Below are 57,671 nucleotides of genomic sequence, written 5' to 3'. Positions count from 1 at the left end.
AACCAGCACAAAATATGCTTCTACAATCAAGTAAATAGTAGGGCGGCTAATACCTAATTGGTGCGATTTTTCTTTAGCAACTACAGGATCGATCCACTGCTGGCCAAAAAGGCTATAGATACCCAGAATTACCGCAAACATAAATATTCCCCAAATAGATCCAGCCAGCAACTCTTGGCGTTTGGGTAGGGATAAACTGAGCTTTTCGCGATCGACAAAAACAGACCACGCGATCGGAAAAACCAGCAACCAAACTTGAGACAATACTGACAGTGGTTGTCCCCAGCTTCCAGGGGCAATATACAAGGCTGCTATTATACCAATACTAGCAGCAGGGACAAGCAGTGTTAGAGCCAATAGTGCTTTTTTGCGATCGCCCATATCCAGCATTTTGCACGCTTCCTTTAAAAATAGGATTGAGATCAAAGGAAAAAGCTTGGTGGCGGCGGACAAGTTATACCACTTTCAATAAACAATGCAACTGTAGGCCAGTGTTCCAAACCCTTATGCAGTCAGCCATTCCCAAGTGTTGAATCTAAAAATTAAAATGGTATGAGTTTTGTGCCGCTTATAAAAGTGGCGCTTATTTGTTGCAACCAAAAATATGCAGTTGCACAAAATTGAAGACTCCGCTGCTTTAGCAGTTTTGATTGCAACTAAGTATGTATGCAAGCACAAGTTGATAATCTATTTGCATTTGGGGTTCAAAATACAATAATATGATTGAATCCTTCGTAGCTGTGTATTTTGGCTGAATGGCGATCGCAATTGATTTTGGAACTAGCAACACCGTCGTCGCTCGCTGGAATCAAGTCCTCCAGCAGCCCGAAACTTTGAAATTACCGGGATTGTCGGCAATCTCGGCTCAAAATCCGCCCCTAATTCCCAGTTTACTCTACGTTGAGGACGCTGCTCAAAGTAAAGTCATACTCGGTCAGCAAGTCCGCGACAAAGGCCTGGATTTGAGTGGAGATTCTCGGTTTTTCCGCAATTTTAAGCGGGGAATTGGCACTTCTGTTCAGGGTTTTGTGCCGGAACTTGACGGGCAACTTATTACTTTTGAACAAGTAGGTGAGTGGTATTTGAGCCAAATTGTGAGTTCAATTCGCCAACTGCCCTTGCCCGTAGATTCTTTGATTTTTACGGTGCCGGTAGATAGTTTTGAAGCTTACCGCCATTGGTTGGGAAAAGTGTCTCAATCTCTGCAAGTAGAACAGGTGCGGATGTTGGACGAACCTACGGCGGCTGCTTTGGGTTACGGTTTGGCCGATCGCGAAAATCTGTTAGTCATTGATTTCGGCGGCGGAACTCTAGACCTTTCTTTAGTGCGTTTGGACGCTTCCGCCGACAAAAAGCCCCTCGGTTTTATTCTTAAGTGGGGCGAAAAGCTATTAGCTGAATCTTCAGCGCAAAAAACAAAAGTTGCCCGGGTTTTGGCTAAAGCCGGACAAAATTTGGGCGGTTCTGATATTGATAATTGGCTGGTTGACTATTTTTTCCAAACAAAAGGGCTGGCAAAATCTCCGATAACAACGAGATTGGCAGAACGGTTAAAGATTCAGTTGTCTTTAGTAAATCAGGCAGTTGAGGTTTATTTTGATGACGAAAATTTTGAGAGTTACGAATTAGAATTAGACCGAGCTCGTTTTGAATCTATCCTCGCGGAACATCAATTTTTTGACAAACTAGACGACTGCATGAATCAAGTATTGCAGCAAGCGCGGCGCCAAGGCTTAGAAATTGGCGACATCGACGCAGTTTTGCTAGTTGGTGGTACTGTACAAATTCCCGCTGTTGGGCGTTGGGTGCAGCAATATTTCGATACGGCAAAAATTCGCTGCGACAAACCCTTTGAGGCGATCGCCCAAGGTGCTCTGCAACTGAGTCAAGGCATAGAAATCAAAGATTTTCTCTATCACAGTTACGGCATTCGCTACTGGAACCGCCGCGACAATTGCCACAGTTGGCACACTTTAATCAAATCCGGCCAGTCTTATCCGATGAGCGAACCGGTAGAATTAGTCTTGGGGGCTTCTTTAGAAAGTCAGCCAAGTATAGAATTAATTATCGGCGAATTGGGAGCGGAAACTGGCGGCACGGAGATATATTTTGACGGCGACAGGCTAATTACTCGCCAACTCGCGGGCCAAACATCGGTACAGCCCTTAAATGATAAAGAAGGAGCACGCAGCATCGCTCAATTGACGCCGCCTGGGTATCCGGGGAGCGATCGCATCAAAATCTTCTTCCGCGTTGACGAACAGCGCTTTTTACGAATTACCGTGGAAGATTTGCTGACAAATCAAACTTTGTTAGAGGATAAACCAGTGGTGCAGCTAAGTTAAGGATAGACTTTACAGGTAAGGTGCGCTTCGGCGCACCCTACGGATTGCCTTCAAATCAAGTTGTTAAAAGCCGATGAATTATAAACTACAATATCCACTCTCTCCCGAATTAGAAAAGTATCGCGACAGAATCGAAGCTACCATTAAACCTTACATCGAAATTCAAACCCAGAATAATGATGACGTTAATTGGTGGCAGAGTAAATTTGGGGGATTGCCCTATTTACCTAAAGGCTTTGAGTATCCAAAAACTGCTGACGCTAAATATTTATTCTTGCTAGCACAAATCAACTTTTCTGAAGTACCGCCTTTAGATGGTTTTCCCGATCGGGGAATTTTGCAGTTTTATATAGCTGACGATGACCTATATGGTTTAGATTTCGGCAATTACGCCAATGTAGATAATCCCGCAGTCGAGCAAAAATTCAAAATAATCTATTTTCCTCAGCCCGACTTCCAAATTGAAAACATCATTACCAATTATGATTTTTTCCCGCCACCCGAATATTTTCCGGTTGAGGGCTGTTGCAGCTTGCTATTTACTAAAAAATCTGCGCCGATTAGTAAAAATGACTGGCAATTTATCGAAGTTTTAGGAGCGGAATTTAACGATTTATTTATCTACCCTGAAATAGAGGATGAGTATCTAAAAATATCGCCTTACGCGGGTCATAAAATAGGTGGTTATCCTGATTTTACACAAGCCGATGTCAGAGAATATGCTATTAAGGGCGAGGGAGAACAAAAGCCAGAAATTCTTTTATTCCAAATGGATACCGACAGCAATGATACAGTAAATATCATGTGGGGAGACAGTGGTATAGGTAATTTTTTTATTGATGAAACAGCACTCAGACAATTAGATTTTAGTAAGGTTTTATACAATTGGGATTGCTGTTAAAAGCAGCAGTAAAATCAGCAGGTCTAAAAAAAACCTGGACTTATGCACTCCGAATAAAGAAACCGGGTTCTTTACCGAATCTACGGGCTGTAACGCCGTATTTCGCAAAAAAACCCGGTTTCTGACCACCATAAGTTCTAATAATGTTCGACTAAGCCCGATGCCCGATGGCCAATTCCCTAAACCTGAGATTTGTGCACCACCACGGGTGTTCCCACCGAGGCCCATTCAAATAGCCATTTAGCGTGATTGACAGCTACATTTGTGCAGCCGTGAGTAACGGGATTGCCAAACAAATTGTGCCAGTAAGCGCCGTGAATTGCCATGCCTCCGTCATAATACATTGTATAGGGAACGTCGGGCACGTCATAGTCCGGCCCAGTCATTCTAGTAACGCGGTGTTTGGTTTCAACGGCAAAGGTTCCCGTGCGGGTGGGAGTGGATGATTTGCCGCTGGAAATAATCACCGCGTAAACGGGTGTATTTCCTTCCCAAGCTATTAACCTTTGTCTTGACAAATCTATTTCAATCCAGCGTTCGCTGGATTGCTGCAACAGCATAATTTTATTGGCAATTGTGTTGTGCTGTTCGCTGGCAAATGCGGTCATTGAACCGCCGCAGAATGTAGCAAAAGTGAGGGCGCAGCCGGCACAGAAAGTTCCAGCGCGGCGGAAGTAAGTGGAGTTGATAATGCTGTTCATTTCTCACACCTGGTACTATTTTAGATTTTAGATTTTAGATTTTAGATTGGCTTGTCCTATTTTAGATTTTAGATTTGAAATGTTGGATTGGAAAGAGGGCTTAACAAGTTGTTAAAGTTTGGGCGAGAGTTTGGGCAATTTGGACGATCGCGCGCCAATCGCGATTTTCCACTAAGTGTTTAGGAAATAAGTCTCCGGCTAAACCAACGGCGATCGCCCCGGCGTCAATAAATACTTTGGCATTTTCCAGCGTCACCCCGCCAGTGGGAATTAAAGGAATGTTTCCCAGAGGGCCTTGCAGGCTTTTCAGGTAAGCTGCGCCTCCCAAAGCCGATATCGGAAACACTTTAACGCAGGTAGCGCCTGCTTGCCACGCCGTCACAATTTCCGTAGGAGAAAAAGCACCGGGGACGATCGGCACTCCGGCATCAACTGCTGTTTTAATCATAGTTAAATCGGTGTGGGGAGTAAACAGAAATTGAGCGCCACAGTCTATTGCTTGCTGCAACTGTTCTAAGTTTAATAAAGTGCCAGTGCCAATACTAAAAGTAGGGAATTCCGAGCGGAGTTCGGCAATCAATTCAGCGGCTTTGTGGGTGTTCCAAGTAATTTCAATAAACTGGATTCCTCCGGCTGCTACCGATGAAGCCATGTGCCGAGCGAGTTCTTTTTCGGAGGAACGGATGACTGCGATCGCCCGGTGTTTTTTTAGTAGTGTCAACCAAGATAGATGATTCATGCTAACTGATTTTGCCCCCAGATAATTCAATACAGTTCAGATCGGAAGACCGAGCGGTTGAAACCGCGTCTATACAAACAAAACCCACCTCCGTGGGTTTCCCAGGGGGCGGTTAAAATTGCGTTATTTTCTTTACACCACAGGCGAGTGGACTGCGTTTGACTCGCTAGCGAGAGTAAGTAAAGCCTCAGCATCGCTCGGTTGTGCCATCCATATTACCGCCATTTGCATAACCTTGGTCTACCCGTTGTAATGAGCAACAACTTTAGTCACTTTTCCGGTTGAACTGACTTCCATAAACTCACCTGCCTTCGTGCCTTTTTGGTTGATGTAGTAAAGGACAACACTGGAAACTCCCCACATCACATCAAGCAACTCAAACTTGAGGTCAGGATAAACTTCCAGCCCCTTTTTGAAGTAGTTTCGTAGCGCTTCTTTGCCTGTCACTGTCCCAGATGGTTCGTTTAGCAGTTGCGCTGCGACAGGCGATATCAGAATTACATCTTCTGCGTAATGGGACATGATTCGATCGAGGTTATGAGTATTCCAAGCTTCTACCCACTCAAGTGCAAGTTCACGCGCTCTATCTTCAGTGACGATCATGGTTTGCTACTCCAATCCTTTTTTTCGCTGCTTCCTGTGTACCCACAAAAAAATCGGGGCGATTCCAGACAATCCCAGAATCACCCCAATTATCGATTTCAAATTTTAGATTAAATCTAAAATCCCAAATCTAAATTGTAAAATCGATTAGGCGATCGTCGCCATCTTGACATCGCTGTTGGCCAGCAAATTTTGCAATTCATCAGCATCCACAGTTTCCTTTTCAACTAGCATATCTGCCAAAGCATTAAGGACGTGGCGGTTGCCGACGAGTACATCTTTAGCGCGGCGGTAAGCTTGCTCTACCAACAAACGCACTTCATCGTCGATCGTCGCTGCGGTTTCTTCAGAGAAATCCCGTTCAGCCATGATATCGCGACCCATGAACATATTGCCTTGTTGGCGACCCAGAGCTACAGGGCCTAGCCGATCGCTCATTCCGAAGCGAGTCACCATTTGGCGCGCTACTCTTGCCACTTGCTGCAAGTCGTTCGACGCACCGGTTGTTACTTCTTCTTCGCCGAAGACAATCTCTTCAGCAATGCGGCCGCCCAAAGCTACGGCCATTTGATTTTGCAAGTAAGAGCGAGAATACAAGCCAGAATCCATCCGATCTTCGCTGGGTGTGAACCAAGTCAAACCGCCAGCGCGACCGCGGGGGATAATGCTAATTTTTTGCACGGGGTCATAATCGGGCATCAGCGCACCGACTAAAGCGTGACCGGCTTCGTGGTAAGCTACCAAAGTTTTGCGCTTTTCGCTCATCACGCGGTCTTTCTTTTCCGGGCCTGCCAGCACGCGGTCGATCGCATCGTTGACTTCATCCATCGAGACTTCGGTCAAGTTGCGACGGGCGGCTAAAATTGCTGCTTCGTTGAGTAGGTTGGACAAATCCGCACCGGTGAAACCGGGTGTCCGGCGGGCGATTTTTTCCAAGTCCACGTCTTTCGACAAAGTTTTGCCGCGGGCGTGAACGTTGAGAATTTCTAGGCGGCCTCCGAAGTCGGGGCGATCGACTACAACTTGGCGATCGAAGCGACCCGGACGCAGCAGTGCGGCATCCAGTACGTCGGGGCGGTTCGTGGCAGCAATCAAAATGATGCCAGTATTGCCCTCAAAGCCGTCCATTTCTGTCAGCAACTGGTTCAGGGTTTGTTCCCGTTCGTCGTTACCACCGCCCAAACCAGCGCCCCGCTGGCGGCCTACGGCGTCAATTTCATCGATAAATACGATACAAGGAGCGTTAGATTTAGCTTGTTCAAACAAGTCGCGGACGCGGGAAGCACCGACACCCACGAACATTTCCACAAATTCTGAACCGGAAATCGAGAAGAAGGGAACGCCTGCTTCTCCAGCCACTGCTTTTGCCAGCAGGGTTTTGCCAGTTCCGGGAGGGCCGACCAGCAGCACGCCTTTGGGGATTTTTGCTCCGACTGCGGTGAAGCGGTCTGCATTTTTCAGGAAGTCCACGACTTCTGCGAGCTCTAGCTTGGCTTGTTCGATGCCGGCCACGTCGCCGAAAGTCACCTGAGTTTGTGGCTCCATTTGGACTCTAGCTTTGGATTTGCCAAAGTTCATGGCTTGGTTGCCGGGCCCGTTTTGCGCGCGCCGCACCAGGAAAAACAGTCCCACCAAAAGCAGAATCGGGAAGAACAGGCTGCTGAGGGCTTTTACCCAGAAGCCTTCGTCGCTTTGGGGCAGAACTGAAATATCTACGTTATTTTTGGTCAGGATGTTGATCAGTTCGGGGTCGTTCGGCAGGTTAACGAGTACCTTGTTGCCGTCCTGGGCTGTGACCAGGGCTTTGCTGCGATCTGAACTGATATTTATTTTGTCTACTCTCTTGCCTTCGACTTCCTGAATGAATTGACTGTACTTCCAAACTTCGCGGCTTGGGGGCTGTTTGTCAAAAAAAGCCGTTGCTAAGGCAATGACTACAATAGCCAGCAGTGCGTACAGGCCAGCGTTTCTCCAGCGTTTATTCACCGAGGTCGATCCTCCTAATTTTTAGTCCCTGTGATTTGGGAATTTTTATTTATGTTCATCAATCTTAACGTAATTGTAACTTGTTTTTGTGTGGTGAGGATTCCCGACCATGCTGCGGCGGTCTGAAGTGAGGTTGTGGAAACCGAACAGCCCTGGGCGTCGTCAAGAGATGCGGGTGCTTTACTAACGGTTGCTTTTGTGCATACAATATTAAGTTGTATTTGTCAAGGGTTTTGTAAAAGTGGCGATCGCCCGACTGTGCTATTTTGGTAGCCGAGTTAGCCTATTGTGAAGAAGCTGTGGACTAACAGCTAATTTTGACTTTTGTCTTGTCGCACTAAAAAAATAATTTAAAACAATGGCAATTAAATCATCAATGGCAATTGATTTTATTCGTAACTTTGTTCAACCTGGACAACTGGTTTTTGATATCGGCGCAAACATCGGGCAAAAAGCAGATATCTATGCTGCCGCTGGAGCGAAAGTAATATGCTTTGAACCCCAGCCAAACTGTGTCAACATCCTGACCGAAAAATACCAGCACAATCAAAATATCGTCATCGTTAACAAGGGATTGGCAGAACAAGCAGGAACAATGCAGCTTTCAGTATGTACTGATGCCAATTACATATCAACTTTTTCTAAAAAATGGAAAACAGGACGTTTTGCGAACTACGAATGGAATCAAACTGTTACAGTAGAAGTTACCACCTTAGATGAGATGATCGAAGTGTGGGGGCGTCCGCATTTTTGCAAAATCGATGTTGAAGGATTCGAGTATCAAGTATTACAGGGACTATCTACACCAATTCCTTATATATCATTTGAGTTTGCCATAGAATTTTTTGACGATACAAAAAAGTGCATAAACCACCTGAAAAGTCTCGGATACAAGCTTTTCAATTTTGCCAACGGCGAGCAAACTAATTTAGTATTTCCTGAATGGGTTTCCGAGGAACACCTTGCCAATTACCTACAGTCTACCAATGACTCCTTACTGTGGGGAGATATCTATGCGAAATTTGAGACCAATCAACATCATATTTCGGGTGGCATAATAGCTCACAATAGCCGCAATGAAGTGATAGCAACCAAAGGATATCTCAACTTACAAAAGCTTTGCCAGGAACACTCCATTACCCCGCGCGGCCTCATCCACATAGGAGCCCATGAAGGGCAAGAAATGAAGGAATATCAAGAAATGGGTCTGCCAAAAGTGTTGTTCGTTGAGGCTAACCCTTCTGTCTTTGAAAGGTTGAAACAGAATATAGCTGGACTCCCTAATGTGTGGGCAGCAAATTGCGCTGTCAGCAACGAAAATGGTACAGTCAATCTGCGCGTGAATTCCCACGATATGAGTAGCAGCATTCTGCCCCTGAAGCTGCATAAAGATATTTACCCTGGCATGGTAGAGGTCAATCAAGTTACCGTAATCTCGAAAACTCTTGACGCACTTCTGGAACAAAGCCCCTTCACTTCATCGGATTTTAATATCATTAATATTGATATTCAAGGGGCAGAACTTTTGGCTTTTCAAGGCGCTGTCGAGACTTTAAAGTATATAGATGCAATTATCACAGAAGTTAATCGCGAAGAACTTTATGAAGGGTGCGCGTTAATTGACCAAGTGGATGATTTTCTATCATCATACGGCTTTCAGCGAGTAGCGATGGCAAATCCTTCCCATCCATCTTGGGGAGATGCTTTTTATGTCAAAAGAACACTTCCGAGTCAAGATGGGGACAATTTTAGTTTAAGTGGCTTGTCTGTAAATGCGATCGACAATCCAGTCATCGCAACCAGCATAGCACCGGGAAATATTGACAATCAGCGGGCTGCTGTCGAAAGCTGGCGATTGCTGGGATTTTCCCCTGTTTCGCTCAATAGCCCCGAAGAAATTAGCCAACTACAGCCCATCTATGAAAATGTTACTTTTCATGCGGTAAACCGCGATGCACGGGTTGAGGCGGGAAGACCGCTAGTGTATCTTGATGATATGTTTGCATATTTGCGCGATCGCCCTGCAAAAATCTGTGGCATAGTCAATTCAGATATCCGCCTGAAAGCCGACGGCGATTTAATTTCATTTATCTGCCAACAAGGTGAAAATGCCGTAATTTTTGGTTCGCGAACTGATGTTGATTCTCCCGAAAAAGCAGGGGGAGAAATTTATGCTAAGGGGTTTGATTTCTTCTTCTTTGACAAGGAATTATTAAAACATTTTCCTAATTCTCAATTCTGCTTAGGTCTCCCTTGGTGGGATTTGTGGATACCGCTGATGGCTCAGCAAAAAGGGTTGACTGTCAAATATTTAGAAACTGCGATCGCGTATCATATCAAACACCCGGTGAATTACATCAACGATTATTGGCAAAAAATGGGAATTCACTTCATGGGATTTTTCCAGCCGGATTTGTCCCGGAAATTTCAGGAAATGCTGTCCAATAATCCCAATCTGTTACAAGGAGAACTAACAAGTGTTGCTGTACAAGCTGGGCAAATGATTGACAGAAATCAGCAGAGAATTAGATATGAAACTAGCGACCCAATTAATTTAGAGCGCTCAGTATTTGATAATTCGCAGCCTGTCCCGTCGGCTTTTAAAGTATCTGCGCTCGTTTCTACTTACAATTCCGAAAAATTTATCCGTGGCTGCTTGCAGGACTTGGTAGAGCAAACCTTGTACAAACAAGGCCAACTCGAAATCATAGTAATTGACAGCGGTTCCCAAGAAAACGAACAGTCTGTTGTGCGAGAATTTCAAGCAAAATATGCGAATATTGTGTACGATCGCACTTCTGACCGCGAGACATTATATGCAGCCTGGAATCGAGGCATTAAAATGTCGCGCGGAGCTTACATGACTAATGCTAATACCGATGACAGACACCGCCCCGATGCCCTAGCAATCATGGCGAAATACTTGGATGAAAATGCCGCAGTAAGTCTGGTTTATGCTGACCAATTAATCACCAGCACAGCTAACGATACTTTTGCAAAAACCCAAGCAGAAAAGCGTTGGAATTGGCCAGCCTTTGACTACAGCGAACTCGAACGGCGCTGCATTATTGGTTCCCAACCGATGTGGAGAAAATCGCTGCACGAAAAATACGGCTATTTCCGAACCGAATTTACGGCGGCTGGCGATTATGAATTTTGGCTGCGGATTGGCAAAAGCGAAAATATTGTGCACTTGCCCGAAATTCTCGGTTTGTACTATAAAAATCAACAAGGTTTGGAACATGGATCGCAATTATCCCAGCAAGAAGCTTACCAAATATGGGATGAATACGGCATCCGCCAACGAGGGATCGTACATATTTCTTCGGTTCCTGTCTCGGTTTTTGCCTCGGAACTGAATGCGTTACCTTATCGCACACCCGCACAGCCACTTATCAGCGTAATTATCCCCTGCTACAATCACGCGAAATATGTCAGAGAAGCTGTTGAAAGTGTTGTCAGTCAGACTTATCAAAACTGGGAGTGCATAATTGTCAATGACGGCAGCACGGATGATACCAGCAACTTCGCAAATTATTTAATTCAACTGTATCCTCAAACATCGATTCGCCTCATAGATAAACCCAACACGGGGCCCGCTGATTCGAGAAATGTTGGCGTTCAGCAGTCGTCAGGAAAGTTTATTTTATTCCTAGATGCTGACGATCGAATTCATCCGAATTTTCTAGAGGAGTGCTTGGAAATTTTATTAGCAAAACCGCAGGTGGGTTTTGTCTATACAGATATGCAGCACTTCGGAGCCAACTGTGATTTAGTGATCCACGGTGATTTCGATCCCAATCGGTTTTTGAGAGACAATCAAGCTCCCGTTAGTTCTTTATTTAGAAAGGGAATTTTCGAGGAAGTAGGCGGGTTGAAAAAAGTGATGAAGCTGGGATGTGAAGACTGGGAATTTTGGGTGTCGGCCTATGAAAAAGGCTGGTTAGGGTATCGATTACCTAAGCCTTATCTCTATTATAGGCAGCACGGTGACGGCTCTAGCCGAACCCAAAAAATGGCTAGCGTTCGCGCAAAATTATACTTAATGAGAGCTCTCATTATTCACCTGCACTCTCAACTTTACCAACCCGAAGAAGTCCGTTGGTCAGAGGAAATTTTGCAGCAACATAGCCACTTAATAGCTGATGAATTAGTTCCCGAAAACAAAATAGCGCAACTTTTAAATTCGCTATCTCAATACTTGGGAGAGTATCAAAAAGACCAGTCTAACCCAGTAAGCCTCGCTAACATCAGCCAATGTCGTACGCAACTTACCAATTATTGGCTGAATCTGCCCCCCGATCAACTGGTAAATGCCTATGCCGACGATGCAGGTAAGGCACATCAGATACTCCTGAAGAGCGACATTAAAGATGAGCCGCTAACCCACGCCGAACAGAGTTTTGTTAATGAATTAGCTGCAAATATTGCCAAAGGATTTAATGACCCAAAAGCCATCAATTACCTGCTAGCAGCTATGCTTTACCGACGTGCCGATCAATTGCCGCTCAAGTACGATCGCGCTCAAATTCCCAACTGGTTTGCCAATGACTATCTCAAATTTATGTTTGGCAGTCCCAACCTGTTTCAAACAGTTGGAGAAGCCGACAACTACTATCAATTTATCCAGGGATGGGTCAATTACATTCATAGCAATATATTCAACAATCCCGATTCGCAACTTTGGCAAAATATTGCCTTATTTTTCTCGCAAGTTGCTAACTTTATCCCGCTTTATTTTGCCACGGCAAACCTACGCGATATTTACACCAAACGGGCGGAAATAATCGAGTTTTCGCTCAAAAATCGCGGTAGTTCCATTGATTGTATCTTCCCGGCGCGATCGCCAAATCGGACAAAAATCCGCCTCGGCATCATCAACGACCATTTCACGCCCCAAACCGAAACCTTCGCTACCATCCCGGTTTTCGAGCATTTAAACCGCAACCAGTTCGAGATATACCTGTACGCGCTCAACACCAGTGGCCACCAATTAGAACAATACTGTCAAAGTCGCGCCGACAAACTGGTTGCACTCCCGAAAGACTTTGCATCGCAAGTCCAAACAATCCGCGCCGACGACTTAGATATCCTGTTTTTCGGTACGAATTTAACAGCTATTAACAAACCGCTGACTTCACTAGCAATGCACCGTTTAGCGCGGGTACAAACTACATCTTTCTGTTCCCCGACAACCACCGGAATCCGGCACATGGATTACTACATCGCAGGCCAATTTACCGCGCCGGATGCTAGTTATCAAGAACAATATCGCGAACAGTTGGCTGTTCTCGAAGGCAGCGGTTTTTGTTTCAAATACGCAACAGAATCGGAAATAGCTACAGTTAAACCTACCCGCCAAAGTCTGGGGATTTCAGACAATACAACAGTTTTTATCTCCGGCGCCAACTTCTACAAAATTCTGCCGGAGTTGAGAGAGAGTTGGGTAAAAATTCTAGCTGCTGTACCCGATTCAATCTTGATTTTCTATCCCTTCGGGCCGGCTTGGACTCGCACCTATCCGGCGACACCTTTTGTCAACAATCTGAACGCTGTCTGCGCTAAATACGGCGTCAATAACAACCGCTTGCGCTTCATAAAACAACTGCCTAGTCGCGCGGATGTGAAAGAATTTTTGCAGCTAGCAGATGTTTATCTAGATTCCTATCCTTATGCTGGGGCCACATCGTTAATTGATCCTTTGCAAGTAGGATTGCCGGCTGTGGTTGTGGAAGGAAATGCTTTGCGGTTCCGCCAAGGTTCGGCGATGCTGCGGGAACTGCAAATGCCTGATTTAATTGCTTATGACGAAGCATCTTACATTCAACTAGCAGTTACCCTCGGCACTAACCCGCAATTGCGGCAGCAAAAACGGCAGGAAATTCAGCAGAAAATGCAAGCTAATCCGGCTTGTTTTGACAGTGTGGCATACTCTGGGGCGATCGGCAAATTATTCCAAGAACTCTTTGGCAACTGGCAAAGCAGCCACCTGGAAGCATCGCGCAACTTACAGGATAGCATTCCCAAGCAGCCAGATTTTGACGAGATTCTCTCGAACACCGTCAACCTTTATCAGAGAAACTCCTCAAACATCTCAGCAATATCCGAACTGCGTCAAATCCGCAAACAAATCGCTGATTTTTGGCTGAACGTTCCCGCCGAAAACCTCGAAGCAGCCTACAAAAGCGCTTCAGGTAAGAGCTATCAAATCCTGCTCAAGAGCGACTTCCAACGTCAACCCATGATCGAAAGCGAACAAATGTTTTTGCAGCAATTAACCCAGATTAGCAAAGGATTAGTGCATCCCAAAGCTGTCAACGCCTTGCTTGCCGCGATGCTGTATTTCCCGCCGGAAACCATGCGAATTCCAGACGCTCGCAACCGTTTGCCGCACTGGTTAATTCGGGATTACGAACAAGTTTTTGAGACGGAAGCCGCCGCCAAGTCGGATTCAACTTCTGACTTGCTAGCTCAATACATTCAATCGCCACAATTTGCGAATCAACTATTAGGATGCGTCAATCTTTACCGCATCGATCCGTCTGACGAATCGGTAGTTTTGGAACTCCGCCAAATCCGAAAACAAATGGCTGATTTTTGGCTGACTCTTCCTTCAGAGAAACTCGAAAGTTTTTACCGAGGAGAAGTTCGCAAGGGATATAAAGCACTACTCGGATGTGGCTTGCAAGCAGAAGCAATGACGGAAGCAGAACAAAAATTTTTGCAGCAATTGACCGAAATTAGCAAAGGGTTGGTGCAGCCTCAAGCTATCAATGCTCTGCTGGGTGCGATGCTGTACTTTGTTCCGGGAAAAATGCGGGTTCCCGATGCTCGCACCCGCTTGCCGCAGTGGTTGGTTGAAGATTACGAAAAGGTGTTTGAAAGCGCATTTGCGACAACAGAACAAACACTTGTCACACAAGATTATCTGCCGCAGTTTCTCAATCAATTAACTGCTGCCGTCAATCTTTATGAAATAGACCCGACGGCTGAATTGGTAATAGCAGATTTGCGGCATATTCGCAAGCAAATCGCCGATTTGTGGCTGAGCGTTTCCGGCGAACAAGTAGAAGTTTTGTACCGGAGCGATTTTGGCAAGGGTTACAAAGCAATGCTGGGCAGCGGGTTTATTAAGGAGCCGCTGAATGAGAGCGAGCGCGAGTTTTTTAATTCGTTGGTTGTTGAGTTGAGTAAAGGGTTTGGAACGCCTAAAGCTGTAAATAATTTGTTGGGGGCGATGCTGTTTTGTCGCCCTGGACTGTTACGGGTTCAGGATGCAAATACTTGCTTGCCTCCGTGGTTGTTGGAGGATTACGAGCAGTTGGTTGGGGGTGCCGTTAAGGTGGCTGTGGGGTAAACGAAGGCGGAGTAGGCGATATCTGTAGGGAAACGGCACTGCCCATTAGTGTCAACTTAAGCTTTTAGTCCGCCAGTTCTCCCGCTCACCCGGCAGTCCGCCAGGGAATGAATTCCCTGTCTAATAGCGAAAGTCCTCTGAAAGAGGACTGAGAAGAAGAATTCTTAACTCATTAGTCCTCTTTGAGAGGACTTTCGCTTTGAGGCAGGGGTTTCAACCCTTGCCGGACTATGGGTTTTACCTTAAGTTGACACCCCTTGGGCACGGCGCCGTGTCCGTAAGAGGAGACGGCAGTGCCGTTTCCCTACTGGAATACGCTTGATTGTTAAGGGCAAAAGAAATGCTTCAATTATATAGAAACGGTGAAAATGGAGAAATAATTAGAGGCAAAGGGTTGTCGGCATTTATACACAACGGGGACTACTACGCCGAAACTATCGGAGTTTTTGAGGACGGTATGATCGATTGTTGGGAATTGGTTAACTTTGAGGAATTCAAAACCAAAGTTGCTGAGGGATGGGTTGTTACCGAAGTTCCCCAGGGTGCGAGGATAAGCTGTCACCACCTCTACTACGGAAACTCGACTTTAGAGTTCTATGTAGAGATTGATGATTTTGTAAAAGAAGTGGAAGATACGATAAACCGGCTTCAGGGCAAGCAAACAGTTGCAGAGACTTGTATTCAAGCCTTTGGTAGATTCCTAACCTTGCCAACAAAAGAAAATAAAAGTAGCTTGCAAGAAGCTTACAATGCTATTCCCAAACATCTGAGAATTTATGTGCTTGGTGATATGGATTGTAAAGATTCTGCTATCAGAATGTGTATCGAAGATACAGAAGTTTCCCAGAAAATTCTAGAAAGCTTTAAGAGGCACTATGAATGGATCTTGGAACGGTTAAATTAAGCGAAGGTAGGTATGTGTAAATAAACTTTGGTATATCACAAGAAGTAAAGCTATCATAAACCTTGCGATTGCTTCGTTTCACTCGCAATGACATACTCACGTATTTTACAGCTCATTTACTAATATCTGAATCTTCAGTATTATCCCAAACTGTATCTAGTGATGTTTGACTCGCTTGAAGCCAAAACTCAGCTTCTTCATCAGGTAAGAGTGTTACTAATACTTTTGCTCCTTCGGGTAATTCTGATAACTCCAGCAGTTCAATTTTCCCTTGTCGAACCGTAGCCCAAAGTGTTTTCAGCATATCCACCTCATAAACTGTGCTTTATGCAATTTGCCGATTTTTGGTAAGTTGTCGCACTGAGCGACTAATTACAACCTCACATACATAGATCGAGGAAGTATTTAAGCCTGATTTAGGATCAATTTAACACAAGTTCTGGCTGATGAGTCTCAAACAAAGGGCGAGTTACCTGACGCAGTAGCACTGTTTCTAAACTGCCTTCTACTACACTTTCTGCTTCTATTTCCAACTCCCCCCACACTAGCCGATCGCCTTGATTGGGCATTTTACCTAAATTGTGGATCGCGAATCCGGCGATTGTTTGGTAAGCTTGGTTAGTCGGCAGGTTTAACCCGAGTTTTTCGTTAACTGCTGTCACTTCCCATACGCCAGAAATTAGTGCGGAATGAGCATCTTTTTGGACGAGAGTTGCCTCGGCAGGGGACACCAGCGGTTGAGACTCTTTACTGGTAATCCAACCAGTCAGCAGCCGCACGGTACCGTTGAGAATTGCTAGCAGCGGCCACAGTAATTTTGAGCAGAGTTCGAGGGCCGGCATCAGCAGCAAAGCGGTGCGTTCTGGGGCGTGGGTTGCTAATACTTTGGGGATGAGTTCTCCTAAGACTATTTCTACGTAAGTTACTAAGATAAAAGCTGCGGGAACTGCGATCGAATGAGCAGTCAGCATAGCGGGAAAATGACCGATCGGCAATTTGTCGATCCACGGTTCGATCCAGTGTACAGTCGCTCCCTCACCCAACCAACCCAACAGCAAACTCCCTGCTGTTGTGCCAGTTTGAGTCACAGACAGGTAATGCGGTATGTTGTTCTGAGCTTGGTGGACGAGTTCAGCGGTTTTAGCGGTTGGGCGATCGTCCGAGTGAGCAAGTTGGCGGATTTGATGGCGATCGGCTGATACTAATGCTAGTTCTGACGCCACAAAAAAGGCGATTAAAAGTGTTAAGCCCGCCAACATTGCTAATCTCAGCGTTGTTTGAGCGACTTCTATTTCTAGGCAAGTAAGGTTGTTCAAGATAGAGATATAATATGATAGATGTTTTAAGTTAATTATTTTATTTTAGCTGGGGATTGAGATAGATCGATCGCCAGACATTGTGGATCTCCGCACTACCCGTATTCGTAGGTGTGGCTGCACCTTACCCGTAGAACTTGTAAACTCTTTCTCTTCTCTTCCTTCGCGCCCTAGCGCTTACGCGCCGCTTCGCTAACGCACCTCGAAGCGGTTCGTTTTAACTGAGATATTGCACGATTCTCAATTACTTTTTTAGGAACAGGCAAGATGCCTGTTCCACAAGAAGACTCATTCTTTGTGGAACGGGCATCTTGCCCGTTCTTGACAATGGTGCAAGATATCAGTTTTAACTGAGATATTGCACCATTCTCAATTACTTTTTTAGGAACAGGCAAGATGCCTGTTCCACAAGAGATGAATTTTATTGTGGAACAGGCATCTTGCCTGTTGTTGACAATGGTGCAAGATGTGAGTAAAAAAAAGAATCCAATTCAAAAAGCCCGAACTCATTGCTGTATCAACTCTCCCTTACTCCCCGGAGCGAGTTAATTTCCGTAAAAGTCTGCACCGGATCGGACTTCAACCCGCCTTGAATGTAATTCAACTTCACTTCTTCTAACAAATCCGACAGCAGCGACTGCAATTCCCCAAGAGTTTTCTCATCTTGCAATTCCCGCCGCAAACTTTGATTAAATTCTTGGCTGAAATTATCGAGAATTTTTCTACCTTTATCGTCTTCATAAGTAGTAGCTACCACATCCACAGCAGTTTGAGCCAAATAATTCGCTACCTGTTCCGTCATCTCAGTAGGCAAAATGTTAATCGGAGAGAAATTTTGCAGCATTTGATAAAAATCCGACTGTTTGATTGTTGTTTCCAAATTGTGGTGCAGCAATTCTTCCAAATCCGGTTGCACCTGCGGCAAAACTTTGTAAATTGTCAGATCCAAAATCCGCTTGGTAATTTGTTCGATCGTATTTTCCTGATTGACGTGAAGGTACGGCTGCTGCGCCAGCAACATCTGCGCCGCGTCGCCCTGTTTGATCGAACTTTTAGCTTGATTGATAAACCGCACCATCATGTATTCCGACATCGTATTGGCTAAATAAGCCACCGGTTCGTAGGTAACTTGAGCAACTGCGCGATCGAGATTCACCAAACCCGACTTGTGAAGCCGCACCAATACCGGCAGAATGCGGCACCCCTGCCAAATCGGGATCACCAGAAACACCTCGTACCAGCGCCTTAGCAGAAAATCAAACCAAGTTACCCCTGGTTTACGGCGGGTGTGGAACAGACTTTTCATCAAAAATTCCGCCCCAAAAAAACCGATAAAAAACGTATCAATTCGCCAAAACTGGTCAGCGCTTTTCAAATATTCGGGATTTGCTAAACTCGAATCAATGCCTTTAATCGGGTCATAAATTTTAACTAAACCCGGAAAAAAGCTCTGATAAACAGGGCGCAACTGAAGGTAACTGAAATGGAAAAGCACCAGCAAGAAATTGACCACCGCTACTAAGGCGCTCAATTTAGCCCAAGAAATTGCTTTTTTGGACTGTTTTACATCGGTGTTGTTAACAGTTGTGTGGGAATCTGACATAAAAGTAATTTTCCGAATTTGCTAATCGATAAATCTATCTTGTGGCCGACGCTAAAAAACTCCTAATCTCTTAAAATCCCTGGGTGAACGCTAAGTATAAGGAAACCAAAGACCGTGAACTTAAAAACAGTCATATCGCTGCTCAAACAAACTTTTACTGAATGGCAAGAAGATAAAGCGCCAACCTTAGCGGCCGCCCTAGCCTATTACACAGTCTTCTCCCTCGCCCCGCTGCTAATTATCGTAATTGCGATCGTCGGTTTAGTCTTTGGTGCAGAGGCAGCCGAAGGTCAAATCGTCGCCCAACTGCAAAGTTTAATCGGCAAAGATGGCGCCCAAACCGTCCAAGAACTCATCCTCAAAGCCTCCGAACCCAAGTCGGGAATGATTGCTACTATAGTCGGCATCGCTACACTTTTGTGGGGCGCTTCCAACGTGTTTACTAATCTCAAAGAAGCCCTCAATACTATTTGGAATGTTTCACCGCCCCCCGGAAGAGGAATCTGGGGATTTCTGCAAGACCGCGTATTGTCTTTTGCCATGATTTTAGGCATAGGCTTTCTACTGCTAGTATCTTTAGTAATTAGTGCCATTTTAGCCGCCGTCAGCTATTGGTTGAACGGCTTGCTGCAATTACCAGTCGGCATTTGGCAGATTGTGGACTTTGCTCTCTCCTTTGGCGTAGTTACGCTGCTTTTTGCCTTAATTTACAAACTCTTGCCCGATGTCCATCTTGCCTGGAATGATGTTTGGATCGGCGCCGCCATCACCTCAGTGCTGTTTACGATCGGCAAATCCATAATTGGAGTTTACCTCGGAGGTAGCGGTATCGCCTCTACCTACGGTGCTGCGGGATCGTTCGTGATTATCCTGCTTTGGATTAATTATTCCGCTCAAATTCTCTTCTTAGGTGCCGAGTTTACCCAAGTTTGGACTAACCGATACGGCTCCAGAATGCCCGGTTCGCGAAACAATATCCTCAACAGCGAAAACGGGGAACCCTCCGCACGCAAACATCGGAAGAACTCTTAACATTAGACAAACGGGAAATTTGAGGTTAAACTCGCACTTCTGGTTTGACAGAAGAAGCAAGAAGGAAGAGGGAAAAAGGCAGAAGGTGCAAGGCGGAACGAAAGAAAAATTTTGAATGCAATAACTTTGCTTTTTTTTTCGCTTCCCCTGTAACATTCGGTCTTAGGGACGACCGACTTCTGCTTTCTCGAAAGCCCTACTTATTTATTCAGAGGGGTAAAATTCTACCTTCTGCTGACCTCGCATCTCTAGCAGCAAGCTGAAAGCAGGCTCTAGTTAGATATGGCTGAATCTGCGAGTTTGACAAAGGCAAGAATACGGAAAATTCCCTTCACCCTCGTTCATTTCTATTTAAATTATCTATAGTTTTATCTGCTGCACGTCTCTGTCAGCAGAAGGAAGTCGTCTGTCAATTTTTCCCTGTAACTTATCCCTGAAGGATGATTTCTCGATCCCGCGTTTTCACTTTAATACAAATTAGCTAGAAGATGACAGTCCCGGCGCAGCAGCCAAAATTGCACTTTCAATCTTCTCCAGAAATATTTTTAATATTTGGTAAACAATCATGATTTCATTAACTAAAAAACGCATCGCTCTCATATCCGTACACGGTGATCCCGCTGTGGAAATTGGCAAAGAAGAAGCGGGCGGGCAAAATGTTTACGTGCGTCAAGTAGGCGAAGCTCTGGCTAAACAGGGGTGGCAAGTTGATATGTTCACCCGCTCATCCGATCGCCAACAAGCAAGAATTGTACAGCACAGTCCGAATTGCCGGACAATTCGGCTAGTAGCAGGGCCACAAGAATTTATTCCCCGCGACGAACTCTACGGATATTTACCAATCTTTGTTCAAGAATTTCAAAAGTTTCAGTTAGAGTCAGGCTTTCAATATCCCTTAGTTCACACAAATTACTGGCTGTCTTCTTGGGTGGGAATGGAGTTGAAAAAATCGCAACCTCTGCAGCAAGTTCACACTTATCATTCTTTGGCTGCAGTTAAATACAAGTCGGTTTCGACAATTCCGATGATTGCCAAAACCAGGCTGCAAGTCGAAAAAACACTTTTGGAAACAGCCGATCGCGTCGTGGCTACCAGCCCTCAAGAAAAAGAACACATGAGGTTTCTGGTTTCCTCAAAAGGAAATATTGACATCATTCCCTGCGGTACCGAAATTGAACGGTTCGGCTCGATCGCCCGATCGACCGCCCGCCGCCACTTGGGCATAGCCCCCGAAACCAAAGTCGTGTTGTACGTCGGCCGTTTCGACCCCCGCAAGGGCATAGAAACCTTAGTCCGCGCCGTCAGTCTGTCGGCGGTGCCCAAAGCCGATTTAAAACTCATAATTGGCGGCGGGTGGCGTGAGGGGGAAAGCGACGGCAAAGAGCGCGATCGTATCGGCAGCATCGTTGAAGAACTCGGGCTGAGCGACATTACCAGTTTTCCAGGCGCCTTGAGCAGAGACATTCTCCCCGGCTACTACGCCGCCGCCGATGTCTGCGTCGTTCCCAGCCACTACGAACCCTTTGGTTTAGTCGCCATTGAAGCGATGGCCTGCGGCACGCCCGTAATCGCCTCCGACGTGGGAGGGCTCAAATATACTGTAGTGCCACAAGAAACAGGTTTGCTTGCGTCGCCGAAAAATGAAGCAGTCTTTGCGGATGCGATCGATCGCTTGTTAATGGACTCAGTATGGCGCCAGCAACTCGGACACACAGCCCGCAAGCGCGTCGAAACCTATTTCAGTTGGGACGGCATCGCCTCCCAACTAAGTCAACTTTACACTCAACTGCTCGAACAATCGGCCCTTGAGCTTGACCCCGTGAGCGCTTAGTAGTATCACTTAGTATAGTTGAAGCCAGTTTCCCTTGATCCCTGTTTCACTCATCCGTTCTAACTGGGAACCTTCAACTATAAGTGATATCAGGAGGTACTCTTGTACGGGCCAGAACATCTGGGAAGCCATCTGCAACCCATTTCAGACATCGAGCTAATTCGCCTATGGGTGGAGCGCAAATCCCCCCGCAGCAAGCGCTTTAGCTGGCAGGCGGCCAACCGTTTTCGGCTGTTTGTGGAAAAACCGCTGGCAGAAGTCACTCTGACTGATGTCGAGACTTTCGCCGCAGCCATGAGATATCGCAAACTTGCACCCCCTTTCTACAAGCAAACCTTGCTAGCGCTGAAATCGCTGTTCGCCTTCGGCCAGCAAACGGGAATCTTACCCGCAGCCCTCCCTCTGCACGGGTGGCCTGTGCAGCAGCGCAGGCAACTGTCCAAACGCCTCCGTTTTAAAATCTCTTGGACTTTATTAATCTGTTTGTGCTTTTTCTTAGGTCGAATGACGCCGAGACTGTGGGGGCAATCGGTCTCGGCAGAAAGCTCGCCCACCCCGAAACGCCAGCAGGAAGTTACGGCCCTCAATTCACCAGACAAGGGAGAGGATAACATCGAGCGCGATCGATCGCCCGAAACTGCAACCCTGAATTCACCAGATCCAAGACAGGATAGCAGACTCGATAGCATCGCGCCCGAACTTCGAGTCAAAGCCTTTCTCGACACCATAGCCGCCGCCGAAGGAACCGCTAGCCCCGACGGCTACCGCATCCAGTACACCGGCACGAAATTTGTCAGCTTTCAAGATCATCCCAGGGAAATGAGGTGCGGCCGTCGCTACGGCAAAAAACTCTGTTCCGACGCAGCGGGGCGATATCAGTTTCTCAGCACCACTTGGGACAGATTTGCCAAAAAATTTGGCGTCCGCGATTTCAGCCCAGAAAATCAGGATTTGATGGCTATAGAGTTAATCCGAGAAAAAGGTGCATTAGAAGATATAGAAGCGGGTCGATTGGAGGCTGCAGTCAGAAAACTCGCTTACATCTGGCCTTCTTTTCGCCGTTATGGCGGTTCTGTGGAATCCTCGATGCCCAAACTCGAAGCAATGTACCTGCAAAATTTGGGGATTTATCGGCAAGGATTAGTTGTTAGCAATTAGTCAACAGTCCCAGGACGAGTTTAGATTGGGCTTTGGCAATTTTGGATTAAATTTTGACATCCAAAATTGAAAATGGGGTAGTTATGGGTGATGTCTATTCTTCGGAAATTTAAAAATTAGGCTAATTTTCCATCTTCCATGTGAACGATGCGATCGGCAATATCCAAAATTCGGTTATCGTGGGTTACTAACAAAATAGTACAACCCTGTTCTTTGGCTAGTTGCTGCATCAAATTCACCACTTCGCGACCGGATTTGCTGTCCAGGGCGGCTGTTGGTTCGTCCGCTAAAACAATTTGCGGTTGACTGACCAAAGCGCGGGCGATCGCAACTCTTTGTTTCTGTCCCCCTGACAAATCATCTGGATAATAGTTAATCCGCTGTTCCAGTCCTACTAACTCTAGCATTTTTGCAGAGCGATCGCGCATTTGAGAACGCGACAAATTCCCGTGAACTTCCAAACCCATCTGCACGTTTTGCAGCGCCGTCAAACTCCGGTGCAAGTTGTGCGCCTGAAAAATGTAGCCTATTTTGCGTCGCGCCTTTACCAATTGGTCTGAACTTGCTTTGCACATTTCTTGACCGAGAATTTTGAGACTTCCAGATTGACCGGATCTCAGTCCGCCAATCAAAGTTAAAAGCGTAGTTTTTCCCGAACCAGAAGGCCCCGTCATCAGGACAATCTCACCTGCTTTAATTTCGAGATTAATGTCAAAAAGTACCTGTTTTCGCAGTTGACCTTGACCGAAGTAGTGGTCGAGTTGGTGCGCGGAAATTATAGGTGCAGAAATCTCTAATGCGTTGGTTGTTGGGTAGAGAGTAGTATAATTCATAACTTATTGGTTTGAGGTTTGAGATTTAAGAATAAACCGCTTTCTTCGCCGAGAATGCAGATGGAAAACAAGAGAATGATTACAAAAAATATGTGTGTACTCAGGACTTCATACTAAATCTGGCTTTAATACCCAGGGCTGTTTCATTCTCTTGTAGGGGCAGCCCCCCGTGGCTGCCCCAATCTTTGAAACCACTACAAAATCGTGGATGAAGAGGGTAGGCACGGGGGCACTACCCCTACAAAACGATGATTTGTCTGAGAATGAAACAGCCCTGCTTTAATACCCCCTTGATTCTTTAGTCCGCGAAGGCGGACTTCGTTTGTGTAGTAGCGGTTTCAACCGCCGAATCTTATAAACTGATTCATTTTCCCTTAAAACATATCGGCCGGGTCGGCTGCTTGCAGTTTTCGAGTAGCAATTGCTCCAGAAATAGTGCACATAATTACGTTCAAGAGTAATACTATAAATGCTCTAAGCAGCGTCATATAAAGGGGTAAATTTGTAGCTTTGCGAGTTAAAGAGTAGAGTCCGAGAGAGACTCCTACTCCTGGCAAAAAACCGAGGACGGAAAGAATTAGAGCTTCTTCAAAAACGATGCCGAGTAAATAAACATTGCGGTAGCCCATCGCTTTGAAAGTAGCGTATTCTCCCATGTGGTCGCTGACATCGGTTGAGAGAACTTGATAAACAATAATCACACCAACTACAAAACCCATCGCGACGCCTAAATTAAACACAAAGCCGATCGCAGTATTCTTAGCCCAATAGTTTTTCTCAAAATCGATAAATTCTTGTTTGGTTAATACCTTGACATCCGGCGGTAAATATGCTTTCAAAACTTGTTGAACTTCCACGGGGTCAGCACCCGGTTGCAGTTGAATTAACCCGGCATTGACACTCGCGGCGTTTTGTCTGGGAAACAGGCGCAGGTAATTTTGATCGCTAGTCATCAAAATACCGTCGGCGGCAAAAGATGCTCCAACTGTGAATAAACCGCTGACGTTAATCGTGCGTCGCTCGACCTCAGCTTTAACGGCTTTTCCTCGATCGAGTTGCGCGATCGTTTTTTGGTAGTCTCCCCTAGAAGCTCGATCGAACAGCACGGTATCTGGCAATTTAATCGCGCTCAAATTTTGGTTAACTTCTGGAAGCGCAAACGCCGGGTGATTCGGATTGAAACCGACCACCATCAGCGACGTTTCGCGCCGAGTTTCGGGATTTTTCCAGTTAGCAATTTTCACGTAAAGCGGCTCGGCTGATTTCACGCCCGGTACGTTCATTGCTTGATACAATCTGCGCCTGGGGAAGGAAGACAAATTAATTAAATTGCGCGCTTGGGGGTGAATCAAAACTAAGTCTGTTTGCAAGGCTTGATGCAGCCGCGTATTGCTGGTGTAAAGCGCATTTTGGAAGCCTAACTGCATGAACATCAAAACGTCAGCAAAGGCAATTCCTGCTACTGCAACGGCCATTCGCCCTTTGTCGTGACTCAGTTGCAGCCATCCGAGGGAGGTTCTGCGTCTTAATTGTTGTAAGGGTTTTATGAGTCCAATCATAGGATTTTAGATTTGAGATTTTGGATTTTGGATTGAAGAAAGCGACGCTGCGGTTGAAGACTTCTTAATCTTTAATTTCCCCGATCGCCACTTTGACTTGCAAATTGGTTAATCCCGCTACTTTCTGGCTGGAAGCTTCATCTAAGCGCACTTTTACTTCGACAATTCGACTATCAATATTTGCAGAAGGATCGGTGTTAACAATGTTTTGCCGCTGCACTTGCAAACCAATATGTTCGACAGTTCCCCGCAATTCGCCTGTCAAAGCATCGCTAGTAATTTTGGCGGTTTGTCCGAGGCGTACTTTGTCCACGTCGCTTTCGTAGATTTCCGCAACAGCTAGCATCTCGCGAGTTTGTCCGAGTTCGACAATGCCGTCGTTTCCTACCCTTTCCCCCGGATGCGTATGAATTTTCAGGACTTGGGCGTCTCTGGGAGCACGGATGTAAGCTAGATCCAGATTGGCTTTGGCTTGTTTGGCTGCAGAAGCGGCGGAACTGACTTCGGCGGCGGCTGCTGCTATGTCAACGGGACGCACTTCGGCGATGCGATCGAGATTTGCTTTGGCTTCGTCGATTTGCTGTTGTCGAGATTGCTCAACTTGGCTGAGTTTGGCTTGCGCTTCGTTAATCTGTTGTTGGCGGGATTGTTGAATTTGATTTAGTTTGGCTTGGGCTTCGTTAATTTGTTGTTGGCGGGATTGGCGAATTTGATTCAGTTTTGCCTTTCCTTCGTTGAGTTGCTGTTGAGTTGTTTCGGCTGCGAGGCTTTTGCTGTCGCTAGTTGAGGCGGAAATTGCTCCTTGTTCATAGAGTTGGGAGTAGCGCTGATCCTCGCTTATAGCGTTGCGGAGTTCGGCTTGTAGACGGGCAATTGTGGCTTGTTGGGTTTGAATTTCACCTTGTTGTTCGGCCCTGATGCGGGCAATGGTGGCTTGTTGCGCTGCAATTTCGGTGCTGCGATCGATTTCTAGACGGGCAACGATCGCCTGTTGCGCTGTGATTTCGTTGCTGCGATCGGCCATGATGCGGGCAATAGTGGCTTTCTGGGCTTGAATTTCGCCGTTTTTGGCTCCTGCTTTCACTTTTGCTAGGTTTGCCTCGGCGACGCGCACTTGTTCTTGAGCTTGGTCGAGGGCGGCTTGCAGGCGATCGCGGCTGTCCAAAATTGCGATCACCTGGCCTGTTTTCACTGTGTCTCCCTCTTTCACCAAAAGTTGATCGATCCGGTTTCCTTCCGTCGCACCGGAGGCGGAGACTTTAATTACTTCTCCTCTGGGTTCGAGTCGTCCCAAGGCTGTAACAGTCCTTAATTGGGATGCTGTGACGGCGGCGGCTGCTGCTACTGCGTTGGGATCGGGTATGCGCGATCGCCAGATCGTGTAGCCTGTGGTTCCTGCTGCCCCCAGGGTTGCTACTGCTGCCACAACTAGGAGTTGTTTAACTAGGGATGGATTTGAGGATAAGCCGTCCGCTGTTGGTTGGTGTACCATGACATACCTCTTTGTGAGAAAATATTTGTGAGAAAATAAAACTAAACGGTTTAGTTCCGATATCGTTTAATACTAAACCGTTTAGTACAATAATGTCAAGAGCCCAAATAAAAATTACAGAAGCAAGGTATGGCAAGGACAAAACCGATCGAAGCAGACGCAGCAGGAGGGGACAAGAGCGAGCAAATCCTGCAAGGTGCGATGCAAGAATTTTTAGCCCACGGCTACGCGGGGACGAGTATGGACAAGGTAGCGAAGACGGGGGGAGTTTCCAAAGCCACGGTTTACAGCTATTTTGCAGATAAAGAAGGATTATTCGCGGCTTTGGTACAGCGGCTGGCGCGAGAAAAAGTCCATTTTACAGTTCTGGATGAAGAGCCGGCCGTAGCGCTGCGATTCGCTGCCACAACTATATTGGATCAGGCGACCCAGGAACCAGAATATCTCAATTTTGTGAGGTTAGTGATTGCCGAATCAGGGCGTTTTCCCCAGCTAGCGCAGACTTTTGTGAAAAACTTAGCTAAACCGGGTATCGAGCGGCTAGCGGAATATTTGGCATCGCATCCAGAGTTAAAATTGCCCGATCCCGAGGCAACTGCGCGGATTTTTATCGGAGCTTTGGTATATTTTCAGTTAATGCAGCATATGATGCACGGTAAAGAGATTATCCCAATGGAGCGCGATCGACTGATCGACGGTCTGCTGCACTTGATTTTATCCCCGCAGTCTAATTCTTAAAGTGCGATCGACAAAATCTAGGAATTTTATTTGACGATTATTTAAATGCCATAAAGAGCGAGATCCCTTTATGGCTGCGATCGCAGGTTCTATTCAGGTGTTTTCCCTAACCTTTCCCTCAATTCCTCCGCCGATAACTGTGGCAATTGTTCTACAAACAATGTCAATTCTGCCACAGGCAATCCCAATAAATTAGTAACGGCTGTAGGCAGAATAGCGCCCAATTCAGGCGATCGTATTTGCAACGCACTTTCAGCTAACAATTTAACCGCTGCTTCCCGCCCCGATTCATCGACGCTCAGCATCGATATTGCCAGCAACAGCACTGTAAATTCCGCCGCCGCCAACTTGGATATTGGAGATAGAAAAACTGTCATTTTTGGACTTAATTCTCCAAATCTAACTCGCAGGAAGTTTTCTAAGATTAAGCGCTGTTGTTCTTGTCTGCCTCGTTCTAGTCCTTGTTCTAGTCCTTGTTCTAGCCCTCGTTCTAGGCCTTGTTCTAGTCCTCGTTCTAGTCCTTGTTCTAGTCCTTGTTCTAGTCCTTCTTCTCTAGCTTGTTGCTGTGCTGCTTGTATTTGTTGTTGAAAAAGTGGTGCAATGGCCATAATTAACTCCCGCTCTTGTGGCTCTAATTCTTGTGGCGCATCGGTTAATAAATTTGACTGTAACCGATACAGCAATTCTAGCGCGATAATCCGCAACGGATCGTCTGTTGCTAAAGCGCTTAATTGGGAAATAGCCCTTTGCTGCACTCCCCCTTTGCCCAAAATCCTCAACCACAGGGTTTCTGGAGTTTCTGGCAACTGGTGAATCGCCACAATTGCAGTTCGCAAAGATTCCCCCAAAAAATAAATTCCCTGCATCCAATTCTCTGTGTCTGGTATCGCATTAAAGCTATCTACCAATGCTTTCGATGCTGTGGGCATCAAAATCCACAGTTTGGGTAACTGAGCGTCATCATAGCGAGTATTTTCTCTCCTGAATTTTCGCTCCAATTCACCTCGCACGTCCAATAACTTGCCCAGACAGCTACAAATTTCGCTGACGTTTGCCGGATTGCGAAACGGTTCAAAAATTGCAGTTGTGCTTGCCATTTTTCCCAACAATCCTAGAGTTGCTGAATATTCGGGAATTGCGGTGCTGGGAGTGAAGTAAACATCGATTTCTCGGACTTCCGAAGTCACATCGCGCCCGATATTCACCGTTCCGATCGGCGACAGCAATTCCTCCAGGTATTCTTTGGCAAAGAGATCGTGAATAAATCGCGTCATCAGAAATTATTTCAAACACTAAATAGATTTTTTAGCCGTTTTCTCACCCATTCTACAGGATTTTCCTCCTCTTCTGCTGCATCTACCAATTCCATTTCTCGCAATAATTGCTGTCTCTCGCTGAGTTCTTCTTTGTGTTTGACTATTTCTTTAATAATTTGTTCAGATAAATCCGGTCGTTCAGTTAAAACTTTTTGGAAACCTTCTTTATTGATGGCAAACAAAATTGTTTCTTCCAAAGCTCTTACCGTAGCAGTTCGGGGTATTCCCAACATCAAAGAAAGTTCCCCGAAAAACTGACCTGTACCGAGGTAATTCAGATGTTTGTTAATAGCTTCTACAAAAACTTCTACTGAACCTGAAAGAATCATGTAAAAAGCATCTCCGGGGTCGTTTTCGTGAAACAAATATTCTTGCGATCGCAGCCGTTTGCGGTATCCAACTTCAATCAATTGCCGCAATTCAAGATCGGTCAGATTTTCAAAGTATTCCACCTCTCGCAGCAAAGAGCTAAGGGACGACGGCTTTTTCAGTTCCTCTGCAAAAATTGGCTGTTTTTGGTCATTTTCAGAGTAACTGTTGGGGGTTGCAATTGCAGTTTCTTTTTTGTTGAACATTGACAACAGAACTTCGGGGTTCTGCAAATAAATTTCTCTGTTATTGAAGGGGAAGTCAATTTTATGCTGGCGGAAATTGTATTCAATGGCAAAATTCAAAGAACTTTTAATTACTTCTCTTTCAATCGGCCTGTCCGTCCAAACTAAAAGTTCAAATTTAAAACTATCATCACCAAACTCGACAAACAATACTTTCGGATTCGGTTCGTATAAAACTCCCGCTTCCGCGTAAGCAATATTTAACAGAGTTTCTGTCACTAACAGCGGGTTACTATTCTCCGCTACTTCTACGGGAACTCGCAGACAGAGTAGGGAGTTTTCGTAACTCCAGTTAACAATTTTGTTGCTAATCATGTTGCTGTTGGGAACTATGACGCTGGAGTCCTCAGTGGTTTGGAGGATGGTAGATCGAATCGATATTTTTTTGACGATTCCCATTAATCCTTCTAATTCCACAAAGTCTCCGACTTTCACAGGTCTGTCTAACAGCAGCGTTAAGCCGCTGACAAAATTAGTTGTTAAATCTTGGATTCCGAAGCCAATTCCGACTCCCAATCCCCCCGCAACTACTGCAAAAGAAGCGAGGTTGAAGCCAATGCTTTGGATGGCGAATATCACCCCCAAAGCTACTATTAAATACCCAATAATTACTGCGATCGCTTCCCGGTTTCCCTCGTCAATTCCCAGTCTTACAAGCAAGCTTTCCTTAAGAAAATTTGTAAAAAATCGTGCTATCACAAGGATAGCCATAAACAAGACTATTAGTTCAACCAGTGACTGCAGAGATACAGAATTTTCACCTATTTTAAATAGGGTCGCTGTAAATATTTGCGAGAGCTGTGTCAATACTTCTTCTGGTATTGTATTCAATTTAAATTCCGGCAATAATGTTTTTTCGGTGGTCATCTTTTAAGGGGGAGTAGTAAAAAATAAAGTCCTCAGTACCAATGTAAAAATAAAATACTGAACTTGTTATCATAAATTTTAACCTGTTTTAAGGGTTAAAAAAGTGAAGTCGTTACATAGAGATGTGGTTCCTCATACTACGCAGTTATCCATCTTGCCAATTTTTAGGATACCTGGTATTCGCAGACCTGCGGTTAGTGTGCCACGTTTTCGACGAGATACGAGAGCCGACTCATCTATTATTAAAGCGAACCTTTACTAACTTTACTAAACATTAATTCTATTGATTTTATCATACTCTCCACTAATTTTTTTTGTATTCCCGTTATCAACTTAAGCAGGGATTATTCAATGACTATTTAAGTGGACAAGTCAAATATCCAAGTATTACAATGACTTTAACTGGTGGGAGAGATATTGTTATTACTCTGCCAGTTGCGTCCGTCGGGTGTATATCTAATTGAAAATTTAACGGATCTAGCTAAAATTGATAACGTTCCAAGAATACTTGGCATTCTACCGACATGGGAGACAAACTATAACTTAATCGCATTTGTCAATCCGTAATTTTACTGAAAATACTGCTTGTTTAGGAGTAGAAAATTGGCGATTGGGGGGTGGGTGGGCATAAATATGGCGATCGCCATGATTGCTCGATCGCCCAAATCTAAGTTCTACACCCAAAATCTGAGTAAATGCTGAGCATAATTGCTGATTGACCAATGCTTCCCTAGCTTAAGTTGTCACCAATGTTCTACCGATAGGATTTATGAGAAATAGAACTGCTTGGCGATACATCCGAAAAATTAACTGAAATAGTGTCGCAAGGGATACATATATCGCAGATTGAAAGCCTAATGGTCACGCTACTGAACGTTTTCTTCAGTACCCAAATTGGAGGAAACGAAAACCTTGCGATCGCACAATTGGAAAGAAGTTCTAGAATTATAGCTGAAATGCACGAGCCAACATGAGCAAATTCCCACCAGAGAAAACCCAACCGCCACAGCAAGAGAGCACAACAGCACAGGTATTGCGACAGGCTCACTTCGACGCTTTTTTTGCAGGTGCCAACGCCGGACTGATGATTTTAGACAGCCAACTCCGGTACGTCCAAATTAACCCAGCTATGGCAGAGCTCAATGGCATTTGTGTGGCAGACCATATTGGTAGGTCGCTGTGTGAATTGCTGCCAGAATTGGCTGCGACTCTGGAACCAATTCTCCAAGGCATTCTGGCTACGGGCAAGCCAATTCTCGACTATGAAGTAATGGGTGAAACGCCGAAACAACCGGGCATCCTGCGCTACTGGCAAGCATCTTACTATCCTTTGCGGGATGAAAATGGCCTGGTTTTTGGTGTTGGTGGCCTGGTGATTGAAATTACCGATCGCAAGCGGGCAGAACAAAAGCAGGCAAGACTGACGGCAATTTTGGAAGCAACTTCCGACTTAGTAGAAGTTGCGGATGCGGCTGGGCATAGCGTCTACGTCAACAAAGCCGGACAGAAATTGCTGGGGATGTCCCCAGAGGAAGCACGATCTCCGTTTAGTATAGATTCTGTGTTAGCTCCCTCGGCAAAAGCAAAATTCCACAACGAAGCCTTTCCAACCGCCTTGCGAGAGGGTAGCTGGGCTGGTGAAATCCTATTTTTGTCACGCGATGGGGAAGAAATTCCAGTCTCCCAGGTTTTGATCGTTCACAAAACCGAAGCGGGTGAAGTCGAGTTTATTTCCACTATTGTGCGGGATATTCGCGATCGCAAAAAAGCAGAGGAAGAACGGCAATTGCTTGTTACAACGATCGAAAACAGCCGTGACTTTATTGGCGTGGCCTCAATGGATGGTCGCCCTATACTCGTGAATCAGGCTGGTCTGGATTTGGTGGGACTCAGTAGTTTGGACGAAGCCAAAACCAAACACATTACCGACTTCTTTATGCCAGAAGATATGGACTTTGTAAACCAGCGTATGCTGCCTACCCTGATGCAAGAGGGAAGTTGCCGGAGTGATTTCCGCTTCAGACATTTCGTAACAGCTCAACCCATCCTGGTAGATTACACGCTATTTCTGGTCAACCATCCAGAGACTAATGAACCCGTAGGGATTGCCACTATTACGCGGGATATTCGCGATCGCAAAACCGCAGAAGATGTCCTCAAACAAAGCGAAGAACGGTTTCGTTCTCTGGTTGAAGCTAGCGCTCAAATTGTTTGGAACACGAGTGCTGAAGGCGAATTCATTACCCCGCAACCCGGTTGGAGTGCATTTACGGGACAAAAATTTGATGAATACAATGCTTGGGGTTGGCTCAACGTTATCCATCCAAACGATCGCTCGTATATTGCCACTGCGTGGTCAACTGCTGTTGCTAATCGATCGCTCTATGAATCTGAATTCCGTATGCGCCGCTATGACGGGGAATATCGCTACATGAGTTGTCGTGGTGTACCACTTCTGAACGGGGATGGTTCAATTCGGGAATGGATTGGAGCTAATACAGATATTACCGATCGCAAACAAGCTGAAGAAGCTCTGCGCGAACAGCAAGCTGTGTTGCGCGATCGCAACGTCTTGCTGAGTTCTATTTTGGAAAGTACGCCAGACATAATAGTTGTTAAAGACCGGGAAGGCCGATATGTCGCCCTTAATTCCTATGTGGCAAACTCCTTTTACGGTAGATCCATTGAGGAAATCATCGGCAAAGATGATTCGGAACTCCTTCCCGCTGCGGCCGCCGTTGCCATCATGGCAAAAGACCGCGAGATCATGGAAGCAGGCATTACTGAAACCTACGAAGAAGAGGTTTTCAATGGTAAAGAGAACACTTCTTTTTTAACGACAAAAGCCCCTTGGCGGGACGCTCATGGCAATATTCTCGGCCTGATCGCCATAGCACGAAACATTGGCGATCGCAAACAAGCTGAAGAAGCTCTGCGCGAACAGCAAGCTGTGTTGCGCGATCGCAACGTCTTGCTGAGTTCTATTTTGGAAAGTACGCCAGACATAATAGTTGTTAAAGACCGGGAAGGCCGATATGTTGCCCTTAATTCCTTTGTGGCAAACTTCTTCTTTGACGGTAAACCCATAGAGGAGATTGTGGGTAAAGATGATTCGGAACTGATGCCCCCGGAGGCCGCCGTTCCAATAATGGCAAAAGACCGCGAGATTATGGCAGCAGGCACTACTGAAACCTACGAAGAAGAAATTTTTAATGGTGAGAGCAGCAATTATTTTTTAACCACAAAAGCCCCTTGGCGGGACGGTCAAGGCAATATTCTCGGTATTATCGCCATAGCACGAAACATTAACGATCGCAAACAAGTCGAGCAAACACTCCGTCAAACCCTAGAAATACTGGACTTAGCCAGCGATAGTATCATTATTCGGGATATGGATGACCGCATCATATACTGGAACCAAGGTGCAGAAAAGCTCTATGGTTGGACAAAAGCCGAAGTAGTCGGGGAGTACATTCACACATTCTTGCAAACCGTCTTCCCTAAACCATTAGAAACCGTATTGGCAGAGTTTTTCCAGCAGGGAAGTTGGGAAGGAGAATTGCAGCACACCACCCGCGATCTTCGGCATATTATTGTGGCAAGTCGCTGGACATTACAGCGCGATGGGGAAGGAAATCCTTGTGCCCAACTGGAAATTAATAATGACATTAGCGATCGCAAACAAGCGGAAGATGCTCTCAAACAAAGCGAAGGACGCTATCGTTCGCTAATCGCTGCTACGTCCCAACTTGTCTGGACAGCGGATGCTCAAGGAAGATGCGTGGATCAACCGGGTTGGAGAGCTTACACCGGACAAACTGAAGCTGAGATGGCTGATGGTTTTGGCTGGTTAGATGCAATTCACCCGGACGATCGCGAACGAACGACTCAGGTGTGGATGGAAGCAGTGCAAACGAAAACCCTGTATGAGATACAATATCGAATCCGGGGAGCAGATGGAAACTATCGTTATTTTCAACTTAGAGGGGTACCAATTCTGGATGAAGATGGCAGCCTCCAGGAGTGGATTGGCACTTGCACCGATATCCACGATCGCAAACAAGCGGAAGATGCTCTAAAACAAAGCGAAGAACGCTATCGATCGCTGATTACCGCTACGTCCCAAATGGTCTGGATGGCAGATGCTGATGGGCGAGGCTCTGATTTACCGAGTTGGAGAGCTTATACCGGACAAACAATAGAGGAAGTGGCTGGTTTTGGTTGGTTAGATGCAATGCACCCGGACGATCGCGAACGCACGGCTCAGGTTTGGATGGAAGCAGTGCAAACGAAAAGCCTGTATGAAATGGAATATCGCATCCGAGGGGCGGATGGAAACTATCGTTATTTCCAAGGTAGAGGGGTGCCAATTCTCGATGAAGATGGTAGTCTCCGGGAGTGGGTTGGGACTTGCACTGATATCCACGATCGCAAACAAGCCGAAGATGCGATAAAGCAAAGCGAAGAACGCTATCGATCGCTAATCGCTGCTACGTCCCAAATTGTCTGGACAGCAGATGCTGAAGGAAGAAGCCCAGATATACCGACTCTGAGAGCTTACACCGGACAAACCGAAGCTGAGGTCGTTGGTTTTGGCTGGTTAGACGCATTTCATCCCGACGATCGCGAACGAACGGATCGGGCCTGGATGGAAGCAGTGCGAACGAAAACCATGTATGACATAGAATATCAAATCCGCGGAGCGGATGGAAACTATCGTTATTTTCAAGGTAGGGCGGTGCCAATTCTGAATGAAGATGGCAGCATTCGGGAGTGGATTGGCACTTGTACCGATATCCACGATCGCAAACAAGCCCAAGATGCGATCGAACAAAGCGAAGAACGCTATCGTTCCCTAATTCTTGCCATCTCCCAAATTGTCTGGACAACGGATGCTGAAGGAAGATGCCAGGATTCACCGAGTATGAGAGCTTACACCGGACAAACCGAAGCTGAGGGGGTTGGTTTTGGCTGGTTAGATACAATCCACCCGGACGATCGCGAACGAACAGTTCAGGTGTGGATGGAAGCAGTGCAAACGAGAAGCCTGTTTGAGATGGAATATCGAATGCGCGGAACGGATGGAAACTATCGTTATTTCCAAGCTAGAGGGGTGCCAATTCTGAATGAAGATGGCAGCCTCCGGGAGTGGGTTGGCACTTGTATCGATATCCACGATCGCAAAGAAACAGAACTCGTACAGGCCAAAGCTAGAGAAGCCGCAGAAGCAGCTAGTCGGGCCAAAAGTGAATTCCTTGCTAACATGAGCCACGAGTTGCGGACTCCCCTTAATGGCATCATGGGATACGCGCAGATTCTTCAGCGTTCCAAATCCTTGAATCAAGAAGAGCGATCGCGCATTGATGTCATTTATCAGTGCGGTTCCCATTTACTGACCTTAATCAATGATATTCTCGATTTGTCGAAGATTGAAGCACAGAAAGTGGAACTAATGCCCACCGATTTTCATTTCCCGGCGTTCCTGCAAGGTGTAGCAGAAATGTGTCGCATCCGAGCGGAACTTAAGGGAATTCACTTCCATTTTCCATCAAGCCCCGAACTCCCGATCGGTATTCGTGCGGATGAAAAACGCTTGCGACAAGTGTTATTTAATCTTTTGAGCAACGCTATTAAATTTACGGATCAGGGCAGTGTTACTTTTATAGTCAGTTTTGCAACAGAAGGAAAAATTCGCTTTGAAGTACGCGATACAGGTACCGGCATTGCCCAAGAGCAACTCGAAGCTATCTTTCAGCCCTTCGAGCAGGTTGGAGATCGCAAGCGGCAGACGGAGGGCACCGGGCTAGGATTGGCAATTAGCCAAAGGATTGTAGAACTAATGGGCAGTACCATTCAGGTTCAAAGTGAGATGAATGTTGGCAGTATTTTCTGGTTTGATGTCAATCTATCTGAAGCCGATGAATGGGTGAAAACGTCTCAAATCGACCATCACGGCCAGATTATCGGCATCAAAGACCGCCAACCTAAGATTGTGGTTATTGATGACAAATGGGCTAACCGTTCGGTAATTAACAACTTGCTCAGTCCGATCGGCTTTGAGGTGTTTGAAGCGAACGATGGGCTTGAAGGCTGGGAAAAAATTATAGAGGTGCAGCCAGATTTAATTGTTACCGACCTATTAATGCCAGAACTAGATGGCTTCGAGGTGATTAAGCGGGTTCGAGAATCGGAAAATTTCAAAGACACCGTTATTATTGTCTCTTCTGCCAGCGTATTTGAAACCGATCAATATAGAAGTTTAGAAGCCGGAGGCAACACGTTTATTCCCAAACCTATTCAGGCAACAGAACTGCTGCAAAAATTACAACAGTATCTTGATTTAGAATGGGTTTATGAAGCTAATGAAGATCCACTGGCGAGCCCCTCAGACACCGATGAGCTAATTGCCCCGCCTGCTACACAAATGGAAATGCTATACGAGCTGGCTATGAAAGGAAATTTCCTAGAAATAGTTAAGCAGGCGGTATTACTTGAAGAAATAGATCCCCAATACATTCCCTTTGCTAAAAGATTGCATCAAATGGCAAAGGACTTTCAAGACGAAGAGATTTTAACGTTTATTGAGTCCTACAAGTAAGGGTTATGAATTTAGAAATTCAAGCAAATGGTACGATTCTTATAGTTGATGACAATTCAGCTAACTTGGGTGTCTTATCTGATGCCTTAAGCCAAGAAGGATTTGAAGTTCGGGTTGCAAAATCTGGCAAAATGGCACTAGAGCGAGTCAAATATGCTCTACCGGATCTAATCTTGCTAGATGTCATGATGCCAGAGATTGATGGATTTGAAACCTGTCGTCGATTGCAAGCTAATCCAGAAACTAAACAGATTCCCATTATATTTATGACTGCGCTCTCGGATACGGCTAATAAAGTTGAGGGGTTTAAGCTTGGGGCTGTAGATTATATTACCAAACCCTTCCAACAGGAGGAAGTATTAGCTCGCGTCAAGCTGCATTTAAAGCTTCATGTTTTAACTGATAAATTAGAGGAAAAAAATAGGTTACTGGAGGAAAAAGTTATAGAAGTCAGTCAAGCCTATGAGGATTTAAAACAAATGCAACTTAAGTTGATCCAAAGCGAGAAAATGTCCGGGTTAGGGCAAATGGCTGCTGGGATTGCTCATGAAATAAACAACCCTATAAATTTCATATCTGGCAATCTAGGTTATGCCCAAGAGTACGCTCATAACTTACTAAAAATTATACACCTATATCAAGAAGACTATGTAAATCCCACCCCTCGGATTCAAGCAGCAATGGATGAAATAGAACTAGAATTTGTCGAAGAAGATTTTATCAAAGTTCTTAACTCAATCAACTTAGGAACGCAGCGCATCCAGGAAATTGTCAAGTCTATGCGAATCTTTTCTCGCCTAGATGAGGCAGAGGTGAAAGCTGTAAATATTCATGAAGGAATTGATAGTACACTCACCATCCTGCATCATCGTTTAAAAGCAAAACCCGAGCATCCTGAGATTGAACTAATAAAAAAGTACGGTCAGCTTCCACCAGTAGAATGCCATGCCGGACAATTAAATCAAGTGTTCATGAATATTCTTTCCAATGCCATTGATGCTTTAGATGAATCTAATCAGCAGCGTTCCTTTGCCGAAATCACACAACACCCGAACCGCATTCAAATTTCTACAAAAGTAATTGACGATAATTGGGTTGCTATTCATATTAGTGACAACGGTCGGGGAGTTTCCGAAACTTTACAACCGAAAATATTTGACCCTTTTTTTACCACCAAACCCATCGGTAAAGGAACTGGGTTGGGGTTATCTATCAGTTACCAAATTATCGTTGAAAAGCATGGGGGCAGATTATACTGCCAGCCTGGATTAGGAAAAGGAATAGAATTCGTTATTGAAATTCCTATTCGGCAGCAAGCTTGTAAAGCTGCTTAGTTTCCCGGTGCAATGTCTCTTACGAACTTTGGTTAATTTCTCGCTGACAGCGGGGACGACAAGGTGTTCCCGTGCAAATAAAGCCTGCAGGCATATTTTTAAAGACGCTGCTGCGAGCTCCAATTAACGCATTTGCACCGATTTCGACACCAGGGCCAATGAAGCAGTCGGCGGCAATCCAAACGCCGTTATTAATGATAACAGATGCGGTTATTAAGCCAAAGGCTGGGTCTTGGGGGTCATGAGTGCCGGTGCAGAGGTAACTTTTTTGAGAAATGACGCAGTGTTTGCCGATCGCAATTCGATCGAGACTGTACAATACAACATCATCTCCGATCCAACTGTAGTCTCCGATTGCAATTTTCCAAGGATAGGTAAAACGAGCCGTGGGGCGGATAATCACACCGCGACCTATTTTCGCTCCAAATAACCGCAGCAACCAGCTTCTGATGCCGTTAAAAGGGTGTGGAGTGAGGGGAAATGCGATCGCCTGCACGAACCACCAAAGCAAAATTAGCCAACCGGGCTTTCCCCGATCGAAATTTGATTGGTTGTACAGCCGCAAATCAACCAAAGATTCGCCTGTTAAAATATTTGCCTGGTTGTCGCTAATTGGACGATCGTTTATTTCAGGATTTGGGGAATTTGCGATCGGATTTTGCGGTTCTTGGTCGGGAGTTGGCGTATAATAAGTCATCTAATGTTTAATTTAAAATCGAGTTTAGCTTTAAGGACTGCTGCATGACATTTCCAGTTAGGGACAATTGTGACTCTCAAAACGCCAAGGAACTCGCACAATGCGAGAATCCAAATCCCAGAATTGGCAAAGTGCGGCTTTTACAAACAGCATTGGTACTGCTTAGCAGCTTTTTTGTCGCAGAGTTAATCGCCGCACTTAATTCTCATAGTTTGTCCCTATTAGCAGATGCAGGTCACGTTTTTTCAGATGTAGCAGCTTTAGCAATAACTTTGACAGCGACTTGGTACTCCTCAGTCAAAGGTAAAAGTAAATCAGTAGATTGTACGATCGCACAATCGTCAATCCCTGAACGAGGAGAAATCATTGCTGCTTTAATTAATAGTATCAGTTTAGTAGCGATCGCCCTGTGGATTGCTGCTGAGTCGATCGCCCGCTTGCAGTCCCCAACTCCCGAAGTAGAAGGGCTCCCGATGTTAATTACCGCCATAGTCGGTTTAAGCATCAACTCGATTAATGCTTGTTGCTTGCATTCCTGCTGTCACGGCGACTTGAACCTCAAAAGCGCGTTTCTGCACGCAGTCGCCGACATTTTTTCGTCGGTAGGAGTAATTTTAGCGGCGATCGCCGTAGCGTGGCTACACTGGAATTGGGCTGACGGCTTAATTAGCTTGCTGGTGTCGGCATCAATAATTTTATTAACTCTACCATTACTAATCGAAAGCATCCAATTGCTGCTGGGAAAAGTATCAGCAATATCCGCAACTCAACCGCCTTGCGACTGCGAAAAAGTGAGCGCCGAAAAATTGCTTTTTCCATCCCTCGAAGAACTTATTAAATGAAAATCCCTCCAGCCACTCGGTAGGGGCTGGCTTTCCTAATTCCCAACTACGAGTTCCCAATTTTCAATTCCCAATTCCCCAATTTCTCGAAAATATTACGGCAATTTCACTTCTGTCTCTTGACTGATAACTACTGGTGGCGACAGAGGCGGTTGAGATTCTGCCACATTCAACTGACCGCCACAACAACGCAATTCATAAAGTTTTGCATTAATTTGATACTCATATTGACTCAATAACCTTGCATAAATATAGCCAGCTTTTCCATCCAAAAAGCCTAACTGAATAAAGTAAAATAACATAAATCTGAGCAGTGGTTTAAAAGGCAGCCACACCCAAACTTTTTTGAGAAAGCGTTTCCGCTGCACTGCATCTCCAAATAGGTGAGCGCCAATAGTGCCGCTGTCGTCGCGCCCTTCAATAATATTGTAATACACGCGAGCTTCCCAATTTGAATAGCGGTTGTGCCGTTCTATCCAGTGAAATAAATCGCGGTAATCTTCGTGGATCATGTCATTTTTTAAGTAGCCGACTTGACCGGCTAAAATGACGTGTTCGTGAACTTCGTTGTCGCCAGTATTGGGGACGGATTCAGTGCCGAGATTTTCGTAACGGCCTTTTTGATGCTTGAACAAACGCAAATTCCAGTCGGGATATCGGCCGCCGTAACGCAGCCACTGACCTAAAAAGAAGACTTTGCGGTTGAGGTAGTAGCCGTCAAAATTGGGGTCTTCGATCGCCTGCGCGATTTCGTCCCAAAGTTCCGGCGGAATGCGCTCGTCGCAATCGACAATTAATACCCATTCGTTGCGAAAGGGCAGATTGTCCAAAGACCAATTTTTCTTTTTCGGCCAGCGGTTGTCGAAGTAAAACTGCACTACTTTTGCGCCGGTGCTGATGGCAATTTCTACTGTGCGATCGCTACTTTGGGAATCAACCATGAAAACTTCATCCGCCCTAGCAATGCTGGCCAGACACGCTGGTAGATTAAGTTCTTCGTCTTTTGCCGGAATGAGAACTGAAACCGGAATCTTGGATGAACTAGATGTCATAATCGAGTGCTTGAACCTGAATGCGGTCGAGTTTTGGTGGATGAAATGCGATCGGCACAGCCGCGCCGACGACTTGAGCAGCGAGGGATATTGCCTATAGCCTAATGCCTGCTGGTCGATTTCGGTGCAAAAATCAGGCTGCGGACGGCTGCGCTCAAATAACCGATTTGACCCCAGGCAAAAACGAAATTTTCAAAGCGCAGCCCCGGATCTCTAATATATTTAAAAGACTTCCAGACTCCCCTCAATATTCTTTCACCCCCCCGCCCAAGCTGAGCAATACCGGCTCGATCGGACAATTGTTCGCGATAACACTCGCTGATGCCTTGCCACCACCCGCGCTCTAGAAACCAAGCTTTGTTGAGCCTTTCTGCTGCGACATGGTGAAGCACCAGGGCATCCGGTAGATAAACTACTTGCCAACCTAACTCTAAAGCTAATTCTGTGGCCCGCAACTCTTCATTTGACAGCAATTTTGTGCCGACTCTACCGAGTTTGACATCGAAGCCGCCAATTTGTTCGAGAAAAGCGCGCCGGATTGAGTAGTTTACTCCCCTAGGAGTCAAACCGGCAGCCGTCACGTACAGGCAAGTATCGCCTAAATCGTATGATCCCAAGTTCTGGGCTAATCCCGGTGACAGCCATTCGGGCGGGCTGACTCCAGAAGGCCAGAGCAAATTGACTTTGCCACCAGCTACGGCGAGTTTTTGATTGCTTTGATAAGCCGCGTGCAGCACCCTGAGCCAATTCGGCTCAGCAATAGCGTCGTCGTCGAGATAAGCTAATATTTCACTGCGAGCTTGCTTAGCGCCTGTGTTCCGGGCTACTGACAGACCGATTTCGGGTTCCCAGACGTACTTGAGGCGCCGATCGCCCTGTCTTGCTTCTACCACCTCGCGGGTGCGCGAAGTGGAACTTTCGGGGCTTGCATAATCGCTAGAAGCGTTATCCACTACTACTACTTCAAAGTTGTCGGGAAAATCCTGTACCAGCAAGCTGTCGATCGCCCCACCTAAATAGGCGGCGCGATTGTGGGTGCAAATAATCGCTGATATCTGAGGACGATCTGGCATAAATAACAGCTTGGGAAATACGGGGGTTCTCGATCGACTTACTCTGATATTGTCTCATCAATGCTATTATCGCTTAAAAAGCATTTGGTAGTTGGCCGTTTAAATCATAATGGGTAATGGGTAATGGGTAATGGGTAATGGGTAATGGGTAATGGGTAATGGGTAATGGATAATTGTGTTTAATCCTTGGTATGTGACTGCTGACTAATGACTAATGACTAATGACTAATGACTAATGACTAATGACTAATGACTAACTCAGAACCCACCACATCAAGACAATTAATCTTAGTAACTGGGCCGGCCCGAAGCGGCAAAAGTGAATGGGCCGAAACTCTGGCGGCGGGTTCTGGAAAACAAGTAATCTATGTGGCTACCGGTCAGGTTGATGAAGCCGATTTGGAGTGGATTCGTCGCCTCGATCAGCACCGAAATCGCCGCCCAGTTGATTGGGCAACTCTAGAAGTGCCGATCGAATTATCGGCAGTTGTGCAAGCTAGCAAGCCCTCAGATTGCTTGTTGATTGATTCCCTGGGAACTTGGACGGCAAATCTTTTGGAACAAGAAGCTGCTGTTTGGGCGACTACGCAGCAAGATTTGCTAGCTAGTTTGAAGTCGGCGGCGGCTGATGTAATTTTGGTAGGGGAAGAAACCGGATGGGGCGTTGTGCCTGCTTATCCGGCGGGGCGGCTGTTTCGCGATCGCCTCGGCACTCTCGTGCGCCACATCGGGGCGATCGCCGATACTGTTTACCTCGCCACCGGAGGTTACGCTTTGGATCTAAGGGCTCTGGGTACCCCGCTGCCGCCCGTAGCGAAAAATTAACAGCCGAAGTCGCGATCGACAAGAGAGAAAATATATCGGTTTCCCGAACGACAATTTTAACTGAAAATCAGGTAGAATTTTCATTAAGTAAGATTGAAAATTCAAGACTCACATAAATTAGTCAAAAAACATACTCAGTAGGGGGACAGCTCAACAATTTGACTGACATGAGGAATAGCCAAATTTTGAAATTATGTAAAAGATAAAATGTCTCTTAAGAAAGAGTAGGAATTTCCAATTAAAAGTCTAAACTAATCAATTAGTTGAAGGGTTGACTAAAAGTTATGGCATCAGATAGTGAAGTAAGAAAATATATTGCTTACTGGTTTCAGTTAGGCAAAAAAGTATTAATTCGCAACGGTTCCGAAGCGCTGCAGCCCAAATTGGTAAATGGGGGCGATCGCTACAGCCAGGAATTTGAAGACTGCTGGCAAAAAATCATCTCCCGCGACAGCGGAGACTGTTACCTCGAAGGCACAAACGAAACAATTGCCCAACTGCTGACACCAGCTTGGGAAATCAGTCCCTGCGCGCGCTGCGCTATGCCCGTAGTGTTCAAACAAACCGGAATGCCCCCGGAGTTCTGTCCCTGTAACGACTTACCGAACTGGCCCGATACCGAAATGCCCCAACCTCGATCGCCCGTCAGCAGCCAATCGCAACTATCAGGCATTCGCGATCGACTCCAAAGATCCAGCGGGGAGTAAGTATATATAAGAAGGAAGAAGGGTCTTCTTCCTTAAATTGTTACAATATATTTACAATGCTTCACACTAGGTCTGATTTATGAATGTCAAGACAGTATCGCCAGCCTCCCCGCCAACTTATGTAAATTCAGGGACTCAGGCTGTACTCGGCAATCTCCAAGATGCAAATACAATTCCCCTGCAAGCAGTACCAGTATCACTAGAGACAGAGGTCGCCACTCCCGAACCGCTCAAATCAGCCAGAGACATAGCTTTCGAGTTAGCCGGAGATGCTGTTCGGTACGATCCAGTGGCGATCGCAGCCCTGTACCGAAATCGACCCCTACAAGTCTGGGGAAGGCTGTCGAGCGTTGTTTGGACATTTTTTAGCTTTGCCTTCAGTGTGTGGTTCGACGGCAAAACAGGTCGTACCGCAGCCAACGAAAAGCGTCGCGCCGTCCGACTGCGAGAAATTCTTGGCCAACTCGGCCCAGCTTTCATCAAAATCGGACAAGCACTCTCAACACGCCCCGACTTAGTACCGCCAGTATATTTAGAAGAACTAACAACGCTGCAAGACCAATTGCCAGCATTCCCGAACGAAGTAGCATATCAATTCATCCAAGAAGAATTGGGAGCCCACCCCAAAGACATCTACGCAGAAATCAGCGCCGATCCGATCGCAGCAGCATCTCTTGGACAAGTCTACAAAGGCAAACTGAAAACCGGAGAAACAGTCGCAATCAAAGTGCAGCGACCGGGTTTAGCCGAAAACATCGGCTTAGATATCTACATCCTGCGGCGTCTTGCAGTTTGGGCACAAAACAACTTCAAAATAATTCGCAGTGACCTCGCAGCCATTATGGACGAATTGGGCGAGCGCATTTACGAAGAAATGGACTACACCCACGAAGGTCAAAATGCCGAACGGTTTGCCAAACTCTACGGCCACATCAAAGACATTTATGTTCCCAGCATCTACTGGGAATATACCCGCCGCCGCGTCTTAACAATGGAGTGGATCACCGGCATCAAACTCACGAATTTAGAAGCCGTTAAAGCTCAAGGAATCGACGCTCCTTACTTAATTGAAGTGGGGGTGCAATGCTCTCTCAGACAGCTTCTCGAACACGGTTTCTTTCACGCCGACCCGCATCCCGGCAATCTTTTGGCAACTCCAGACGGTCAATTAGCTTATCTCGATTTCGGGATGATGAGCGAAGTTAAACCTTATCAGCGATACGGCTTGTTAGAAGCTGTGGTGCATTTGGTGAACCGCGACTTTGAAGGTTTGGCAAAAGATTATGTCAAGTTAGAGTTTTTAACACCAGACACGGATTTGACGCCAATTATTCCGGCCTTAGCTAGCGTATTTAACAATGCTTTGGGTGCTAGCGTTGCCGAACTCAATTTCAAAAGCATTACTGACGAACTTTCGGCGGTAATGTATGAATATCCTTTCCGAGTTCCAGCTTACTATGCTTTGATTATTCGATCGCTCGTTACGTTAGAAGGGATTGCCATTAATGTCGATCCAGAATTCAAAGTGTTGAGCAAAGCCTATCCTTACGTAGCAAAACGGCTGTTGAGCGACCCCGCACCGGAATTGAGAGCATCCCTGCAAGATTTGCTGTTCAAACAAGGCGAATTCCGCTGGAACCGCTTAGAAAACTTGCTCAACAATGCCCGCGAGAGTGACGATTACGATGTCAGCAAAATCTTGAACCAAGCATTAGAATATTTATTTTCCGAAAGAGGAGATTTCATTCGCGATCGTATTGTCCTGGAATTAGTCAAGAGTCTCGACACACTTTCCAGCAACGCCTTTGCTAACGCCAAATCTGTAGTCGGCGAATGGTTTGGAGTCAAGGCAAATCAACCTGTGGTTTCACAAACGGAAAAAAACAATCTAGAACACATTAAACGGATTTGGGATATTTTGCAATCAACTCCGGGTTTTGACGGGACGAAAGTATTGCAGCTACTTCCGCAGTTGTTGGTGAAACCCGAAGTGCAGAATATGGGGCAGAAAGTAGTCGGCGGTTTAGCTCAAAGAGCAGTTGCTAGGTTAATTCGCGAATTTTTGCTTTCCTCCGAACCGGCTGTGATTACCGAGAATGGAAGCTATTCTAAAACTTCGCCTCAGTTGTCCTTACCTGCTGCGAAGTAGTTAGATTGGGCGTTTTTTTGACCGCAGATATTAGCAGATAAACACAGATGAACGCCGATGAAATTTCGTCTGCGTTCATCATATTAAGCGGCTGCTTTAGCTGCTGGTAAAGGTTCAATTTCTTCGGGATTGGCGTGACGGCGGGGGTCATCAAAACCCCAAGCAAATAGCCAATCGGGGTCAGCGTTACCGCACCCTATCGAATATATTTGGCTGTGTTTGAAATGCTTGAAAAACTCCTGACACTTTTCATCGGTCATTAGCGATTCTTCTAGCGGTAAGTCGTGAATTAGGGCGTATAAATCAAATTCGTTTCGCTCTGGATTCCATTGATAACGCAATTCAGGAGTGTAACCGAGTTCGAGCAGCTTTGCTATTGCCTCATCAGGGTTTTTATAGTTGTCTAAGTGAACGCGGTTCAGGGAAACAACTACTTGTACGTGGTGGTATTTGGCGGGTGTTAATTGATATTCGATCATCGATTTTTCCTTTTTTTCTCATCACAGGTGTAATAGGTTCTTCCGGTTGCGTCGGGGTGTCTTGTTGCTTCGCGGTTCTGCTGTTCGCATCGCTTAGCAGCTTCTGCATCACTCCGAGCATAAAAAGGTCTGTCCGGGTGTTCAGCGAGTTCGGCTTCCAAGTCTTCCCAAGATTTTTCTGGGTTGTCTGCGTCTCTCAACATTTGTCCCTCGCTTAATGTCTCCTCAGTCTTGAACGTTTTGCCCCGCTTGAGTTTTAGGCTCTGGCGGGGTTTCGGCTGTCTCTAGCCATTGCTTCATCAGTAAACCGATGACTTCGCTCATTGGCTTTTCTTGAGCTGTGCAAGCTAGTTTGAATCGTAGCTTTAGCCTTTTATCTACGTAAACGCTTAGTTCAGCCATTTCAGGTGGAATTTTTTTAGCCATGTCTCTCATACGCGCATACCTGTATTCTCGCATCTGGCGAGGGAGCGGTTTACTACGTGGTGACATAACTACGTATTGCGCGGTTGCGCGATATACGTTATGATACTCGCACAGACAAAAAACGGCAACCCCACCGCCTTAAGAAATGTCGCTGCCGGAACAGCCGAACAAGTCATCGCTACGGGATTGTTCCAGCAATATGCCGCTGCCTGCTTCGTGGCCATCCTCTTGACAAAAGTAGAGACAGCTAGCTCATAAAATCTTTATGTTGACTAAAACTTCAAAAGTAGATAAAATTTCTATACTAGATGTTTTTACTTGCTGCGTAAGCCTTATAGCTTTTTCAGATGCAGGATCAGAATCGCTTCCTTCGATCGAAACGGCTACGCGCTGCCCTCTGGTATGCCGCCAACGGCAAGTGCCAGCATTGCAGATGCGATTTGCCTTCAGACTGGCACGCAGACCACATTGAGCGATGGGCAGAAACTCACAGAACCAATGTCCACGAAATGCAGGCATTATGTCCCAAATGTCATCATCAAAAAACTGCTGATGAGAACAGAAACATGACAGATTCAATCCAATTAGACCTTTTTTCTTCACAATCTCCTAAAGAACCTCTTAATTTAAGAAGACATCAAGATGAATTTTTACAAATCTGTAAACGCATAAAGGCAGGCGAACAAATTAAAAAAATTCTCATGCTTGTTACGCCTGGAGGCGGTAAGAGTCTTATCCCAGTAATTGCTGCTGCCAACTTAATTCCAAATCGTAATTCGGGCAACAGCTTTCATGGAACCATAGCTGATGCAATCTGTTGGGTTGTTCCCAGACTCAATCTCCAAAAGCAAGCAGAAGAGAATTTTGAAGATTGGTATTTCAAAAATATGCTAGGGCATCAGCATAGAATTATGGCAAATAACAATGAGCCTAATCCATGCAAGGGGATGAATGGCTATGTAGCTACATACCAGGCTATTATAGCAAGTCCCGATCTTCATGCTCATGAACTTCGACGCAAGCGCTATATTCTAGTGCTGGATGAGTTTCATCATGTCGAGCAAGATGGAGCATGGCATGGAGCGTTGCAGCCATTGGTAGATAATGCGGTATTAGTTATCTTAGTAACAGGAACCGGTGAGCGTGGAGATCGAAAGGAAATTGCTTTTATGCCCTATAAACTAACTCCTAGCGGTCGTACTCCATATCTATCAAGTAGTAAAGGTACTGTAGTTATTGAATATACCAGAGGCCAAGCACTCAGAGAGGGCGCTATTGTTCCTCTGCATTTTGAATGGGGTGATGGACAGGCTGAATGGATAGACCAACAAGGGCAGAAAAATTCAGTCGAAAGCCTAGCAGAGGCTGGAGACTATAGGGGCATAGCACTTCGCACAGCGCTTAGTACCGGATACGCCCATCAGTTACTCACAAAGTGTGTTGATAATTGGAAGTCACATAAAAAAGATAACCATAGAGCTAAGCTATTGGTACTCGCGCCAGATATAGCCACAGCTAATCAATATTTGGAGTGGCTGCAAAAGTTAGGAATAAAAGCCTTAAAAGCCACAAGTGATGAATCGAAAGAAGCGCAAACAGCAATTAAAAAATTTAAGAAACACTACAATTACGGCGATGCAAAAGCAGTTGATGCTTTAGTAACAGTGGCAATGGCGTATGAAGGGCTTGATGTTCCGGCAATTACCCATGTTGCCTGTTTAACTAATATCAGAAGTAAGCCTTGGCTTGAACAATCATGGGCAAGGGCTGCAAGGGTCGATCGAGAAGCTGGATGTTTGAAAAAAACCGGATTGATTTATCTTCCGGATGACCAATTAGCCGGGGATTGCGTACAAAAAATTATGGCCGAACAAGAGCCTATTCTGAGGGAAAGAGAATTAAATAGGCGTGACAATGGCAATGGTGGTAATGGGGAGAATGATGCTAAAAACAAAGAACAGGGATATAATAGTATTATCGCATTAAATTCAAGTTTGACACGCTCAAGAGCATCTGATTCAAGTAACGGGGAAACTGTTGATTATGCTGAAACCGCTATACTTCAATCAACCGCACAGGAGTTTGGAATTAGTGGCAGCACTATAAATCTGAAACGTTTTATGGAGTCGTATAATACACGGCGAATTAGCACTGAAGTTTATGCAGACTCATCAAACCAAGCATCCTTAACCCCAAGTGAAGAGCTGTCTATTATACGAGACAAAATTGAAAATTATGTCCGTCGCTATACAGCCAAGAATGGTATGGAGTTCAAAACCATTAATGGGGAAATTGTCAAAGAATTTGGCAAGTCACGCAAAGCAATGGCACTTGAAGAATTGAGGCGGGTGTGGGCATGGCTACAAAGCAAATATCCAATGAACGATTGAAAGCTCACATAGAAACTCTCGGCAATGCAGGCGAACTGAATGCACCTCCTGGATCGCGCCCTTGGGCGATCGCTGTAAGGCTGGAACTGCAATCAGCCTTACATGATGCTGCATTCAATGCTCAACAATTGAAAGCATGGCGCGATCTGATGAAGCAATTCTCTGGCTATCATCAGCTTGTTGACGATCGTGGACAGCCATTCAAGACTTATGAGGAACTCTGCAAGGCTAAACCACCTTTTGGTTTGGGTTACGATCCGTCAGATATTGACAAAATCATTCAGGAATTAGCATCACCTAATGCAAAGACGTTTGAGCCTGAAGAAGATCGAGTTCAAGAGCAGGGAAGTCCGTCAAAATATTTGCCAAAATTTTCTAAGCTGGTTCAATCTTGTCCAGACCAGCCTATAAATGCAGTTAAGATTCAAGGAGTATTGCGGACTTGTTTAAGTAACGCACACATTTTGAGGCAATTGTGGCTAGACTTGGGATGGATTGAACGATTATCAGGTAATAAACGTGGTGATTACCAAATCACGGATCGGGGGCGAAAACTGGTCAAAGATTGGTTGGAAAAAGTGCCATCTAGTAGTCTAAATGGCAGCTTATTGATAACCATACCTCGTCATAACCCGAAGAAAGCTGGAGAGGCGCTAATTAAAGCTTTGGACTCCGAGCAACTCAAAGAACTTTACAGTCTAATCGGAGAATCTCTTGCGGTTGAAAACAACCCATAATAAAAACCCGGTTTCTTGAAGAAACCGGGTTTTTAATGTATTCGATCACCCTCAACCAAACCTACAATTACTACAAGGTCGAAATGCCAGTCAAATCGCTATTTGCTAGTGGATTGCTGGGACTTGCAGCCGGAGTAATTAAGAGGCTGTTGTCATTGGCAGAGGTATTAGCAGTTGGAGAAATCCCACTATTAACTGTCATGCCGTCCAAAGGAATAATTGGCTGAGTTTGAGCGCTGGTTAGAGAACCCAACAAGCTATTAGTGTCGTAAATGAGGATGTCATCATCGGTTTCGCTAAAGGTCATCATGCTTGGGATTGCACCGCCATGTAGCAAGATATCGTCGGGGATAGTATTGGCAGAATTTACTGTCAAACTACCTGGATTAGTCGCTGCTGTTGACGGTTGTAAGCTGAGATTTGCGGGCGCGGGAGTCGTGTTATTGGGCTGACTAACAGCAAAAATGGCAAAAAACCCGGTTTCTTTGGTTTGGATGCGTCCAGGACGATAGGATTTAAGGGCCATCGACCTTACAGCCTTAAGGATGTCGCCACTTTAGCGCTGATGAGGGAGTTTTATGGCAATTTACGATCGCAGCCAATTAAAGCTGAAGCGCTCAGAAAAGCTCAACTGGCAATGATCCACAAACAAATTTTAGTTAAAAACGGTCAATTGCGGGGAACTCAAGGCGCGATCGACCTTACTCAATCGGCACAAGTACCAAATGCAGATTTCTAACACCCGAAGTTTTGGGCCGGATTCACAATAATTGGCAGTCCTTGGTAAATTAATTGGAGATTTGATATTCACCAGTGGTAAGGTGTAAGGCTAGACGCACCCTACATTGACTGGCAGGATTTTGCAAAAAGTAAATGTATCCCTGACTACTATCTTTTTATGTCATAAATTTGCTATGAATAGCAAAACTAAACACTAGCGGGGCAAAACCTGTGGGCAAGTTTGATAAAATATTCAATTCAGAAGACCAATCCGAAGCAAGCTTGACTTTAGAAGAATCCGTAGCAGCGGTAGCATTGGTTGCAGCAGAGGCAAATTCCCCTGATACGGATGCTGATATCTTAGAAAGCATACTTTGGGAATCAGAAATCTTTGCTGAATACTCGGAAGATGATATGTCAGCAATGTTTCAAAGACTCGCCGGTATTGTTGCCCAAGACGGCTTAGGAGCATTATTTAATACTGCTGGGGCATCTATGCCAGATGAGTTAGTGTTGGATACTTTTGCAATAACCGCAGCAATGTTTGTCGGAGATGGCGAAATCTCTGAGAAGCACCAGGCTTTTCTTCAGGAATTCCAGGAAGCATTAGGTGTGGAAGACGAGGAAGCTGCAGAAATTATTGAGGATGTAATTGCTGCTTACTCGGAAGTAGAGGGCGAAGAGTCGGATTTCGATGGGGCATGGTACATATCTCCTGAAGGCAATTTTAGCGTTCCCATTCCCGTTGACGAGGAACGAGGCGGTAAAATTGATGAGCAAGAAACCTGTGTCGCATTTTCTGACGACTTTGGCGTTTTGCTGAAAATTGATTATTTCCCTGTTGCTGGTGAAGTTGAAGAAACAATCGAGTCGGTGGGCGAGGAAGCTTATCTTAAGTCTTTTCTCGACAATTTTGTTTCTCAGGCAATTCTTGCTAATGTTGCCAATTCTAAGTTACTCCACGCAGAATATTTAGAAGATGAAGAAGCTTATTTCGTGGTTGTCGATTTGCCGGCGGGTGCAACTATCAGCGTGCAAGAAAACGATGGCCCTCTGACTCGGTTGGATGCTTACCGGGGACTTATGGCTTTTATTGCTGACGATTTTTGCTACACGGTAAGCTGTCAGCGCATTTATCAGGAGGGGAATGAATTGGGTTCCCTGGAGTCTGAAGTTGAGGGAATTATGAACAAGATTTTTGAGTTTATTGAGACAATCGAATTCGGGCCGATCGAATAAAGATGACTTGTTTAGACGGGCTAAAAACCGGGTTTCTTTCTAGATGTCTCGCTGCTCAACCCTATATTTTCAGAGAAACCGGGTTTTTTTGCCAACCATTCTCAGGATATTACATCGTGTCCGGTCGATCGACCAAAATCCAACTGGTTGGTAGTCAGGACTTGAGTTTTCATTACTTGCCCGAGCCTGGTTATTTTACCGCACTGCTAGATATTAGAGGTTTTTTACCATAAAAGAGTGCGATCGAGAACAGGGTTTTTTGACCCATTCTCGATCGCACTTCCAGATACATTCAGTCAACCACAGTCGAGAGACAGCAGCAATTAGCCGCCATTTGCGACTAATTAGTAGTCTGAGCTTCCACCAATCTTTGCTTGAGTTCTTCCAGAGCACTCGCCCAGCGCGGATCTGGCTGCACCGAGCCGGAATCAGCGCTCGACACCGTTGTTGCTGACTGATTGCGGCGAGACTTGTTGTTGTCACCCCGACGGCGATTGCTTTTGCTGGAACCGCCTCCACCTTGGGTAGGAGGAGCCGAGCGCTGCTGTTGCTGCGGCGCAGGCACAGGCATAGGCACAGACGCCGACGCCGAAACCAATTGCGGTGACTGCGGCGACTGCTGCTGATCGTCTTCGCCCTTTTCAGATTTACCCTTAGAGCGGGGCAGTGCCTTCTCTATTTTCAGCGGGTTTTCTTTGAACATCAAGCCGTTGTATTTCTCAATAACTTGGTCGGCTTGTTCGTCGGTTAGCACCGTCACAAAACCAAATCCTCTGCATTTACCAGTTTTGCGGTCTGTAATTACCTTGGTGGTAACAGATTCCCCCTCCGGTGCAAAAACTTCTTGCAATTCTTGGCGATCGAGTTCCTTGGGTAGATTGCCAACATAAAGACGAATAGACATGAAAAATTCCTCCCGACTTGGATTTTAATTAATTTGCTCGAACAGAATTACCTGAAGTCAACTGAATATTGACTTCAGGCAAACACCACATAACCGGAGAATTGGCGCATTCCTCCCACCAACCTTGACAGCTCCCCCCACCTTTTAGAACAAAAAGATGATTTACTCTGATAAGGCCGGAACTTAACCGCCGATGCAGAGAGCTTTTAAATCTCAGGTTGTTGTGTAAACTTTTAGTCATCACTCAAATGTTTAGGCTATTGGCTATTCTGTATTACTTGCTTCCGGTTTTGATTCAGAATGTTTATAGCCAGCGCCGTCTAGAAATTTATGTCCAAGGATGTCAATTGTAAGCGATCGGAATGCCAGTATTCAGTTTAATACAGTGATGGATAAAATGGCTAACATTTTTTCAGCCAGTAATCTTACCTCGTTCCTAATCTCGCTCCTAATGCTGAGAACTACTCACTTACCCGGTATCCCTTAAATCGGGCCCGGCAGAGTCCGAGCATTCTTTAAAGGTATCACAGCCTTGGTAACAGAGCTAGTTATTTAGGAAGATTTCAGTCTGAATTTAACGGAAACCACATCTCAATCACTTTTGAGAATTCATCCCGCACAGCAAAAATAGCGGTTGAAAAAAAACAGCCGACAAGCGGCTGGCTGTACTTGCTGTGTTGGGATGTTGACAATTTTTACGCAATGCCTTAAGGGATTTTAGCCAACTGAAGTTATCGCGCTATTTGGTTCAATCCAATTCCTGTAAACTAATGTAACAGAGTGCTGGCAAAAAAGCAACTTTTCTTAATGAAGGAAGAAGGAAGTTCGGCAACGGATTTTGTAACGGATGTAACGGATAGACTCTAGGGTGCGTAGGGAGCAACTCCAGAATCCGATCGCCCCTCCGCTGTTTAACTCAAAACTAATCCTGGCTGCGCGTTGAGGCCGATCCACACCACAATCGGACAACTATTCCTCACCTTGGGCCTTGGATAATGATGTATGCGCCCCAAAAAGCAGCAGCAAAAGCCAAAATCGCAGACCAAATCGGATGTCCGCTGTCACTAACCCTCCCTCCTTGACTGCGGAGACTTTCAAGGTCGATCGCCACAGTAGCACCCCGGCGCAGCCAACCAGTCGCCACAACAGATGTTCCGATCAAATCGCTAGGGCGAGTAGTCTCTTTGAACAAAAATGGCCACAAAGAGCCAATGTAGCCAAACCTCGAAACATAGTGCAACCTCACCAAACCTGTCGCCGTTTGCAAAATCAAATCTTGTCCCAGCCAATTACTCATACCCGATCGACCCAAAAGTTGCCCTTCCAGCCGCACCGGTTCAGCATCCAGCGGCAAACTATCGGGATTTGACAAAATTTCCGGCAAACTCGGCGAAGCGGTTTCTCGCGGTATAATATCCGGGAAGAAATAATTGATCCGCATCAAAGTACCGATGCTAAATCCGATCGGCAAACAGCCCCAAAGAATCGATCGATCGCCCCAAAGCCAATCCAACTGCCAGATACTCGTCCTCGAAAAAATCCCGCCAATCAGCCAAAGCACCCCCACTATCGCCAAACTCATCGGAATTCCAAAAAACGGTGCACCCTGTAAAAATAGTTTTGAATCTTTAAATTCGAGTATTGACTTAAACAGAGACAATTTTCCTTTCCTGGGTTGTTCTGGCACTCCCGCGTTTGCCAAATCTAACTCAGTCTCCAGTTGCCAAAATTGAGCATAGAGGGCCAACAGCTTCAAACGCTCTCCCAGCAAAGGATGCGCGCTGTTAACCGTCAACCAGTTGCGCTCGCCATTGCTGACATCCCACAGCAAAATCTGTTCCAGCGGCGCGTGTAATGCAGCAGAACCAAGGCTTACAGCTTGTCCAACGCCTACAGGTAACAATAGATCGAAACTTTCGAGGAAAAAGCTAGTTTGTTTTTGCTGTTCGATATTATCAGCAATGCCGATCGCAATTTTAGCCAGTGCCCGCGTCAAACCGTTAGGATTGCCCGTAATTTCTGCAGCAGTGCGATCGCTAAAATACACTCTGCGGCGCGACACCCACAACATCGGCCAGCGCAACAACTTATAAATCCCATAACTCGTAGCAGAAATTGCAGCGGCCACAAATTTGACAGCAGAACGCAAAAACTCGATCGTCATTAAATCACACAACCGCTCTTGCCAGTGCGCCACCTGCCAATAAATCAAGTAAGGAATCTGAATCACCAGCAGCGCCAGCGACATCGGCGCAAAATCCCAGTGAGAAATGTGCCCCAACTCCCGCGCAAAAATAGTGGCAATTTCATCATCCGTCAATTGTTCCAACAGCCCGCGACTCACCGCAATCCGAGCAAAACGGGGCAAACCGCCGTAACTGAAAGCTACAGGAACATTCAGCGGCAAGAGTTTCAGCACCGGCACCGGCATATTTTGCTTGGTACAATAACTTCGCAGTACCCGACTAGCTTCCTTGCTGTGCTTCGATAAAACTGACCCGCGCAGGGTTTCGATGCCGCAAAACAGTTTCAGCAGCGCGTCTATCAGCCAGGGAGACGAGGCCAAAAGCAATCCAAAAACCATCTGAACAAACGGAGTTGGATCGCGGTAAAAAAGCTGAATCGGCGCGAAAATAGGCAGTCTAGTGAATATGTAAAGCTGAACTAATAGAGAATTAGTGTTTGTCAGCAGGAATTGCAGCACAAACCGGGCTAGGAAAAATAGGGCGATCGCACTTGCAACGGCTTGCAGCCGAAACTCCAGCAACTTCAGCGGTTTGAGGGGGCGCGGGCTTTTCGCGCGGCCTGCTTCGCGCCAAGTGAGTTGGTAAGTATCTGGGCTGGCGACTCCGGGGATATCTGTTGGGGAACCGGAACTATTTTCGCCGCTAATTTCTGCGGTATCGGGTGCGGTTTCTGTAGGGGCGGTGCCCCCGTGCCCGCCCTCTGATGTCGGGCGAATCGGCGGTGTGGGGGGTGGAGGTGGCGGGGAAATCGGTTGCGATTTAGCGTTTTCTGGCTCTACAGTCGGCTCTAAAGGTAAAAATCCTGTTTTTTTGTCTACGGTAGGTCGTAGCGAAGCGGGGCGTAAGCCATCGCCCCCAATCAATTTTTTCGGCGATTTAGTTCCGGCATCAAAGGCGACAAAGCCTGTTTCGGGGGGAGTTTCTGCGGATTTTGGTTTATTTTCCGGTGGTTTTGGGGGGCGAGGGGGGGTTAATTCTTTTAAAGCGCGATCGGCCCAAGTTTTGACTTGAGAGTTGGGACTTTTGGCGAGGGAAGAGCACAGGGCGATCGCCTCTTTCACATTACCGGTTGCTTTGTATGCAGCCACCAACCCCATCTGCGCGCGGATTCCCGACGGTTGATTAGCTGCGGTTTGGGTAACGGATTCTAAAAGGGCGATCGCGGTGGGGTAATCCTGCTGTTTCAAAGCTGCTAGCCCAGCCTCTAGAGACTGTTTTGCAGATGAATCCGCCGGATTTGGATTAGTGGAAGGTGCCATGACTGTGCTTTCGCTAGCGTCCTTTCTAAGATAGCTTGGCTAGTCGATCGATAGCTGTTCTAACACAGCTCTATTTCTCTGTCACTATTTGTTGCAACCTTTGCCGCAAGGTACTCAAATAATTTCACTAAAATTATTTGTTTCTGAGATATTGCACCATCGCCACGATCCGGCAGGGGTTTAAACCCCTGCCTCAAAGCTAAAGTCCTCTAAAAGAGGACTGAAGAATTATGTCAATTTGTGGTTAAATACTTCCTTGCTCTTTTAGTCTCGCGTTGCGCGGAATTTGTTTGTGTAGACGCGATTTCAATCGCCAGGTTTTAATCTCTATTTTTTGATGCTAAAATTGAAAACAGTAGCTAAAGGAAAAATGCCATGTCAGAACAAGACATCGCTAAGATAATTACTATCGAACCGGGTAAGCGAGGTGGTAAACCTTGTATTCGAGGTATGAGAATTACGGTTTATGACGTGTTGGAATATCTCGCTTCTGGGATGACTTATCAAGAAATCCTAGAGGATTTTCCCTATCTCACGCAACAGGATATTTTAGCTTGCTTGAGTTTCGCAGCTAAACGAGAGCAGTTTATGTTAGTTGTTGGGTGATGAAACTACTACAGAAACCGGGTTTTTAGCCGAATCTACGAATCACAACGAATATTATCTAAAAAACCCGGTTTCTGGGCCCCATACGTCAGCCCTAAGACTTGACGCTTAAGTTGACGGCGCATAATTCTTGCTCTTTTCCGATTCTAAGTATTGCTTGTAAGCCACTTCATCGCCACCAAAAGAATCGATCGATACCTGTCGTTTCGGCATCGATTTCAGAGGAGCATCGATCGGGCTATACCGACAGTAACACATCACAATTACATCATAATCGCTCATCGGAGTTGGAATATCAGGCGTATATGTTTGCACCCGTACAACTTCCCAATCGCTGACGCGATAATGAGTATTGTGCGCGTGCTCGTTTGGATCGTGTTCTGACTCCACCCGCACAAATTCTACAGGGCGATATCCCGGTTCAGGAATCGGTTCCTCAGAAGAATCCCAGTTTTCTGCAATGATAAAAGTTAGAGCTTGGCTGTGTTGGAGTTTTCTCTGTCTCCAGCCTTCATCTTCACCTGACTCAGCCTGAAAAATAATGTATTTTTGCATCACTCTTCCTCCTTTTATTCGATTTCTTCGATTTCTTCGAGATAGTTGGGAAATTCTGTTTTCCCTTTGAACACGCAATCAACTTCAAAAATGTACTTATTTTCGATTTCCTCAATGTCGATCAGTTTCCAGCCATACTTCTTTTGCATATCCCGGCATTTCTGCGGGTTGGTGGCGCTGTGTCGCGAAATATCCCTATCTGAATCGTAGCGCAGCCACCTATTTGGATCGTTATTTGTCATTATTGATATAGCTCCTGTGTTGGCTCTACAACATTGGAGAAGTCGTCTTGGCTCGGTGTTTGCAGCACTGTGTCAAGGCGCATCTTTAGAGTTGATTTATTTTATGATAATGCCAGATCATGCTTTAATACCCTCTTTATTCCAAGGCTTTCACTGTTGTAGGATTGACGGACTCCGACCAAAGAAACCGGGTTTTTGGCCGAATCTGCGAATCACAACCAAGTATTCAAGGGAAAAACCCGGTTTCTAGCCACCCATGCGTCATTCCTCAAAGAAACCGGGTTTTTGGTCGAATCTGTGCCTCACAACGCAGTATTCAAGGGAAAAACCCGGTTTCTCGGCCCCATGCGTAAGCCCTAAAAAAACTTAACCTTGCAGCTTACCGCCCAGATTTTCTCGGCGATGTACCCTCAGCCCGCTTCCGACGGATCAGCACGCTCATCACCTGCTTCGGATTAGCGGCACGCTGTACGGGACTCCAATCGCCCACTTCTGCAAATCCCAGCCGGTACAAAGTGAGTATGGTTTCCCGGACACCCGATTGCGAACCGACAACCGTTAACAGCACCACTTCCTGTTCGCATACTGCTGCTGAGTCGTCATTTGGGCATTGGGATTTGTTGTCGTCAGGCACGAATTCCTGTGACATAATATGTTCTCCTGGTTTTGGGTTTTCTAGAAAAACCCAAAAACCCA

47 protein-coding genes (1 of these 47 running past the window's edge) are annotated in these 57,671 nt (G+C 45.8%); 21 read left to right on the top strand and 26 right to left on the bottom strand.

Annotated features, from left to right (window positions below):
• On the bottom strand, positions 1 to 390 hold the 5' portion of the coding sequence (locus QUB06_RS08770; protein WP_333434974.1) for a type II CAAX endopeptidase family protein. It extends 300 nt beyond the left edge of the window; 390 of the gene's 690 nt are visible here — the first part of the coding sequence; the start codon lies at positions 388 to 390; its stop codon lies beyond the left edge, outside the window.
• A 365-nt stretch (positions 391 to 755) separates the two neighbouring features.
• On the opposite strand from QUB06_RS08770, the gene QUB06_RS08765 reads away from it, so the two are divergent.
• Both QUB06_RS08765 and QUB06_RS08760 read left to right on the top strand, forming a co-directional pair.
• Positions 756 to 2,345, top strand: a complete 1,590-nt coding sequence (locus QUB06_RS08765; protein WP_333434973.1) for an Hsp70 family protein — start codon at positions 756 to 758, stop codon at positions 2,343 to 2,345.
• 73 nt (positions 2,346 to 2,418) lie between these two features.
• Positions 2,419 to 3,246, top strand: coding sequence for a DUF1963 domain-containing protein (locus tag QUB06_RS08760; protein ID WP_333434972.1), 828 nt, complete (start codon positions 2,419 to 2,421; stop codon positions 3,244 to 3,246).
• 179 nt (positions 3,247 to 3,425) lie between these two features.
• On the opposite strand, the gene QUB06_RS08755 is transcribed toward QUB06_RS08760, so the two are convergent.
• From QUB06_RS08755 to ftsH3, 4 genes are all read right to left on the bottom strand, one after another.
• Complete coding sequence (locus tag QUB06_RS08755) at positions 3,426 to 3,947, bottom strand: L,D-transpeptidase (RefSeq protein ID WP_333434971.1); 522 nt, start codon at positions 3,945 to 3,947, stop codon at positions 3,426 to 3,428.
• A 100-nt stretch (positions 3,948 to 4,047) separates the two neighbouring features.
• Positions 4,048 to 4,686: a bifunctional 4-hydroxy-2-oxoglutarate aldolase/2-dehydro-3-deoxy-phosphogluconate aldolase gene (locus QUB06_RS08750; RefSeq protein ID WP_333434970.1), complete on the bottom strand. Its 639-nt coding sequence runs from the start codon at positions 4,684 to 4,686 to the stop codon at positions 4,048 to 4,050.
• A 240-nt stretch (positions 4,687 to 4,926) separates the two neighbouring features.
• Positions 4,927 to 5,289, bottom strand: coding sequence for a nuclear transport factor 2 family protein (locus QUB06_RS08745; RefSeq protein ID WP_333434969.1), 363 nt, complete (start codon positions 5,287 to 5,289; stop codon positions 4,927 to 4,929).
• A 147-nt stretch (positions 5,290 to 5,436) separates the two neighbouring features.
• Positions 5,437 to 7,275, bottom strand: a complete 1,839-nt coding sequence (gene ftsH3 / locus QUB06_RS08740; RefSeq protein WP_006633639.1) for an ATP-dependent zinc metalloprotease FtsH3 — start codon at positions 7,273 to 7,275, stop codon at positions 5,437 to 5,439.
• A gap of 358 nt (positions 7,276 to 7,633) precedes the next feature.
• Here ftsH3 and QUB06_RS08735 point away from each other — a divergent pair, with 358 nt between their 5' ends.
• Both QUB06_RS08735 and QUB06_RS08730 read left to right on the top strand, forming a co-directional pair.
• Positions 7,634 to 14,632, top strand: coding sequence for an FkbM family methyltransferase (locus QUB06_RS08735; protein WP_333434968.1), 6,999 nt, complete (start codon positions 7,634 to 7,636; stop codon positions 14,630 to 14,632).
• 340 nt (positions 14,633 to 14,972) lie between these two features.
• Complete coding sequence (locus QUB06_RS08730) at positions 14,973 to 15,536, top strand: DUF7638 domain-containing protein (RefSeq protein WP_333434967.1); 564 nt, start codon at positions 14,973 to 14,975, stop codon at positions 15,534 to 15,536.
• Between the two features lie 112 nt (positions 15,537 to 15,648).
• On the opposite strand, the gene QUB06_RS08725 is transcribed toward QUB06_RS08730, so the two are convergent.
• The 3 genes from QUB06_RS08725 to QUB06_RS08715 form a co-directional block, all read right to left on the bottom strand.
• Positions 15,649 to 15,840 (bottom strand): hypothetical protein, encoded by a 192-nt coding sequence (locus QUB06_RS08725; RefSeq protein WP_333434966.1) that lies wholly within the window; start codon positions 15,838 to 15,840, stop codon positions 15,649 to 15,651.
• A gap of 118 nt (positions 15,841 to 15,958) precedes the next feature.
• Positions 15,959 to 16,852: a CNNM domain-containing protein gene (locus QUB06_RS08720; protein ID WP_333434965.1), complete on the bottom strand. Its 894-nt coding sequence runs from the start codon at positions 16,850 to 16,852 to the stop codon at positions 15,959 to 15,961.
• 517 nt (positions 16,853 to 17,369) lie between these two features.
• On the bottom strand, positions 17,370 to 18,455 hold the full coding sequence (locus QUB06_RS08715) for a hypothetical protein (RefSeq protein ID WP_333434964.1): 1,086 nt from the start codon (positions 18,453 to 18,455) through the stop codon (positions 17,370 to 17,372).
• Between the two features lie 114 nt (positions 18,456 to 18,569).
• On the opposite strand from QUB06_RS08715, the gene QUB06_RS08710 reads away from it, so the two are divergent.
• The 3 genes from QUB06_RS08710 to QUB06_RS08700 all read left to right on the top strand — a co-directional run bounded on the left by QUB06_RS08710 (position 18,570) and on the right by QUB06_RS08700 (position 22,476).
• Positions 18,570 to 19,487, top strand: a complete 918-nt coding sequence (locus tag QUB06_RS08710; RefSeq protein WP_333434963.1) for a YihY/virulence factor BrkB family protein — start codon at positions 18,570 to 18,572, stop codon at positions 19,485 to 19,487.
• A 565-nt stretch (positions 19,488 to 20,052) separates the two neighbouring features.
• Positions 20,053 to 21,318 (top strand): glycosyltransferase family 1 protein, encoded by a 1,266-nt coding sequence (locus tag QUB06_RS08705; RefSeq protein ID WP_333434962.1) that lies wholly within the window; start codon positions 20,053 to 20,055, stop codon positions 21,316 to 21,318.
• 102 nt (positions 21,319 to 21,420) lie between these two features.
• A complete protein-coding gene (locus QUB06_RS08700; RefSeq protein WP_333434961.1) occupies positions 21,421 to 22,476 on the top strand; it encodes a glycoside hydrolase family 104 protein in 1,056 nt (351 codons plus the stop codon).
• A gap of 116 nt (positions 22,477 to 22,592) precedes the next feature.
• Here the strand turns inward: QUB06_RS08700 and QUB06_RS08695 are convergent, their stop codons facing one another.
• From QUB06_RS08695 to QUB06_RS08685, 3 genes are all read right to left on the bottom strand, one after another.
• Positions 22,593 to 23,309 carry a DevA family ABC transporter ATP-binding protein gene (locus QUB06_RS08695; protein WP_333434960.1) on the bottom strand — a complete coding sequence of 239 codons (717 nt, stop codon included), beginning with the start codon at positions 23,307 to 23,309 and terminating at the stop codon, positions 22,593 to 22,595.
• A gap of 374 nt (positions 23,310 to 23,683) precedes the next feature.
• The gene (devC, locus tag QUB06_RS08690) at positions 23,684 to 24,868 is read right to left on the bottom strand and encodes an ABC transporter permease DevC (protein WP_333434959.1); all 1,185 of its coding nucleotides are present in this window, start codon (positions 24,866 to 24,868) and stop codon (positions 23,684 to 23,686) included.
• 64 nt (positions 24,869 to 24,932) lie between these two features.
• A complete protein-coding gene (locus tag QUB06_RS08685; RefSeq protein ID WP_333434958.1) occupies positions 24,933 to 26,360 on the bottom strand; it encodes an HlyD family efflux transporter periplasmic adaptor subunit in 1,428 nt (475 codons plus the stop codon).
• A 129-nt stretch (positions 26,361 to 26,489) separates the two neighbouring features.
• Between QUB06_RS08685 and QUB06_RS08680 the strand changes: the two genes are divergently transcribed.
• Positions 26,490 to 27,098 (top strand): TetR/AcrR family transcriptional regulator, encoded by a 609-nt coding sequence (locus tag QUB06_RS08680; protein ID WP_333388177.1) that lies wholly within the window; start codon positions 26,490 to 26,492, stop codon positions 27,096 to 27,098.
• A gap of 89 nt (positions 27,099 to 27,187) precedes the next feature.
• On the opposite strand, the gene QUB06_RS08675 is transcribed toward QUB06_RS08680, so the two are convergent.
• Positions 27,188 to 28,372 carry a flagellar assembly protein H gene (locus QUB06_RS08675; RefSeq protein WP_333434957.1) on the bottom strand — a complete coding sequence of 395 codons (1,185 nt, stop codon included), beginning with the start codon at positions 28,370 to 28,372 and terminating at the stop codon, positions 27,188 to 27,190.
• Positions 28,373 to 28,383: 11 nt separating this feature from the next.
• Positions 28,384 to 29,895: a mechanosensitive ion channel domain-containing protein gene (locus QUB06_RS08670; RefSeq protein WP_333434956.1), complete on the bottom strand. Its 1,512-nt coding sequence runs from the start codon at positions 29,893 to 29,895 to the stop codon at positions 28,384 to 28,386.
• A 970-nt stretch (positions 29,896 to 30,865) separates the two neighbouring features.
• Here QUB06_RS08670 and QUB06_RS08665 point away from each other — a divergent pair.
• Complete coding sequence (locus tag QUB06_RS08665) at positions 30,866 to 36,493, top strand: PAS domain S-box protein (RefSeq protein WP_333434955.1); 5,628 nt, start codon at positions 30,866 to 30,868, stop codon at positions 36,491 to 36,493.
• A gap of 5 nt (positions 36,494 to 36,498) precedes the next feature.
• On the top strand, positions 36,499 to 37,827 hold the full coding sequence (locus QUB06_RS08660; RefSeq protein ID WP_333434954.1) for a response regulator: 1,329 nt from the start codon (positions 36,499 to 36,501) through the stop codon (positions 37,825 to 37,827).
• A 19-nt stretch (positions 37,828 to 37,846) separates the two neighbouring features.
• Here the strand turns inward: QUB06_RS08660 and hpsU are convergent, their stop codons facing one another.
• The gene (hpsU, locus tag QUB06_RS08655) at positions 37,847 to 38,524 is read right to left on the bottom strand and encodes a hormogonium polysaccharide biosynthesis acetyltransferase HpsU (RefSeq protein ID WP_333434953.1); all 678 of its coding nucleotides are present in this window, start codon (positions 38,522 to 38,524) and stop codon (positions 37,847 to 37,849) included.
• 44 nt (positions 38,525 to 38,568) lie between these two features.
• Here hpsU and QUB06_RS08650 point away from each other — a divergent pair, with 44 nt between their 5' ends.
• Positions 38,569 to 39,366: a cation diffusion facilitator family transporter gene (locus tag QUB06_RS08650; protein ID WP_333434952.1), complete on the top strand. Its 798-nt coding sequence runs from the start codon at positions 38,569 to 38,571 to the stop codon at positions 39,364 to 39,366.
• A gap of 95 nt (positions 39,367 to 39,461) precedes the next feature.
• On the opposite strand, the gene QUB06_RS08645 is transcribed toward QUB06_RS08650, so the two are convergent.
• Positions 39,462 to 40,379, bottom strand: coding sequence for a glycosyltransferase family 2 protein (locus QUB06_RS08645; RefSeq protein ID WP_333140519.1), 918 nt, complete (start codon positions 40,377 to 40,379; stop codon positions 39,462 to 39,464).
• Here QUB06_RS08645 and QUB06_RS08640 point away from each other — a divergent pair.
• On the top strand, positions 40,306 to 40,518 hold the full coding sequence (locus QUB06_RS08640) for a hypothetical protein (RefSeq protein WP_223300923.1): 213 nt from the start codon (positions 40,306 to 40,308) through the stop codon (positions 40,516 to 40,518). The genes QUB06_RS08645 and QUB06_RS08640 overlap by 74 nt on opposite strands.
• A 1-nt stretch (position 40,519) precedes the next feature.
• On the opposite strand, the gene QUB06_RS08635 is transcribed toward QUB06_RS08640, so the two are convergent.
• Positions 40,520 to 41,491: a glycosyltransferase family 2 protein gene (locus QUB06_RS08635; protein WP_333434951.1), complete on the bottom strand. Its 972-nt coding sequence runs from the start codon at positions 41,489 to 41,491 to the stop codon at positions 40,520 to 40,522.
• Between the two features lie 249 nt (positions 41,492 to 41,740).
• On the opposite strand from QUB06_RS08635, the gene cobU reads away from it, so the two are divergent.
• The 3 genes from cobU (at position 41,741) to QUB06_RS08620 (ending at position 45,172) form a co-directional block, all read left to right on the top strand.
• The gene (cobU, locus tag QUB06_RS08630) at positions 41,741 to 42,316 is read left to right on the top strand and encodes a bifunctional adenosylcobinamide kinase/adenosylcobinamide-phosphate guanylyltransferase (protein WP_333434950.1); all 576 of its coding nucleotides are present in this window, start codon (positions 41,741 to 41,743) and stop codon (positions 42,314 to 42,316) included.
• 284 nt (positions 42,317 to 42,600) lie between these two features.
• Complete coding sequence (locus QUB06_RS08625) at positions 42,601 to 43,023, top strand: hypothetical protein (RefSeq protein WP_333148160.1); 423 nt, start codon at positions 42,601 to 42,603, stop codon at positions 43,021 to 43,023.
• Positions 43,024 to 43,102: 79 nt separating this feature from the next.
• Entirely contained in the window at positions 43,103 to 45,172 is a 2,070-nt protein-coding gene (locus QUB06_RS08620; RefSeq protein ID WP_333434949.1) for an AarF/ABC1/UbiB kinase family protein, read from the top strand.
• An 83-nt stretch (positions 45,173 to 45,255) separates the two neighbouring features.
• Here QUB06_RS08620 and QUB06_RS08615 read toward each other — a convergent pair whose 3' ends face one another.
• From QUB06_RS08615 to QUB06_RS08605, 3 genes are read right to left on the bottom strand one after another with little or no spacing between them, the layout of a single operon-like run.
• The gene (locus QUB06_RS08615) at positions 45,256 to 45,651 is read right to left on the bottom strand and encodes a hypothetical protein (protein ID WP_333434948.1); all 396 of its coding nucleotides are present in this window, start codon (positions 45,649 to 45,651) and stop codon (positions 45,256 to 45,258) included.
• Positions 45,648 to 45,854: a hypothetical protein gene (locus QUB06_RS08610; RefSeq protein ID WP_190663068.1), complete on the bottom strand. Its 207-nt coding sequence runs from the start codon at positions 45,852 to 45,854 to the stop codon at positions 45,648 to 45,650. Before QUB06_RS08610 ends, QUB06_RS08615 begins: the two co-directional genes overlap by 4 nt.
• 22 nt (positions 45,855 to 45,876) lie before the next feature.
• Entirely contained in the window at positions 45,877 to 46,053 is a 177-nt protein-coding gene (locus QUB06_RS08605; protein ID WP_199292753.1) for a hypothetical protein, read from the bottom strand.
• A 123-nt stretch (positions 46,054 to 46,176) separates the two neighbouring features.
• On the opposite strand from QUB06_RS08605, the gene QUB06_RS08600 reads away from it, so the two are divergent.
• The gene (locus QUB06_RS08600) at positions 46,177 to 46,335 is read left to right on the top strand and encodes a hypothetical protein (RefSeq protein ID WP_333434947.1); all 159 of its coding nucleotides are present in this window, start codon (positions 46,177 to 46,179) and stop codon (positions 46,333 to 46,335) included.
• Here QUB06_RS08600 and QUB06_RS08595 read toward each other — a convergent pair.
• Positions 46,330 to 46,596: a hypothetical protein gene (locus tag QUB06_RS08595; protein ID WP_333434946.1), complete on the bottom strand. Its 267-nt coding sequence runs from the start codon at positions 46,594 to 46,596 to the stop codon at positions 46,330 to 46,332. The two genes, QUB06_RS08600 and QUB06_RS08595, sit on opposite strands and share 6 nt — an antisense overlap.
• A 47-nt stretch (positions 46,597 to 46,643) precedes the next feature.
• Between QUB06_RS08595 and QUB06_RS08590 the strand changes: the two genes are divergently transcribed.
• Both QUB06_RS08590 and QUB06_RS08585 read left to right on the top strand, forming a co-directional pair.
• Entirely contained in the window at positions 46,644 to 48,467 is a 1,824-nt protein-coding gene (locus tag QUB06_RS08590) for a DEAD/DEAH box helicase family protein (protein ID WP_333434945.1), read from the top strand.
• Positions 48,434 to 49,204: a hypothetical protein gene (locus QUB06_RS08585; protein ID WP_333434944.1), complete on the top strand. Its 771-nt coding sequence runs from the start codon at positions 48,434 to 48,436 to the stop codon at positions 49,202 to 49,204. The genes QUB06_RS08590 and QUB06_RS08585 overlap by 34 nt, the downstream gene beginning before the upstream one ends.
• A 70-nt stretch (positions 49,205 to 49,274) precedes the next feature.
• On the opposite strand, the gene QUB06_RS08580 is transcribed toward QUB06_RS08585, so the two are convergent.
• On the bottom strand, positions 49,275 to 49,730 hold the full coding sequence (locus QUB06_RS08580) for a hypothetical protein (protein WP_333434943.1): 456 nt from the start codon (positions 49,728 to 49,730) through the stop codon (positions 49,275 to 49,277).
• Here QUB06_RS08580 and QUB06_RS08575 point away from each other — a divergent pair.
• The gene (locus tag QUB06_RS08575; protein WP_333434942.1) at positions 49,695 to 49,943 is read left to right on the top strand and encodes a CHAT domain-containing protein; all 249 of its coding nucleotides are present in this window, start codon (positions 49,695 to 49,697) and stop codon (positions 49,941 to 49,943) included. The genes QUB06_RS08580 and QUB06_RS08575 overlap by 36 nt on opposite strands.
• 212 nt (positions 49,944 to 50,155) lie before the next feature.
• A complete protein-coding gene (locus QUB06_RS08570; protein ID WP_333434941.1) occupies positions 50,156 to 51,163 on the top strand; it encodes a tellurite resistance TerB family protein in 1,008 nt (335 codons plus the stop codon).
• 340 nt (positions 51,164 to 51,503) lie between these two features.
• Here the strand turns inward: QUB06_RS08570 and QUB06_RS08565 are convergent, their stop codons facing one another.
• Both QUB06_RS08565 and QUB06_RS08560 read right to left on the bottom strand, forming a co-directional pair.
• On the bottom strand, positions 51,504 to 52,067 hold the full coding sequence (locus QUB06_RS08565) for an RNA-binding protein (RefSeq protein ID WP_333434940.1): 564 nt from the start codon (positions 52,065 to 52,067) through the stop codon (positions 51,504 to 51,506).
• 976 nt (positions 52,068 to 53,043) lie between these two features.
• Complete coding sequence (locus tag QUB06_RS08560) at positions 53,044 to 55,572, bottom strand: zinc metalloprotease HtpX (protein WP_333434939.1); 2,529 nt, start codon at positions 55,570 to 55,572, stop codon at positions 53,044 to 53,046.
• Positions 55,573 to 55,947: 375 nt separating this feature from the next.
• Between QUB06_RS08560 and QUB06_RS08555 the strand changes: the two genes are divergently transcribed.
• Positions 55,948 to 56,178, top strand: a complete 231-nt coding sequence (locus QUB06_RS08555; protein WP_242725088.1) for a DUF433 domain-containing protein — start codon at positions 55,948 to 55,950, stop codon at positions 56,176 to 56,178.
• 108 nt (positions 56,179 to 56,286) lie between these two features.
• Here QUB06_RS08555 and QUB06_RS08550 read toward each other — a convergent pair whose 3' ends face one another.
• The 3 genes from QUB06_RS08550 to QUB06_RS08540 all read right to left on the bottom strand — a co-directional run.
• A complete protein-coding gene (locus QUB06_RS08550; RefSeq protein ID WP_333434938.1) occupies positions 56,287 to 56,733 on the bottom strand; it encodes a hypothetical protein in 447 nt (148 codons plus the stop codon).
• 14 nt (positions 56,734 to 56,747) lie between these two features.
• On the bottom strand, positions 56,748 to 56,975 hold the full coding sequence (locus tag QUB06_RS08545) for a hypothetical protein (protein WP_333434937.1): 228 nt from the start codon (positions 56,973 to 56,975) through the stop codon (positions 56,748 to 56,750).
• A gap of 379 nt (positions 56,976 to 57,354) precedes the next feature.
• Positions 57,355 to 57,671, bottom strand: a 317-nt coding sequence (locus tag QUB06_RS08540; RefSeq protein WP_333434936.1) for a hypothetical protein, incomplete at its 5' end; no start/stop codon positions are given.

Origin of the sequence: Microcoleus sp. D2_18a_D3, from assembly GCF_036702455.1 — a bacterium.
GTDB lineage: Bacteria > Cyanobacteriota > Cyanobacteriia > Cyanobacteriales > Microcoleaceae > Microcoleus.
This window is presented reverse-complemented; position numbering and strand designations above follow the sequence as displayed.

What these genes read in the sequence shown, in the direction of transcription:
- QUB06_RS08765 (WP_333434973.1), top strand. Translation starts at nt 756, where the DNA reads ATGGCGATCGCAATTGATTTTGGAACTAGCAACACCGTCGTCGCTCGC.
- QUB06_RS08760 (WP_333434972.1), top strand. Translation starts at nt 2,419, where the DNA reads ATGAATTATAAACTACAATATCCACTCTCTCCCGAATTAGAAAAGTAT.
- QUB06_RS08755 (WP_333434971.1), bottom strand. Translation starts at nt 3,947, where the DNA reads ATGAACAGCATTATCAACTCCACTTACTTCCGCCGCGCTGGAACTTTC.
- QUB06_RS08750 (WP_333434970.1), bottom strand. Translation starts at nt 4,686, where the DNA reads ATGAATCATCTATCTTGGTTGACACTACTAAAAAAACACCGGGCGATC.
- QUB06_RS08745 (WP_333434969.1), bottom strand. Translation starts at nt 5,289, where the DNA reads ATGATCGTCACTGAAGATAGAGCGCGTGAACTTGCACTTGAGTGGGTA.
- QUB06_RS08735 (WP_333434968.1), top strand. Translation starts at nt 7,634, where the DNA reads ATGGCAATTAAATCATCAATGGCAATTGATTTTATTCGTAACTTTGTT.
- QUB06_RS08730 (WP_333434967.1), top strand. Translation starts at nt 14,973, where the DNA reads ATGCTTCAATTATATAGAAACGGTGAAAATGGAGAAATAATTAGAGGC.
- QUB06_RS08725 (WP_333434966.1), bottom strand. Translation starts at nt 15,840, where the DNA reads ATGCTGAAAACACTTTGGGCTACGGTTCGACAAGGGAAAATTGAACTG.
- QUB06_RS08715 (WP_333434964.1), bottom strand. Translation starts at nt 18,455, where the DNA reads ATGTCAGATTCCCACACAACTGTTAACAACACCGATGTAAAACAGTCC.
- QUB06_RS08705 (WP_333434962.1), top strand. Translation starts at nt 20,053, where the DNA reads ATGATTTCATTAACTAAAAAACGCATCGCTCTCATATCCGTACACGGT.
- QUB06_RS08695 (WP_333434960.1), bottom strand. Translation starts at nt 23,309, where the DNA reads ATGAATTATACTACTCTCTACCCAACAACCAACGCATTAGAGATTTCT.
- devC (WP_333434959.1), bottom strand. Translation starts at nt 24,868, where the DNA reads ATGATTGGACTCATAAAACCCTTACAACAATTAAGACGCAGAACCTCC.
- QUB06_RS08685 (WP_333434958.1), bottom strand. Translation starts at nt 26,360, where the DNA reads ATGGTACACCAACCAACAGCGGACGGCTTATCCTCAAATCCATCCCTA.
- QUB06_RS08680 (WP_333388177.1), top strand. Translation starts at nt 26,490, where the DNA reads ATGGCAAGGACAAAACCGATCGAAGCAGACGCAGCAGGAGGGGACAAG.
- QUB06_RS08675 (WP_333434957.1), bottom strand. Translation starts at nt 28,372, where the DNA reads ATGACGCGATTTATTCACGATCTCTTTGCCAAAGAATACCTGGAGGAA.
- QUB06_RS08670 (WP_333434956.1), bottom strand. Translation starts at nt 29,895, where the DNA reads ATGACCACCGAAAAAACATTATTGCCGGAATTTAAATTGAATACAATA.
- QUB06_RS08665 (WP_333434955.1), top strand. Translation starts at nt 30,866, where the DNA reads ATGAGCAAATTCCCACCAGAGAAAACCCAACCGCCACAGCAAGAGAGC.
- QUB06_RS08660 (WP_333434954.1), top strand. Translation starts at nt 36,499, where the DNA reads ATGAATTTAGAAATTCAAGCAAATGGTACGATTCTTATAGTTGATGAC.
- hpsU (WP_333434953.1), bottom strand. Translation starts at nt 38,524, where the DNA reads ATGACTTATTATACGCCAACTCCCGACCAAGAACCGCAAAATCCGATC.
- QUB06_RS08650 (WP_333434952.1), top strand. Translation starts at nt 38,569, where the DNA reads ATGACATTTCCAGTTAGGGACAATTGTGACTCTCAAAACGCCAAGGAA.
- QUB06_RS08640 (WP_223300923.1), top strand. Translation starts at nt 40,306, where the DNA reads ATGAAAACTTCATCCGCCCTAGCAATGCTGGCCAGACACGCTGGTAGA.
- QUB06_RS08635 (WP_333434951.1), bottom strand. Translation starts at nt 41,491, where the DNA reads ATGCCAGATCGTCCTCAGATATCAGCGATTATTTGCACCCACAATCGC.
- cobU (WP_333434950.1), top strand. Translation starts at nt 41,741, where the DNA reads ATGACTAACTCAGAACCCACCACATCAAGACAATTAATCTTAGTAACT.
- QUB06_RS08625 (WP_333148160.1), top strand. Translation starts at nt 42,601, where the DNA reads ATGGCATCAGATAGTGAAGTAAGAAAATATATTGCTTACTGGTTTCAG.
- QUB06_RS08620 (WP_333434949.1), top strand. Translation starts at nt 43,103, where the DNA reads ATGAATGTCAAGACAGTATCGCCAGCCTCCCCGCCAACTTATGTAAAT.
- QUB06_RS08615 (WP_333434948.1), bottom strand. Translation starts at nt 45,651, where the DNA reads ATGATCGAATATCAATTAACACCCGCCAAATACCACCACGTACAAGTA.
- QUB06_RS08610 (WP_190663068.1), bottom strand. Translation starts at nt 45,854, where the DNA reads ATGTTGAGAGACGCAGACAACCCAGAAAAATCTTGGGAAGACTTGGAA.
- QUB06_RS08605 (WP_199292753.1), bottom strand. Translation starts at nt 46,053, where the DNA reads ATGGCTGAACTAAGCGTTTACGTAGATAAAAGGCTAAAGCTACGATTC.
- QUB06_RS08600 (WP_333434947.1), top strand. Translation starts at nt 46,177, where the DNA reads ATGATACTCGCACAGACAAAAAACGGCAACCCCACCGCCTTAAGAAAT.
- QUB06_RS08595 (WP_333434946.1), bottom strand. Translation starts at nt 46,596, where the DNA reads ATGCCTGCATTTCGTGGACATTGGTTCTGTGAGTTTCTGCCCATCGCT.
- QUB06_RS08590 (WP_333434945.1), top strand. Translation starts at nt 46,644, where the DNA reads ATGACAGATTCAATCCAATTAGACCTTTTTTCTTCACAATCTCCTAAA.
- QUB06_RS08585 (WP_333434944.1), top strand. Translation starts at nt 48,434, where the DNA reads ATGGCTACAAAGCAAATATCCAATGAACGATTGAAAGCTCACATAGAA.
- QUB06_RS08580 (WP_333434943.1), bottom strand. Translation starts at nt 49,730, where the DNA reads ATGGCCCTTAAATCCTATCGTCCTGGACGCATCCAAACCAAAGAAACC.
- QUB06_RS08565 (WP_333434940.1), bottom strand. Translation starts at nt 52,067, where the DNA reads ATGTCTATTCGTCTTTATGTTGGCAATCTACCCAAGGAACTCGATCGC.
- QUB06_RS08560 (WP_333434939.1), bottom strand. Translation starts at nt 55,572, where the DNA reads ATGGCACCTTCCACTAATCCAAATCCGGCGGATTCATCTGCAAAACAG.
- QUB06_RS08555 (WP_242725088.1), top strand. Translation starts at nt 55,948, where the DNA reads ATGTCAGAACAAGACATCGCTAAGATAATTACTATCGAACCGGGTAAG.
- QUB06_RS08550 (WP_333434938.1), bottom strand. Translation starts at nt 56,733, where the DNA reads ATGCAAAAATACATTATTTTTCAGGCTGAGTCAGGTGAAGATGAAGGC.
- QUB06_RS08545 (WP_333434937.1), bottom strand. Translation starts at nt 56,975, where the DNA reads ATGACAAATAACGATCCAAATAGGTGGCTGCGCTACGATTCAGATAGG.